General features: G+C 54.8%; 43 protein-coding genes and 7 pseudogenes (1 of these 50 running past the window's edge). 25 read left to right on the top strand and 25 right to left on the bottom strand.

Going from position 1 to position 57,671, the window contains the following annotated elements; translation table 11 throughout:
- The 5 genes from ABOK31_RS35515 to ABOK31_RS35495 all read right to left on the bottom strand — a co-directional run.
- Positions 1 to 10,075 carry the 5' portion of a hypothetical protein gene (locus tag ABOK31_RS35515; protein ID WP_350019327.1) on the bottom strand. The gene continues 3,557 nt to the left of window position 1, outside the view, so the window shows 10,075 of its 13,632 coding nt (coding positions 1-10,075); the start codon lies at positions 10,073 to 10,075; its stop codon lies off the left edge, out of view.
- Between the two features lie 1,342 nt (positions 10,076 to 11,417).
- Positions 11,418 to 11,717 carry a hypothetical protein gene (locus ABOK31_RS35510; RefSeq protein ID WP_349963364.1) on the bottom strand — a complete coding sequence of 100 codons (300 nt, stop codon included), beginning with the start codon at positions 11,715 to 11,717 and terminating at the stop codon, positions 11,418 to 11,420.
- 55 nt (positions 11,718 to 11,772) lie between these two features.
- A complete protein-coding gene (locus ABOK31_RS35505; RefSeq protein WP_349963363.1) occupies positions 11,773 to 12,681 on the bottom strand; it encodes a GGDEF domain-containing protein in 909 nt (302 codons plus the stop codon).
- A gap of 180 nt (positions 12,682 to 12,861) precedes the next feature.
- Positions 12,862 to 13,170 (bottom strand): MarR family transcriptional regulator, encoded by a 309-nt coding sequence (locus ABOK31_RS35500; RefSeq protein WP_349963362.1) that lies wholly within the window; start codon positions 13,168 to 13,170, stop codon positions 12,862 to 12,864.
- Positions 13,171 to 13,406: 236 nt separating this feature from the next.
- Positions 13,407 to 13,883: a hypothetical protein gene (locus ABOK31_RS35495; protein WP_349963360.1), complete on the bottom strand. Its 477-nt coding sequence runs from the start codon at positions 13,881 to 13,883 to the stop codon at positions 13,407 to 13,409.
- A gap of 258 nt (positions 13,884 to 14,141) precedes the next feature.
- Here ABOK31_RS35495 and ABOK31_RS35490 point away from each other — a divergent pair, with 258 nt between their 5' ends.
- The gene (locus tag ABOK31_RS35490; RefSeq protein ID WP_349963359.1) at positions 14,142 to 14,360 is read left to right on the top strand and encodes a hypothetical protein; all 219 of its coding nucleotides are present in this window, start codon (positions 14,142 to 14,144) and stop codon (positions 14,358 to 14,360) included.
- 194 nt (positions 14,361 to 14,554) lie between these two features.
- Complete coding sequence (locus tag ABOK31_RS35485) at positions 14,555 to 14,758, top strand: cold-shock protein (protein WP_349963358.1); 204 nt, start codon at positions 14,555 to 14,557, stop codon at positions 14,756 to 14,758.
- Positions 14,759 to 14,886: 128 nt separating this feature from the next.
- Here the strand turns inward: ABOK31_RS35485 and ABOK31_RS35480 are convergent, their stop codons facing one another.
- From ABOK31_RS35480 to ABOK31_RS35470, 3 genes are all read right to left on the bottom strand, one after another.
- Entirely contained in the window at positions 14,887 to 15,024 is a 138-nt protein-coding gene (locus tag ABOK31_RS35480) for a hypothetical protein (RefSeq protein WP_349963356.1), read from the bottom strand.
- Positions 15,025 to 15,767: 743 nt separating this feature from the next.
- A complete protein-coding gene (locus ABOK31_RS35475; protein WP_349963355.1) occupies positions 15,768 to 19,409 on the bottom strand; it encodes an LPD7 domain-containing protein in 3,642 nt (1,213 codons plus the stop codon).
- A complete protein-coding gene (locus ABOK31_RS35470) occupies positions 19,406 to 19,858 on the bottom strand; it encodes a hypothetical protein (RefSeq protein ID WP_349963353.1) in 453 nt (150 codons plus the stop codon). The genes ABOK31_RS35475 and ABOK31_RS35470 overlap by 4 nt, the downstream gene beginning before the upstream one ends.
- Before the next feature lie 510 nt (positions 19,859 to 20,368).
- Here ABOK31_RS35470 and ABOK31_RS35465 point away from each other — a divergent pair.
- Together ABOK31_RS35465 and ABOK31_RS35460 are read left to right on the top strand one after the other, a co-directional pair.
- On the top strand, positions 20,369 to 21,073 hold the full coding sequence (locus tag ABOK31_RS35465; protein ID WP_349963352.1) for a ParA family protein: 705 nt from the start codon (positions 20,369 to 20,371) through the stop codon (positions 21,071 to 21,073).
- Complete coding sequence (locus ABOK31_RS35460) at positions 21,070 to 21,450, top strand: hypothetical protein (protein WP_349963350.1); 381 nt, start codon at positions 21,070 to 21,072, stop codon at positions 21,448 to 21,450. The genes ABOK31_RS35465 and ABOK31_RS35460 overlap by 4 nt, the downstream gene beginning before the upstream one ends.
- A 1,131-nt stretch (positions 21,451 to 22,581) precedes the next feature.
- On the opposite strand, the gene ABOK31_RS35455 is transcribed toward ABOK31_RS35460, so the two are convergent.
- The 3 genes from ABOK31_RS35455 to ABOK31_RS35445 form a co-directional block, all read right to left on the bottom strand.
- On the bottom strand, positions 22,582 to 23,727 hold the full coding sequence (locus ABOK31_RS35455) for an acyltransferase (RefSeq protein ID WP_349963349.1): 1,146 nt from the start codon (positions 23,725 to 23,727) through the stop codon (positions 22,582 to 22,584).
- A gap of 33 nt (positions 23,728 to 23,760) precedes the next feature.
- Positions 23,761 to 24,852, bottom strand: a complete 1,092-nt coding sequence (locus tag ABOK31_RS35450; RefSeq protein ID WP_349963347.1) for an AraC family transcriptional regulator — start codon at positions 24,850 to 24,852, stop codon at positions 23,761 to 23,763.
- A gap of 597 nt (positions 24,853 to 25,449) precedes the next feature.
- On the bottom strand, positions 25,450 to 26,304 hold the full coding sequence (locus ABOK31_RS35445; RefSeq protein ID WP_349963346.1) for a DUF932 domain-containing protein: 855 nt from the start codon (positions 26,302 to 26,304) through the stop codon (positions 25,450 to 25,452).
- Between the two features lie 692 nt (positions 26,305 to 26,996).
- Here ABOK31_RS35445 and ABOK31_RS35440 point away from each other — a divergent pair.
- Complete coding sequence (locus ABOK31_RS35440; RefSeq protein WP_349963345.1) at positions 26,997 to 27,224, top strand: hypothetical protein; 228 nt, start codon at positions 26,997 to 26,999, stop codon at positions 27,222 to 27,224.
- Positions 27,225 to 27,270: 46 nt separating this feature from the next.
- Here ABOK31_RS35440 and ABOK31_RS35435 read toward each other — a convergent pair whose 3' ends face one another.
- A complete protein-coding gene (locus tag ABOK31_RS35435) occupies positions 27,271 to 27,591 on the bottom strand; it encodes a DUF736 family protein (RefSeq protein WP_349963344.1) in 321 nt (106 codons plus the stop codon).
- A gap of 613 nt (positions 27,592 to 28,204) precedes the next feature.
- Positions 28,205 to 28,426 carry a hypothetical protein gene (locus ABOK31_RS35430; protein WP_349963343.1) on the bottom strand — a complete coding sequence of 74 codons (222 nt, stop codon included), beginning with the start codon at positions 28,424 to 28,426 and terminating at the stop codon, positions 28,205 to 28,207.
- Positions 28,427 to 28,467: 41 nt separating this feature from the next.
- On the opposite strand from ABOK31_RS35430, the gene ABOK31_RS35425 reads away from it, so the two are divergent.
- From ABOK31_RS35425 to metG, 4 genes and pseudogenes are all read left to right on the top strand, one after another.
- The gene (locus ABOK31_RS35425; RefSeq protein WP_349963342.1) at positions 28,468 to 28,728 is read left to right on the top strand and encodes a hypothetical protein; all 261 of its coding nucleotides are present in this window, start codon (positions 28,468 to 28,470) and stop codon (positions 28,726 to 28,728) included.
- Positions 28,729 to 29,071: 343 nt separating this feature from the next.
- Positions 29,072 to 29,314: pseudogene (locus ABOK31_RS35420) on the top strand (WGR domain-containing protein); the annotation flags it as partial.
- 136 nt (positions 29,315 to 29,450) lie between these two features.
- Entirely contained in the window at positions 29,451 to 29,876 is a 426-nt protein-coding gene (locus ABOK31_RS35415) for a phage prohead protein (protein ID WP_349963341.1), read from the top strand.
- Positions 29,877 to 31,253: 1,377 nt separating this feature from the next.
- Positions 31,254 to 32,834, top strand: coding sequence for a methionine--tRNA ligase (gene metG / locus ABOK31_RS35410; RefSeq protein WP_349963340.1), 1,581 nt, complete (start codon positions 31,254 to 31,256; stop codon positions 32,832 to 32,834).
- Positions 32,835 to 33,227: 393 nt separating this feature from the next.
- Here the strand turns inward: metG and ABOK31_RS35405 are convergent.
- The 4 genes and pseudogenes from ABOK31_RS35405 to ABOK31_RS35390 all read right to left on the bottom strand — a co-directional run.
- A pseudogene (locus ABOK31_RS35405) lies at positions 33,228 to 33,569 on the bottom strand (transposase); the annotation flags it as partial.
- Positions 33,570 to 33,609: 40 nt separating this feature from the next.
- Positions 33,610 to 34,047 (bottom strand): hypothetical protein, encoded by a 438-nt coding sequence (locus ABOK31_RS35400; protein ID WP_349963493.1) that lies wholly within the window; start codon positions 34,045 to 34,047, stop codon positions 33,610 to 33,612.
- 85 nt (positions 34,048 to 34,132) lie between these two features.
- Positions 34,133 to 34,258, bottom strand: a pseudogene (locus ABOK31_RS35395) (transposase domain-containing protein); the annotation flags it as partial.
- A gap of 148 nt (positions 34,259 to 34,406) precedes the next feature.
- Positions 34,407 to 35,405 (bottom strand): hypothetical protein, encoded by a 999-nt coding sequence (locus ABOK31_RS35390; RefSeq protein ID WP_349963339.1) that lies wholly within the window; start codon positions 35,403 to 35,405, stop codon positions 34,407 to 34,409.
- Positions 35,406 to 35,737: 332 nt separating this feature from the next.
- Here ABOK31_RS35390 and ABOK31_RS35385 point away from each other — a divergent pair, with 332 nt between their 5' ends.
- The 11 genes and pseudogenes from ABOK31_RS35385 to ABOK31_RS35335 form a co-directional block, all read left to right on the top strand.
- On the top strand, positions 35,738 to 37,132 hold the full coding sequence (locus tag ABOK31_RS35385; RefSeq protein ID WP_349963337.1) for a radical SAM protein: 1,395 nt from the start codon (positions 35,738 to 35,740) through the stop codon (positions 37,130 to 37,132).
- 11 nt (positions 37,133 to 37,143) lie between these two features.
- Positions 37,144 to 37,884, top strand: coding sequence for a hypothetical protein (locus tag ABOK31_RS35380; RefSeq protein ID WP_349963336.1), 741 nt, complete (start codon positions 37,144 to 37,146; stop codon positions 37,882 to 37,884).
- An 83-nt stretch (positions 37,885 to 37,967) separates the two neighbouring features.
- Complete coding sequence (locus ABOK31_RS35375; RefSeq protein ID WP_349963334.1) at positions 37,968 to 39,491, top strand: pyridoxal-dependent decarboxylase; 1,524 nt, start codon at positions 37,968 to 37,970, stop codon at positions 39,489 to 39,491.
- A gap of 300 nt (positions 39,492 to 39,791) precedes the next feature.
- Entirely contained in the window at positions 39,792 to 40,721 is a 930-nt protein-coding gene (locus tag ABOK31_RS35370; protein WP_349963492.1) for an ArsR family transcriptional regulator, read from the top strand.
- A gap of 91 nt (positions 40,722 to 40,812) precedes the next feature.
- Positions 40,813 to 40,974 (top strand): annotated as a pseudogene (locus ABOK31_RS35365) (transposase); the annotation flags it as partial.
- 347 nt (positions 40,975 to 41,321) lie between these two features.
- On the top strand, positions 41,322 to 43,223 hold the full coding sequence (locus tag ABOK31_RS35360; protein ID WP_349963333.1) for an ABC transporter substrate-binding protein: 1,902 nt from the start codon (positions 41,322 to 41,324) through the stop codon (positions 43,221 to 43,223).
- 117 nt (positions 43,224 to 43,340) lie between these two features.
- On the top strand, positions 43,341 to 44,345 hold the full coding sequence (locus ABOK31_RS35355) for an ABC transporter permease (protein WP_113344779.1): 1,005 nt from the start codon (positions 43,341 to 43,343) through the stop codon (positions 44,343 to 44,345).
- Between the two features lie 3 nt (positions 44,346 to 44,348).
- Positions 44,349 to 45,206, top strand: a complete 858-nt coding sequence (locus ABOK31_RS35350; protein ID WP_349959608.1) for an ABC transporter permease — start codon at positions 44,349 to 44,351, stop codon at positions 45,204 to 45,206.
- A gap of 2 nt (positions 45,207 to 45,208) precedes the next feature.
- Positions 45,209 to 46,198, top strand: a complete 990-nt coding sequence (locus ABOK31_RS35345; RefSeq protein ID WP_349963331.1) for an ABC transporter ATP-binding protein — start codon at positions 45,209 to 45,211, stop codon at positions 46,196 to 46,198.
- On the top strand, positions 46,195 to 47,046 hold the full coding sequence (locus tag ABOK31_RS35340; protein ID WP_349963330.1) for an ABC transporter ATP-binding protein: 852 nt from the start codon (positions 46,195 to 46,197) through the stop codon (positions 47,044 to 47,046). Before ABOK31_RS35345 ends, ABOK31_RS35340 begins: the two co-directional genes overlap by 4 nt.
- 2 nt (positions 47,047 to 47,048) lie before the next feature.
- Positions 47,049 to 47,254 (top strand): annotated as a pseudogene (locus ABOK31_RS35335) (transposase); the annotation flags it as partial.
- 89 nt (positions 47,255 to 47,343) lie between these two features.
- Here ABOK31_RS35335 and ABOK31_RS35330 read toward each other — a convergent pair.
- Positions 47,344 to 48,891: an alpha-N-arabinofuranosidase gene (locus tag ABOK31_RS35330; RefSeq protein WP_349963328.1), complete on the bottom strand. Its 1,548-nt coding sequence runs from the start codon at positions 48,889 to 48,891 to the stop codon at positions 47,344 to 47,346.
- An 874-nt stretch (positions 48,892 to 49,765) separates the two neighbouring features.
- Between ABOK31_RS35330 and ABOK31_RS35325 the strand changes: the two genes are divergently transcribed.
- The 4 genes from ABOK31_RS35325 to ABOK31_RS35310 all read left to right on the top strand — a co-directional run bounded on the left by ABOK31_RS35325 (position 49,766) and on the right by ABOK31_RS35310 (position 52,879).
- Complete coding sequence (locus tag ABOK31_RS35325) at positions 49,766 to 51,124, top strand: oligosaccharide flippase family protein (RefSeq protein ID WP_349963327.1); 1,359 nt, start codon at positions 49,766 to 49,768, stop codon at positions 51,122 to 51,124.
- Between the two features lie 432 nt (positions 51,125 to 51,556).
- On the top strand, positions 51,557 to 51,919 hold the full coding sequence (locus ABOK31_RS35320; RefSeq protein WP_105374904.1) for a transposase: 363 nt from the start codon (positions 51,557 to 51,559) through the stop codon (positions 51,917 to 51,919).
- On the top strand, positions 51,916 to 52,185 hold the full coding sequence (gene tnpB, locus ABOK31_RS35315; RefSeq protein ID WP_349963326.1) for an IS66 family insertion sequence element accessory protein TnpB: 270 nt from the start codon (positions 51,916 to 51,918) through the stop codon (positions 52,183 to 52,185). The genes ABOK31_RS35320 and tnpB overlap by 4 nt, the downstream gene beginning before the upstream one ends.
- Positions 52,186 to 52,267: 82 nt before the next feature.
- Positions 52,268 to 52,879 carry a GNAT family N-acetyltransferase gene (locus ABOK31_RS35310; RefSeq protein WP_349963325.1) on the top strand — a complete coding sequence of 204 codons (612 nt, stop codon included), beginning with the start codon at positions 52,268 to 52,270 and terminating at the stop codon, positions 52,877 to 52,879.
- A gap of 73 nt (positions 52,880 to 52,952) precedes the next feature.
- On the opposite strand, the gene ABOK31_RS35305 is transcribed toward ABOK31_RS35310, so the two are convergent.
- From ABOK31_RS35305 to ABOK31_RS35280, 6 genes and pseudogenes are all read right to left on the bottom strand, one after another.
- Positions 52,953 to 53,882: a hypothetical protein gene (locus ABOK31_RS35305; protein ID WP_349963324.1), complete on the bottom strand. Its 930-nt coding sequence runs from the start codon at positions 53,880 to 53,882 to the stop codon at positions 52,953 to 52,955.
- A gap of 209 nt (positions 53,883 to 54,091) precedes the next feature.
- Positions 54,092 to 54,499: pseudogene (dnaE2, locus tag ABOK31_RS35300) on the bottom strand (error-prone DNA polymerase); the annotation flags it as partial.
- Between the two features lie 43 nt (positions 54,500 to 54,542).
- Positions 54,543 to 54,689 carry a transposase family protein gene (locus ABOK31_RS35295; protein WP_349963490.1) on the bottom strand — a complete coding sequence of 49 codons (147 nt, stop codon included), beginning with the start codon at positions 54,687 to 54,689 and terminating at the stop codon, positions 54,543 to 54,545.
- A 302-nt stretch (positions 54,690 to 54,991) separates the two neighbouring features.
- Positions 54,992 to 55,381 (bottom strand): YcxB family protein, encoded by a 390-nt coding sequence (locus tag ABOK31_RS35290; RefSeq protein ID WP_350019326.1) that lies wholly within the window; start codon positions 55,379 to 55,381, stop codon positions 54,992 to 54,994.
- A gap of 142 nt (positions 55,382 to 55,523) precedes the next feature.
- Positions 55,524 to 56,027, bottom strand: coding sequence for a hypothetical protein (locus tag ABOK31_RS35285; RefSeq protein ID WP_349963322.1), 504 nt, complete (start codon positions 56,025 to 56,027; stop codon positions 55,524 to 55,526).
- Between the two features lie 124 nt (positions 56,028 to 56,151).
- Entirely contained in the window at positions 56,152 to 56,391 is a 240-nt protein-coding gene (locus tag ABOK31_RS35280) for a hypothetical protein (RefSeq protein WP_349963321.1), read from the bottom strand.
- 470 nt (positions 56,392 to 56,861) lie between these two features.
- Here ABOK31_RS35280 and ABOK31_RS35275 point away from each other — a divergent pair, with 470 nt between their 5' ends.
- Positions 56,862 to 57,449, top strand: coding sequence for a hypothetical protein (locus tag ABOK31_RS35275; RefSeq protein ID WP_349963319.1), 588 nt, complete (start codon positions 56,862 to 56,864; stop codon positions 57,447 to 57,449).
- Positions 57,450 to 57,533: 84 nt separating this feature from the next.
- On the opposite strand, the pseudogene ABOK31_RS35270 reads toward ABOK31_RS35275, so the two are convergent.
- Positions 57,534 to 57,650 (bottom strand): annotated as a pseudogene (locus ABOK31_RS35270) (ATP-binding protein); the annotation flags it as partial.
- Positions 57,651 to 57,671 lie beyond the last annotated feature (21 nt).

Here is a 57,671-nt window from a genome sequence, read left to right as displayed (position 1 = left end):
CGCTTAGCGTCACCGAGCCGGTCGTCGTGCCGGTGCCAACAACGACTGTGGCACCGTTCAACGTTGCCGCATTGCCAGTACCGGTCACATTCAGCGTGTCGCCGGTCCCGGTCGAGGTCACAGTGCCGGTACCAATCTCATTGATAATATCCGAGTTGCCGTTCAATGCTGCCGACGCGCCAGCGGCGATGTTGAGCGTGCCGCTGCCCATCGTGATCGTATCACCGGTCCCAGTGATCGTGAGCGTCGACCCACTGCCAACCGCCGTGATCGTGTCGGAATTGCCCTTGATCGTCGCCCCTGTCACGCCGCCCTCAAGCGTGACCGTGCCGCTCGTGGCCGTGGCGGTCGCATTCGATCCCGTCATATCGACCGAGATCCCGGTACCACTCGTGGTCACGATTGAACTGCCACGCTGCGTGATCGCATCCGAATTGCCGGTCAGCGTCGCCGTCGCGCCGGTTTCGATCGTCACCGTGCCGTTGGAAACGGTCGCAGTGTCGGTTGTACCCTTAACATCGAGCGTGATCCCCGTGCCGCTGGTGATCACGCCAGAGCTGGCACCCTGTTCGGTGATCACAAAATTATCGCCGCTTAGCGTCACCGAGCCGGTCGTCGTGCCGGTGCCAACAACGACTGTGGCACCGTTCAACGTTGCCGCATTGCCAGTACCGGTCACATTCAGCGTGTCGCCGGTCCCGGTCGAGGTCACAGTGCCGGTACCAATCTCATTGATAATATCCGAGTTGCCGTTCAATGCTGCCGACGCGCCAGCGGCGATGTTGAGCGTGCCGCTGCCCATCGTGATCGTATCACCGGTCCCAGTGATCGTGAGCGTCGACCCACTGCCAACCGCCGTGATCGTGTCGGAATTGCCCTTGATCGTCGCCCCTGTCACGCCGCCCTCAAGCGTGACCGTGCCGCTCGTGGCCGTGGCGGTCGCATTCGATCCCGTCATATCGACCGAGATCCCGGTACCACTCGTGGTCACGATTGAACTGCCACGCTGCGTGATCGCATCCGAATTGCCGGTCAGCGTCGCCGTCGCGCTCGCCGCGAGGGTCAATGTCCCACCACCCATCGTCACAGCTTCGTTGGTACCAGCGAGCGTCAGATCGTCACCGGTCCCGAGGGCCGTGATCGTATTGGCATTACCGGTAACCTTTGCTCCGGTCACACCGCTCTCGAGCTTGACCGTGCCACTGGCAACGGTCGCGGCTGCGCCGGAGCCAATCATATCGACCGAGATCCCGGCGCCGCTCGTCACAACCGTACCATTGGCATTCTCGGTGATCGTGTCAGAACTACCCGTCAGCGTCAGCCCGGCGCCTGCCTCGATCGTAACCGGACCGCTGCTCAGCGTCGCTGTGTTACCGACCCCGAAGACGTCCAGGCTTTCGCCCGTACCGCTGGTGATCGCAGAACCATTGCCCTGCTCGGTGATGGCAAAATTGTTGCCATGCAGCGTGACGCCGCCACCGATTTGAACCGTCACAGGTCCGCCGGTCAGCGTCGCCACATTGCCGGTGCCCGAAACAACCAGGCTGTCGCCGGTGCCCGTCGAGGTGACCGTGGCGTTTCCGAGCTCGGTGATGGCGTCCGTGTTACCGGTCAACGTCGCCGTCGCGCTTGCCGCGAGGGTCAGTGTCCCACCACTCATCGTCACGGCTTCGTTGGTACCAGCGAGCGTCAGATCATCGCCGGTCCCGAGGGCGGTGATCGTATTGGAATTACCCTTGACCGTCGCTCCGGTCACACCGCTCTCGAGCTTGACCGTGCCGCCGGCAACGGTTGCCGTAGCGCCGGAGCCAATCATATCGACCGAGATCCCGGTGCCGCTCGTCACGACCGTACCATTGGCATTCTCGGTGATCGTGTCAGAACTACCCGTCAGCGTCAGCCCGGCACCTGCCTCGATCGTAACCGGGCCGCTGCTCATGGTTGCGGTGTTGCCGGTTCCAAAGACATCGAGGGTCTCACCAGTGCCGCTGGTGATGACGGAACCATTGCCCTGCTCCGTGATGGCGAAGTTGTTGCCGTGCAGCGTGACACCTGCACCGGCCTGAACCGTCACAGGTCCACCCGTCAGCGTCGCCACGTTGCCCAAGCCAGACACAACCAGGCTATCGCCCGTGCCTGTCGACATCACCGTTGCACTTCCAAGCTCGGTAATCGCATCCGTGTTGCCAGTCAGTGTCGCGGTCGCGCTTGCAGCAAGCGTCAGAGCCCCGCTGCTCATCGATACTGCTTCGTTGGTTCCTGCGATGGTCAGGCCGTCACCGACCCCGAGCGCCGTGATCGTATTAGAATTGCCTGTCACCGTCGCTCCGGTCACACCGCTCTCAAGCTTGACCGTGCCACTGGCAACGGTCGCGGCTGCGCCGGATCCCACCATATCGACGGAGATACCGGTGCCGCTTGTGACCACCGTGCCATTGGCATTTTCGGTGACCGCATCCGAGCTGCCTGTCAGCGTCAGCCCGGCACCCGCTTCGATCGTGACAGGTCCGCCGCTCAAGGTCGCCGTGTTGCCGGTGCCGAAGACATCCAGGGTTTCGCCGGTGCCGCTGGTAATGACGGAACCATTGCCCTGCTCCGTGATGGCAAAATTGTTGCCGTGCAGCGTGACTCCCGCACCGGTCTGAACCGTCACCGGGCCGCCGGTTAGCGTTGCCACATTGCCTACGCCTGATACCACAAGGCTGTCGCCCGTGCCCGTCGAGGTGACCGTGGCGTTTCCGAGCTCGGTGATGGCGTCCGTGTTACCGGTCAACGTCGCCGTCGCGCTTGCCGCGAGGGTCAGTGTCCCACCACTCATCGTCACGGCTTCGTTGGTACCAGCGAGCGTCAGATCATCGCCGGTCCCGAGGGCGGTGATCGTATTGGAATTACCCTTGACCGTCGCTCCGGTCACACCGCTCTCGAGCTTGACCGTGCCACTGGCAACTGTCGCGGCCGCGCCGGAGCCAATCATATCGACCGAGATCCCGGTGCCGCTCGTCACGACCGTACCATTGGCATTCTCGGTGATCGTGTCAGAACTACCCGTCAGCGTCAGCCCGGCACCTGCCTCGATCGTAACCGGACCGCTGTTCAGCGTCGCTGTGTTACCGGCCCCGAAGACGTCCAGGCTTTCGCCCGTACCGCTGGTGATCGCAGAACCATTGCCCTGCTCGGTGATGGCAAAATTGTTGCCATGCAGTGTCACGCCGCCGCCGATTTGAACCGTCACTGGTCCGCCGGTCAGGGTCGCCACATTGCCGGTGCCCGAAACAACCAGGCTGTCGCCGGTGCCCGTCGACGTGATCGTCGCATTCCCAAGCTCAGTGACTGCATCCGTGTTGCCGGTCAACACAAGGCCGGCACCTGCCTCGACGGTTACGGCGCCGCCGCCGAGCGTCGCCGCGTTGCCCGTCCCAAAGACGTCCAATGTTTCGCCGGTGCCGCTTGTGATCGCAGAACTGCTACCCTGCTCGGTGATGGAAAAATCGTTACCGTAAAGCGTGACGCCAGCGCCATTCTGCACCGTCACCGATCCGCCCGACAGCGTCGCGACATTGCCGGTCCCCAATACGACCAGGCTGTCGCCCGTACCCGTGGAAGTCACCGTGGCATTGCCAAGTTCAGTAATTGCATCACTGTTGCCCGTCAGGGTCAGACCGCCACCAACCTCAATGGTAATGGTTCCGTTGCCGACGGTAGCGCTGTTGCCAGTACCTCTAGCATCCAGCACTTCTTCAGCGCCGCTGGTGACCACAGAACCATTGCCCTGCTCTACGATTGAGAAACCATCCCCGTATAACGTCACGCCGCCGCCATTCTGCACGGTCACCAGTCCGCCCGTCAGCGTCGCCACATTACCCGTACCCGACACGACGAGGCTATCGCCAATGCCCGCCGAGGTAATCGTCCCGTCGCCGAGCTCGGTGATCGCATTTGCATTACCGGTCAGCGACAGAACTCCGCCAGCTTCGATGGTGACCATTCCGCCATTGATGGTCGCACTATTGCCGGCTCCATTGGCATCCAAAATCTCGCCCGCGCCGCTTGTAACGGCAGAGCTGTTTCCCTGCTCGGTAATGGCAAAGTTATCGCCATAAAGCGTGACTCCTCCGCCATTCCGTACCGTCACTCGCCCGCCCGCCAGCGTTGCTACGTTACCTGTTCCGGAGACAACAAGGGTGTCACCGGTGCCGGTGGAATTGATCGTGGCGTTGCCCAGTTCGGTGATGGCATCCATATTGCCAGTAACCGTCAGCGCACCTCCAGCTTCAACCGCAATTGTTCCGCTGCCGATCGTGGCGCTATTGCCGATACCACTTGCATCCAGGACTTCCCCCGAGCCACTGGTAATCACCGTGCCGTTGCCTCGCTCCGTGATCGAGATATTGTTTCCGTAGAGCAAGAGACCCGCACCGCCTTGCAGCGCGGCGGCGCCACCGGCAAGCGTGGCCACATTCGCAGCTCCTGACACAATCAAACTATTATTCGCTCCGGTCGAGCTAACGGCGGAATTTCCCTGCTCCGTGATCGTATCAAGGCCACCGTTCAACGAAGCCGAGGCGCCGTTCGAAAGGATCAGTGCTCCGGCGTTGAGAGTGACCGCATCATTCGCGCCGGCAATTGTCAAACTGTCACCGGTTTGATCCGCTACAATCGAATCCGAATTACCGCTGATCGTTACGCCGGCCACGCCGCCAGCTATCTCAACCGAACCATTTGTCAATGTCGCGCCGGCGTTTGAGCCTACGATATGGAGCGTGACACCCGTACCCGTTGCAGCGATGAGCGAAGACGCTTTCTCTATGATCGTATCCGAGTTGCCGTTGATGGTTACCGTGGCCAGATTGGCCTCGACAGTGACAACACCGCTCGCTAGCGTTGCAACAGCATTCGATCCCGTAACGTCGACCGAAATGTTGGTGCCACTCGCGAGCAGCGTCCCATTGGCATTCTCGGTGATCGAGTCGGAACTGCCGGACAGACCCAAGGCCGAGCCCACTTCCATGATCACTACGCCATTGCCCAGAGTCGCCGTATTGCCCAGTCCACTCACATCGAGTGTATCGCTATTTCCGGTGACGATCAGGGCGTTACCACCACCTTCCGAGATTTGATCTCCATTGCCTGTGATTGATGCCGACGCATCTTCCTCCAAGGCGATGAATCCGGACGAAACTGTCACGCTGCTGGTCGTTCCGCGGACATCAGCTCTAGTCGACGATCCAGTGAAGGTGACAATGTCGTTCCCGGCGAGTGTCGCTGTGAGGTTGTTGCCGCGAACCGTTGCCGTGGCCAACTGCTCAACGATCATATTTGCATTGTTGGCGGTGATATCATTTCCACCAAAATAGACGTCAAACGTGTCACCCGTCCCTGAGGTCGTAATTGTCGCCTCACCAAGCACAGCGAGCGAATTACCGCTCCCGGAGATCGATGCGGCGGCACTGTTTTCAACCGTTACAGCGGCGTTGGAAATGGTGGCGCTGTTGCCGGAGCCCTGGATATCGAGCAGATCTCCGCTTCCGGTCGCGTTCAGGGTATCGCTGCCAACCTCGAACACGGAAATTCCGTTGCCGGTCAGAGTGAGACCAGCACTTCCAGCTAGTGTGACAGTGCCGCCGCCAAGCGTCGCTGTGTTTCCGTTACCCGAAACGCTAAGACTATCGTCGCTAGCGCTTGAACTAATCGCGTCAGTGCCGATTTCGCTAATGCTGTTGGTCGTGCCGTTCACGGTTGCGGACGCATTCGATGCCATTTTCACAGATCCATCAGTGATCTGTACGGTCTCGCTTTTCCCTGCAAGGCTTAACAACGTGCCAAAGCCAAGCGCCGTCACTGCATTGTTGTTGCCTCGCACGGTGGCTGCGGAAACATTTGCTTCAACAATCACCGTTCCTGAATTCAGGCTGGCAAGCGACGAAGATCCGGTCATATCAACTGATACTCCGGAACCAGTGGCGGTCAGATCCGCCAATTTTCCTTCCGAAACTCTCTCGCTGTTCCCGCTCAGCGTGAGGGCGACCCTGTCGGAAACGGTCACTTTGGCGTTGTTGCCTGCTATGGAGTTTCCGGACGCATTGACGATGATGTCCGCATTTGTGTTATTGCCCACCTGGACTGCATTTGAGGTGCCATCCAGTGTAATCGTGGCAACACCAACAGAAGCATTGATGGTGTTGCTGTCGCTGTCGATCTCAACGCTATTCGTACCTGTTCCGGTTGTAACCGACGTACCATTATAACGGGCGATGAGGAAATCCGTGCCGGAGCCCCCGAAAATCTTAGAATTCGAGCCCCCGGTGATCGTCGCTTTGGCAGCCGACGATGCTTCAAGCATAGAATTTGCGCCACCGACGATCGTCGCATTGGCGGCATTACCGGCAGCAATGATATTGCCGGTGCCTTTGTCGATCACCGAACCAACGCCGCTCGCGCCCATATCGATTGCCATGCTCGATCCGTTCAGGACCTCGGTCACGGTCCCATCAGCGGCAATCGTTGTCGTGCTGCCGGACGTCTTGTAGGCAACGTTTCCAACGCTGGTGGCGCCATTCATCAAGTAGGTGTCAGCGATGTCGCCGGTGCTGCCGTTCGACCAGGTAAAGGACGAGTCATTCGCAATGAAGTTTCCGTTGTCGTAAGCACCGGTGATCGTCGCCTTCAAATTGATGGACGAAATCCCCAGGGCCGCGAGCGTGAACAGTTCACCGGATTGCGTCACACCGTCAGAATTCTTGTCGATCCAGACCTTGATGCCGGCGATATCCGCCTCCTTGGCGGTCAGGATGTTGTCGTGATTGAGATCGTACTTCTGGAGCGAGGCAAACGATGGAACCCATTGGGCGCCGCTGGATATGTTCTCACCGTTGGGATCGACAACCAGGAAACCTTCGTCGGAGGTGATCCAGCCGGTCGGTACTTGAGACCCCTTGCCGGTGACGTCGAAATGGACGTTTGCGACCTTTTCGTTGACCGTATGAACTTGCTTGCCCGAAAGGTTCAGGACCAGAGGAAAATCAAAACCAAAATCGTCGTAGAAGCTGCTGTCATCAAATCCGTAGTCGCCGCCGCTCCCCCCGATGTCGCCCCAATTGACGTCATCGTCGCTTGAGGAAAAATCATAACCGGAATCGTCGGACGAGTAGCTGAAGACGGTCGAGAAAATGTCGTCATCGCTCCCGCTCGACGTGTCAGTGCCGTCGAAGTAGTCCGAAAAATACTGAGGCTCATCATAGGCCGAACTGTAAAACTGAGAGCCGTCGTCACTCATCGCCTCCGAGACAAAGCTGAAGATCGGCGACTCGTAGACACCCTCATCCGAAGGACTACTCGGGCCTGTATAGGCGCCGTCATAGGGCTCGACGATATCCTGATAGGTCGACTCGATGATCCCGTCGAAGGACGCGCTCGGGTTCGAGGAGTCACTGAGATACGATTGGACGTCACCGGCCATCGACAGAACCTCGTTAAAGGCGCTCTCGAGCTCGAACATCGGACGGTATTCCATACCATCGCCTGAGCTCTGCGCAAAGGCGGCCGTATAGACCTGATCGCTGGGGTCCAGCGCTTCGTATTGTTGTGGCGTCAATACCTTGGAATCGTCGGGCGAAAGAAAGTAGACATTTCCAGTATAAACGTTGTTCAACTCGCTGACGAAGTCGTCGAATTGCTCGCCAACGGTCTCCGATTGTGACGGGAGCGTGAGCGATCCCGAACCGAGCGGAGATCTACCATCGCTCGGGTCGCTTCCCGGGGAGTTTTCGTAGCCAGGCGTGAAAGACGAAGACCCAGAGTCTGAAGTCGGATCATCTGATGACGTGTTGAAGTCGTCGAATGGGGTCTCGGAGGCAGCGACAGGCGAATTGTCCGAGGATGGATTCAAATCCCAGATGAGAATTGGGGACGTCGGAGACGTCACCCCGGAGAAAAGCTGCGATGTATCTCCGCCGCCGCCCTGCAGGTTGATATCGTTAAGCAACTGATTTGAAGAGACACCTACACTTGCCAATATCCCGGCAGCACCGGCGATAGCGTTCGTTATGGAGTGATCGATCGGATTCACCGAACCAGTGATAGTTTCCCCGGTCTCGACGCCATCGGTGTCATAATTGAACTGTTCACTAGACAACTCGACGCCAGTTACAGGATCGTATTGTGAAGACTGGGTGAGGTTTCCCGTTGTGCTATCGAAAGTGTCGGAAGCGACGAGAATGTTGTTGGAATAATCATTCTCAGACTTTTCGACACCCGCGTTACTATATTGCGCTTGGCTTGTCTGAGCACCGCCCCCATCGTTCGTCGTAACGGTGAAAGATCCGTCCGCACCATAGGCATAATGAGTACTGGACCCGTCTGAGTTATATTCGCTATCGCTGACGATGTTGCCATTAACATCCGTGGTTACATCACCGATCTTTATGCCATTGCCATCGTAAGTGACATCACTCGACAATTGAATGGTACCAGAATTCGGATCGGCGGCATTGGTTATGCTTGTTGTGATTTTGCCTCCACTATCTCGATCGACTTGGCTTTCTACAAACTGAGTTCCATCTGCCGCATAACCATAGGTGATGGTTATTGTGCCACCTTGCCCGTCAGCAATGGTTTCGCTAACCTCCTGCTGCTCCTGATTGACCAAAATCTGATCACCATAAGAATCGACAAAAGTGGTGCCCCCATTTGCCTCACTTGTCCGGCCAACCACTTTTTCATGGTCCGACACAAGACGGCTCTGCAAAACCGCGGTATTACCATCTGGCCCGATCGAAGTCGCTAGGACGCCGCCATCGATGACATTGTCCTTAATGTCCTCAGAAAGTTGCTGTACTTCAGTCGTGTCGTCTGGGTCGAAAGGGGTCCCGTAGATATTCTGGAATTGCGCCTCTGCCGAGACCAGGTCGCCAAGACTGTCGTTATGAACCAGAAGTCCGCCCGCCACATATGTATGTAAGTCCTCAACCTCAATATTGTATGTTCGCCATCCCCGAGTTTCTTCCGGCTGCAACGCGATATTACCAAAGCAAGCTGAAGCAAACTCTTCGGCCTCCTCATAAAGGTGACGAGTTGCGTCCGAATAGACAATACGCTCCGCCGTCACCCTCTCGATACCGCCGTCGGAGCGCATGACCTTTCCGTGACGTGCAACAATTGTGTCAATGCGCTCGAACAGACCAAACTCGTTGACGAATTGATGGCCAGGCGTGACGGTCAGGCCGGAGGAAAGAATGAGCCATTCCGTGGTAACATTGTGAAATAGGCGGGAGACTCGACGCGTTTCGAACCGAGGGCCATTGTGAAGTTTATTACTGTCAAATGCGGAAACGAGATCCCCTATTTGAATACATTCGATCGGCGTTTGTTCGACGGAACTGGTTCTAACCAACGTCCCTGCCGCAAAACAAAATGGCGGCGGATCCGGTGGTTGAATTCCATCCATGAGCTTGGAACTCGCATATGTCCCACCTGCTGCAATAGAATTCATGTTTCTTGAGTTGTTCGCCGCCGCTTCTGAAAATGATAGAACGTTGTTTCGAAACTGCGTCTTTGCACCGTAGATTGTGCCTGCAAGCTCGGCGGACAGATACCCGAAGCCTGACAACGTCGACGCGATGCCTAAACCATAGGAAGTGGCATCTTGAAACATTGGCACGTCACTGCCGTTCACGGTCATATCGCCATTTAGGTCTCTTTGGTAAGTCGTTTGAAGATTCTGAGAACCACTCCCGACATAAGCCGCGATCATTTTGTCGACGGCTGCCTCCACACCGTTGAGCGGATGCCAGGGCAACCCAGTTGGACCGTACTCGGCGGCCTGAACGGATTTGGCAAATTCCACGGACGAGTTCACTGAAAAATTAAGGGGAACAACTAAGAAATTCCCCGGGTTCACCTGCGATTCCGGGATCACATTACCAGCGGAATCATAGTATTGGACATAAGGTGCAGAATATAGCGGATTGACGCCGGCGTTTGGATTCACAATTCCATTGCCGTTTTCGTCCGTCAATAGCTTTGCCGGAACAAGCTGGTTTAGCTTATTTAAAACATAGAACACGCTATTGTTCGCCATAATTCTAACCTCGTTATATTACAGTAATATAATATTTTTTCAGCAACGCGGTGATACGACATATACGTGACCAGCTACATGTGTAGTATTGGAGAAGGTGCACACCTCCACAGGCGTCACGTCAGATGTAATGTTTGGGCTTGCAACTATAATTTTATTTTCTCCCTCCAAATTGCTGAGCAAATTTCGAGACCAGCGCTTAATCGGGCGTGCCATTTCATCGCTTGGATTGACCACCAGTGCGTCTCGGCCGAAGTGGCGATAGTATATATAGCATATTACTGCCGAGTTCTCTTTAGCATGATCGTCGGCCGAGCAAATCTGCGGGAATAGTTCCACAGTATATCCCTGCAATAGCATCTCAAAATATGAAATATGATACCAATAAATAAAACTATAAAAGATAAAAAGTATAGCCGTAAAATAAGAAATTGTATCTCCCACTTTTTTATTATAAATACAAATAATAGCTTGGGAAGAAAAATACAGTACTATAGATATTATAGATATAAAATATATCCAGCTATACGCGCCGTCGCTGTTGTGATGTATTGAATTGTATATTTTATCGTAAACGTCGAAAGATATGTAAAATAATACGAAAAACAGTAGAGATAATATTGCTCGTTTTGAAATAAAACTGCTCATCGCAATGATATCCAGAATCTTATACTAGTTGATGTCAATGCCATTTATTGTAGTAGAGACAGTAAAACAGCTCAAATTCGATCGAATGTTAGTAGACCGTCCTTGCTGTCCGCTCTCCCCGGCACTTCAAATCTTCAATCTAAGTAAGCCGGGCCGCCGGATATCGATTACAACAAGCCCAGCTCGGCGCAAGTGGCACGATGGCCAGCAATACACGTTAAAGGTTTAGGCCATTGCATAGGCCGCAAACGAGGGGCCATCGTATAACCCTGGGTGTCGGGACGCGGGACGCGAAATATTGCACGGCTTTTGCAAGTAAGTTGCGCTGCAACGGCGTCCCGACAATAGAAGTCCCTCGAGACAGCGGACATGGCCTCGCGGTCTAATACAACTTGTAGCGGAAGTCGGCTAAACATCACAAAATCGTGAAGAAAGGCAAAATTTAATCTTTATGGTAGTAGAAACACAATCAAAAGCACTCCGCTTCAACCAGTATTAATCGAAAATGATGCGAAGGTGAATTGAAACTGAATTCCATGTTGCGCGATGTGCCACTGTATGAGGTCAGAACAAGAGCAATCCGAATCGTACGCGGCTTTTATCAACCAAAGACAGCCCAAGATCGGCCGATCTCAGCGTCCGCCTTCGAGAGGTTCCCTCGGAACATGGGGCCGCATGCGTGCCGGATTACGGCTCAATGAAGCGACATCTTCTCAGATAAAAGCAGTTCATTGACGGCCGCATCGACGATGTCCTGGAGTTTTCGCCAACCATAAAGGTTGCGCTCGGCCACGCGTTCCTGAATTGCAGTCAGCATCCAGCCTGCCGCCGCCACGTCGTCATCATTCTTATAAATATTGAAGCGCTCGAGGCAGGCCTCAATACGAGGACGAGCCGAACGTCCGTCCAGATCCAAGCCCGCCATAAGCGATTGCGCATCGCGATAGGCGTTCGTTATGCGCTGCTTATCCTGAGCGTCGCTTTCGACAATCATTCTGATGGTAAAGAGCAGAGTTTCAGCAGATCAACGGTCTCGTCGGGGATCATTCTCATGAACCTCCCGCAAGGTGACGTGCGTCCCTGTTCGGCCGGGGCCATTTCGGCGGTGTCTCTCCATCACCGGCAGATAGAGGCGGCCTCAAAGCTGACGACCAAGTCCACCTTGCATATCGCAAGCCATCCTTGCCACCCCGCTTTGCCGTATACATGAGATCGTCGACATTGCGCATCAAATACTCTATCGGCGCTCCCCCGACACATGGCTCAATCGCAACCGCGCCCATACTGCATGTCACCCGATGACCAGTGTCCGCCAATACCGCGCTGAACCGTCTATGCAAATTCTCCGCAACCTCCTGCCCTTCATCTATCGACGGCAGTTTCATCAGCAATGCGAACTCGTCACCACCCATGCGTCCAAAACAATCTTCGCGTCGTAGCGCAGCTCTCCCTTCGACCGCGAAACGTTTCAGCACCTCGTCCCCCGCCTCGTGACCATATCGATCATTCACGCTTTTGAAGCCGTCGAGATCCAGATAGACCAGCAACATCGGCCAACCCCGCGCCTGGCCCACCCTCAACATCTCTTCTGCTTTTTGTTCGAATGCCTGGCGGTTCAAGACACCCGTGACGTAGTCACATCGACCGACGAAGCGCACGCGCTCATAATCTGCGCGGAACTGGGATACGACGGCGGCGATGATGATGAATGATAGCGCGTGGATTGCCAGATTGAGGCCAGCCATGGCCCACGGTATCAAAGGGGAGATTTCTTGGTGGGTTCCAACCGATACCAGAGCCGAAGCAAAGGCGGCGGCCAACCCTATTCTGAAACTGGAATACCAGGAGACAAGGCATATTGGCAGTATGAACAGTGGATCAAGGTCGATACCGATCAATGAGGCACGGTAGTTTGCGATACCAACGCCTGCCGTCCAGAGGAGCAAAAACAGCAGCATCCAACTGCCAAAGTGGAATTTGACCCGCCTCGAAAACAAAGAAAAAGGGTCGGGAGCATGGTCCTCCGTGGCCTCACATCGGTCCGCTCTCAAATCGCTTCGATTGCAGCGGATTGCCCTTCCGAGAGCGAAAATTCCGTAACTTTCCTGGTCTCGCGGTGCACTCAGTGCCTCTTCCCTTCATTCATTCGCAACGACTGCTTGTCGCAATTGTCGCAGCTCTTCGGTTTCCACGACACGCAACGCAAACGCATGGCCCCGTCCCTGCCGGTTGAGAACCTGTGTCCGCTCAATCAGTCCTCGTTCGACAAGCCGGGTCACGAGCTTGTGTGTCTGCGATACAGTCAGGCCGTAAACCTCCCCAAGTCTTTGCGTTGTCAGCGGTTCGGGTTCGTCCTGCAACGCGTTGATCGTGAGAAGGATCGCAACCTGCTGCAAGCGCGCAGCGGCTGTTTCCTCTGGAAAGGCTCTTTCGACGACCTGCTTCACGAGATGCCATATGAGTTTGTGTTGCGCTTGCATCTTATTAACTTTCGTATATAGAAAAGTCTACCGCTAATTGCGATGTCGAACCATTTCTTCCTTTAGTCGGAATCGGGCTGGGAGGCGATGGCTCACGTTTGAGGGATCTACATCGCAAACTGGTGCGTGCGTCGAACGCATAGCAAAAAGCCCGCGCAAGGCGGGCTAAGTAACTGTATTTGGTGATGTTTTAGGCCTTTGACCTATTTGCCAGCTTCGGGCTTGCCGGTCCCTAACGTCAACTTGGCACGCGGCGCCTTGGTCGGAACTTTCGCTGATGCGACCTTGGTTGCAGCGGACTTCGACTTTGACGCATTCAGCCGCGCAGCGCGCCGCGAGCGGTTGTCCTCGAGCGCTTTCTGGAAACCCGGATCCTGCTCGGCGTGCTTGGCGAGATCATCGAGAAACTCGGCGACTTCTGTGACGGTCTCGACAACGACATAGCTCAGCCCTTCACCCGCACTGACCGCGTCGCGGCCGACGCTGACACCAAAACCGCCGGGAACCCGCTGGAACCAGGTCGAACGCCATTTCTTGAAGCCTGCGGCATCTCGCTCATACTCTTCGAGATAGGATTTCTGCTCGGCGACCCGCAGCTGAAAGGTTTCAACGGAATTCCGTGTACCAGCCTTTGGCTTTTCAGCTTTCTTGGCGGACCACTTCTCAATAAAACTTGTCATGAATATATGCTCCATAAGGTCGAGACGTTCAGTTGAACTAACCCGTGTCTCCCCGACACACAGAACGCAATCCATCAAACATTGCAATAACAGTTCTATATTTTACAACCCATTGTAGAATTTGGTGAGGAGTTGGTCGCGTCCGCGAGCGGGAAGGAAACTGCTTCTATAAAATGGCGTCACAGGAGTTGTCAGCAACTACTTCTGCCATATGTTGACGACAACTATAGGCGTTGCCGTCGTCGAGGAGGGCGTATCATGCCAGGCAAACAACGGTTGATCGATGTTGCAGATGCATCGAAACAACATTGCCGTCAGCAACTCCGTAAGACCATTGATGTCGCAGTGAACGAGCTTCTGGAGGCTGGATGGGAGCCTCAAACCATAGCGGAAGCTCTGCTGGAACTCGCCGACGACTACATGGACAATGTTATTGGTGATAATGCGAAGACGTCACCCTCGACACGCTTGCACTGATTTGGTGTAGACTGTTAGCCCCAAGAACCGCTTCCAGGCAACGACAGAATAATTCGGACAGTGTGGTTCGATGACGCCGACGCTATTTAAGCGCTGGCTCAATTAAGTATTTGCAAGTCCGTGATGCAGATAATAGGAATTCATCGCAGATTGCATCATCGCAGCCTGTCGGGGGAGCAAAGTGGGGAACATTCATGCCGGTCGGTACCATCAAATTCTTCAACAATGAAAAGGGCTTCGGCTTCATCGCCCCCGACAATGGTGAGACGGATGTCTTCGTTCACATTTCCGCACTGCAAAGCGGTGGCGCGCTCGAGAAAGGCACCAAGGTCGCCTATGATCTCGGTGAAGATCGTCGGACCGGGAAGATGAGGGCCGAGAACGTCCGCATTCTCTAGCTTTTTCACTTAAGAGGCTGAGTGCTTTCAAAGCGGCTGAGAGGTTTGTTGAATGGCTCGCCCAACTCTCTTTTACGCGATGGAATACGTCGCCACCCTCATCGATATTGGCGGAAATCACCCGAAATTCAGACAATATCGATGAGGGCGACATGATCCATGTCAGCGATGGATCGGACGAGAGTATCATCGCCTTCACCGATCGTGGGATCGAATGCCTTCAGGACTTCCTTGCTGACATTCGCTCGCGAGTAGGCGGCATCCATCAATTCCTCGTCGACTCACAATGCGACCCTGAGATCCTTGAGCGTATCAAGGCGGCTGGGGCGCGCCTGTAAGCCCTGTGGCGACCATTCGATGAATGCGTCGCCGCGGACCTGCGGTCATGGTAGCAACTGCGAGGTGCCTCAGGTTTCGACGAGCAGGGTGATGACAGCAATGCGGTTGCCCGACGAATCTTCGAGCTCCACCGATGTGCTCGGAGGCGTTTTCGCATTGAAGGCAAACGTGGCAAGCGCCATGGCAACGGCTCTGCAGGCCGTCAGTTGATCGTCCTCATCAATGTGGCTTTTCGCCAAAACTCGTTTGAATTCATCTCGTACCTTAAAATTGTATCGCGCCATTGGCCACCAGTGCTGCGTCGTATCTCCGCAGATATATCGCAAACTCTAATGTATTCAATGGTTGTAGTCGCTTCCTATCCCAGACGGCACGATGCAGCGGTCAAATTAATCGGACAGCTCGAAAAACCAGTGAATGTTCGACAACTGGTTGAGCTTGAGAGGAGACACCTCGCCCATCCATTCGGGCAGCTTAACTAAACCTTCGGTAAGTGGCACAGTATCTGTTGCCGGATTTGGACGCCACCCCCAAATCCGGTCCATGCAGTGTCCGGCGGCACAACGCCCCAATCAACGTGTCGTCGGACGCTTCACCCCGACATGAACGCACCCACCCTGTGAGGTAGCATGGGCTATGGTCGCAATCCGCGTTTGGGGAAAAATCCTTTTCACTGCCGGTTCTTCGGTTTGTGACGTTCCCTATCCTTCCTCGCTTCCGTCTCACGGTTCGCCTGCTTTTCGTTCAGCAATTCCTGCTGAGCCTGGCGCTGTCGTTCGATCTCGGGCGATTGATTGATGTCGGTCGCTATCGGTTTTGACGGGTTCTGTTCGATGGAGCGCTCGGCACGGACCGCAGACGCCGCCTCGGATTGTGTGCGATAGGCGTGATCGCTACCACCGCCGTCGAACGGCCGCTCATGTGTGGCGGAGCTTCGGTCGGCCTGGCGGACTTCGCGCTGGGCTTCGGCTTCGGTGCGCTTACGCACCACCTGCAGGTTGACCGCAATCTCGGCATCGCTGCGCGCCATCGGATCTGCTTCCTGAGAGGCGCCGGCGTTCGCGGTAATAGTCGCCTCCCAGACATTGCGCTGCACCGGCCGGCGCTCGAGCCGCTCTTCGCCGGTCGCCTTGTCGATGACCCGCACGTCCTTTTCCACGGTTTCCCGGCCGGTCACCGTCAGGCTGATGGTATCGCCCGTCTGAACACCCGCCTTGTCGAGCGCATCCGGCAAGCCAATGCCCCAGACGCGCATCCGTCGACCATCCTCACGCTTGAGATCGACATGCGGGGTCACCTCGTTCTTGGGATCGTTGTCGTAATGGGAGGCGCCATGTTCAAGATAAACGCCCGAGATCGCCGAACGGGTCTGGCCGCTGACGGGTGTCGCCTGGCTGTTCTCAATCGGCTGAGCCATCGATCCATCGGTAAAGCCGCTGACCTTCCGTTCGCGCGCCTCTTGCCTGCGCCAGCGCTCCTCGACCTTTTCCCGCGCGGCTGCCAGTTGCTCCTGGAGCTCCGGATTGGTGATCTTGAACCCATGCTCGGCGGCAAGCTCTACGGCGATGGCCTTGTCCCGGGCGGTACCGCTCACGTTGATGGTACCCCATTTTTCCGCAGCCGCGCGCATCGCCGCAAGGGTCGAAGCGCGCTCGCTATCAGCCGGCTTGATCTTGTCGCCATCCACAATCGGAACCGAAGCGGCCGGCTCTGCTTGGGTCATAGGGGGTGCTTCGGCTGTTGTCAGTGCCGGAGCAGCCACATCACGCTGAGGCATTCCGGGTACACCGGCCGCGTTCTCCGTCTGCGCCACGCCTGGCGCAAGACCGGCACTGGCGTCGCGTTGCTGCGCCACTCGTTCATTCGCGGCCAGTAGCTTTTCCTGAAGCTCGGGATTGGTGATTTTGAATCCGTGCTCGGCAGCAAGCTCGATGGCGAGGCTCTTGTAGCTTTCGGTGCCACTGATCGCCAGGCTACCCCATTTTTGCGAGGCAACTTGCATGGCGGCAAGCACTGCCTCACGATCTTTCCATGTGTTGATTTCGACCTTGTCGCCATGATCCGTAAAGGCAACGGCTTGCCTGCCGCTTTCCTTATGGGTGACATAACGAATGACGGCGCCGCGTTCCTCAGCCACGAACTGGCGAAACTCATATTTGACAGGTGCGACAAAACGGTCGCCCTCGACCGCGCCGCGCTTCTTCTCGATGTCTTCCTGGACGGCCAGCATGCGCGCTTGCGAGTCGCGAAGCTTGCCGTGCAACTCCTCGATCTGCGGCTGCCGATCCGATGGCAGATGCTTCTTGATGATCTCCATCTGCTCGTTCATGTCGGCGAACGAAGTCTTCATCACATTGAGATTTGCCATATTACCTGCCTCCTTCGTAAATTGATCGACCAGTTCTCTCAGGCGCTTCTCGGCCAACGGTGCCGGGATTTGCGATCCCCTACCCTGCAGGCTGCCATCGCCCTGTTCACGGTGTGAATCCTGCTCGTGAGCGCTGCGTTGGTCGAACCGCTCCATCAAGCGGACCGCCGTCTCACTGCGCCGGCGGAATTCGAGCACGGTCGCTGTTTCCGCCTCGGCCGGCGGCAAAGGACGCACTGTATCGGCAAGCTCGCGCGAGACGACGAAACGGCTGGCAGCGCCAGTGCCGGTATGGGAATTGGATTGTGACCGTGCCGGCGTAATCCGGTGCATGTCGGCGGGCCCGACATCGACGTAACCGAGTAGCCCGCCATGGCTCTGTGCAAGCTCAACGGCCTCGGCACGATCGCGCGTAAATATGGCCGCCGATGATCTCGTTCCCGGACGTTCCGCCCGGTAGAGACGCAACACACCTGGCTCCACTGGCACCTCAGGAACCGCCTGTGATGCGATTGCAGCGACCTCACTCCACCCTTGCGCGACAGCAACCGCGCGGCGCTTGCCCTCTTCCCGCAGGGGAACATGAACCGCGCCTGTCCTGACGGCGTCCACGCGCTGGCGCACGCGTTCGGAGGCGATCCCTTTCTCCACCCGGCGGATATCCTTCAGCTTGTAGCTCGGTGGATTGGCGCGCTCGAAACGGCTTGTCGCCTCCATCGCAATTCCGCGCTCACGCGCCTTCGACGCCAGCGTTTCGCGCCAGCGCTTGAAATCCTGAATGCCAGGCCGCAACCGCCGGCCCATATCGGACGTCAGCCGGACCACCGCATGAACATGGACGTGCTTGCTGTCTTGGTGCAACGCAAAGGCAAAGGCATGACCGGCAAACTCGGTTTCGAGCGTCGCACGAGCAGCCGACACAAATGCCGCCGTGTCCGTGCCCGGCCTGGCGCTGAGAACGATATGGGCTACATCCCTCTGCTCCTGGGACCGCATGTCCCGCTTCCAGGAACGTGCAGCCGCAAGATTGGCTTCGTGTCCGCGCAGCATCTTTCCATCGGACAGATGCGCCTCCTCTCGCCCTCCGGATGTCAGCCGCGACAGGTACCGCGCGGCACCTTCGACGCCATGGGCAAAACCGCGCTCCTCCATGTCAACCGATTGACCGAAGGCTTCGTCCAGCCGCCGCTCCAACCCGCGGAGAGATGTAGGGGTATCAAAGACACGGTACGATCTGCCGCGCTTTCCGGTTTCCGAAACCTCGCGCCGGCTGCTCGCCGCCGTCATCACGACATCGATACGCTGGCGCCCGGCCGTATCCCGGCCGACAGTCCATGCATAACGATGACCCGAAAGTCCCTGTCTGAGCGCGGCATCCACCGCATCAGGCTCGACGAAAGAGTCCGGTGTGAGCTTCAGCATGAGAACATCGTTCGAGGGCGCCCGATACGCGGAAGCGTCGGCCCATTCGTTCGCCAATGCCCGCACGGCCTCGGCGCCGCTGACCTCACTGTGATCCTCTCGCTGCAGGGTCACCTGCCCTTGCCTGCTTTGATAGGAGAGAAGCGCACTCGTGCGCGATGAGCCGCTGGCATAACTGACGAGTTTGACCATGGCGCCTTGCGACCCACGCGCCAATCCCTGGCGCATGTCGGCAGCCGATCGCAGCGACGTTGGCGCAGCCGCCGAAAACGCCGGGGTTGATCCTAATAAGTGCGCCGGTCCCGCGGACGTGCCCGGGCTCCAGCGACGACGCTTGCGCCACCGTTCCTCCTCGTCCCTCCCGAGACCCAGCGTCATGCGCAATGGACGGGCTGCGGCAGGCGTCCCGCTGTAGCTCGCAAGCGCATCCATGTCCGATTGTTGCAGCGCTCGCCTGCGCCGCTTCATCCGTTCCAGCAGATCGTCGAGCCCGAGCTCGTCAAGGAAGCTGGCTTCGATCATGAATCCGTTCCCCTGGCGATGCCAGCTCCAATGGCGATGCCACCGACGTCTGCATCATGCTCGATCGCCCGAGCCATTGCGTCTCGAGCGCGGCCGCAGAGCGATCGATAAAGCTCCTCCTGGATCGATAATACTTGCGCCATCCGCGCAAGACCCTGTTTCAGCGCCGCGTCCGACGGCAGCTTGCCACGATTGAGCGCTTTGACTGCCTGGTTGAGGTTCACGCCGATCGCTCGGGTTTGATAGGCAAGTTCAAGAATGGCATCACGCGTCTCGTGGTCATGGGTTGGCCCAAAGCCGCAGGCGGCCCGTACCATGCGTCGCGCGCCCTCACTCAGGGTGACGCCGCGCCCGGTGCAGAAGGCCGAAAATCCCGCAAGCTCTGCCTCGGTAAGCCGCACGTGCAACGTTCCGGTCCGCGAACTCCGTGCCTTTGCGACCCTTGCCATGAAGCCAAATCCCCAGTTTCAGCACTGGCCAACTCGCAAATGCGAGCATCAACCAACCTTGTTGCTCCGGTCTCGATCGAGAGACTGCCGGAGCAAGCCAGCGCAAAGCGCAAGCTTTGTCGCGACACGAACGCCGCTATCGTGGCGTGGCAGATTTGTATCACAAATCGTATATCCCTGCCATCCACTTAACTTCACTTTTTGCAATAAATCTGTTTAAAATCAACGCACTACGCACACTACACGAAGCTTGTGCACTGTGGGAGGTGCATGCGCTCCACGCACTCCATGAACCCCGCCCACGACACAAAATCTGCGCACTCAAGGCGCCATGTGAACCCTGTGCACTGCGCAAACTCCCCGCACTTCGTGGGGTGTGAGGAGGACGCGAAGTGACGGCGCGGCCCGTAGTCGTCGCAGCTCGTAAACTGCGGACGCTTGAAAATGGATCACATATATAGCAAAGTCTACGGGAGATTCATGCAACGCCGTTAGAGGAGCCATCCCACAATGACGATCCTGACTTTCGCAAACTCCAAGGGCGGCGTTGGCAAGTCCACACTTTGTGCACTCGTTGCATCAGAGCTCGCACCCGCGTCTGCCAACATCCACCTTATCGACGCCGACGTCAGGCAGTATTCCTGCTTTCAATGGGTGAACCGTTGCCGTCAAGCCGGCACCCTTCCCGAAAGCATCACCGCCAGCAAGGCGGCGACCCAACAGGAGCTCGTCGAGGCCATTTCCAAAACCGGTGAAGGCATCACACTGATCGACGTTCAAGGATCCATGAACGAGCTCCTCACCGCCGCCATCGTTGCAAGCGATCTCACCATCGTGCCGGCGAAAGGCAACGTCATGGAAATGTTCGAGACCATCAAGCTGTTCGAGTGGGCACGCAATCTCAAGCGAGCGCCTCTTCGCCTGGTGCTCAACCGCGTCGAGGGGATCGATCTCAACACCAAGGCATTCCAGGACGCCATCGAACTCATCCGCGCCCACAAATTACCGACCCTGCCGACGTTCGTAAGAGCCCGCAAAATCTACGAGCAGTTCTATCTTAACTCCGGCACGCTGGAGAAAATATCCGAAGATCCATCCAAGGCCGAACAGGTGAAGAAGGGACGCGCCAACATCGTGCAGCTGCTGAACGACATCACGGAGGCGATAAAGACAGACGAGTTGCCGGCGGACCAATCTAGAAGGCTCTCCCGATGACAGATTTTAGAGAACTCGGGCGCCGCAAGCGTAGTATCACAGATCTAACCGACCTTCTCGGCGATACGACAGATCAGCTCAAACGCTACGATGACATGTTCGTCAAACCCGCAGACGAAACCCAGGGCTCACAGCAAGCGGAGCATGCCGGAGAGCCGGCCCTCTATGGTCACGCCGCGGACGGACACGACAGTGAAGATGCCGATCTTTGCCATTCCCAGGATGGCAATGCAGCAGAGACCACACGGTTTCAGGTGAATGTTGGCCGGGATGTCATCAGAGCGATCAAGGTGGCGGCCGCCGAGGATGGATTGCGAGTTTCGCAAGTGGTCGACAAAGCGTTGCGTGCCTATCTGAACCAGAGGCCGAAATCATAGCCGCAAAGGAGGTTGCAGTCCCAGTGCCCGCGCAAGACCGGACGGAAACGAGCGTCCGATTGGCGCAGGAATAGCGCGCTTCAAAAATTGGTCGACGAATATCTTGCCGAGCTGGAACGAGTCTTGGAGCATGGGTCACAGAGCAGGTTTCCCACGAGGCTCCGGCAAAACCTTCAGCGCTATTGGGAAGCGCGGTTTGCCTCCGCCTGCTCCGCTCCTTACCAGTCGCTCCGGCCGCGGACGCGCCGCCCAACGGCGCTGCGGCTGGAAAACCTTCAGTCCATGTTAATTCACGAGGTTCGGACGCAGGAGGTCGATACGGTTCCAAGCGCAACGATGTGCGCCTACCCTCGCTTGCGAAAATGGATCGCTCCAGGGGGATATCCGCATGCGTGCAAAAGGATATACCGGATGCGACCCGGCGCGATGCGCGCTGAACTATCCCCCCGATCCATGCCACCGCGAGTAACACCGACAATCTCGCGTTAAAAAAGCAAATGCAACTCATAAATGAATGAGAGATAGCAAACGCATCTCTCCGTCCGACGGGTTTCCGTGTCCTATCGGCTCGATCGCAGCCAGACGGAAAATTTCGGGTGGGGGGAGAGTGTGAGAGGACGCGGGCTTGCGGGGTCCTCTTGCTGCGACCGCGGCGGTCGATCCGCCAAGGTCGCATCGTCGCGCTGGCCACATCGCGGTGCGGATGCTAACGGTGTCACGAGATAGAGTTCAGCTTTGCAGGCCGTTCGTCTTTCTGTCGAGCCGGTCGCGGGGGTGCCGCGACCGGCTCCTTCATTCTACTCGGCGGCGTCCATCAGCTCGCTGTCGTCGTCCTCCGCCTCGCAAGATTCGAGGTCCGCGATCCGAACCGGCCCGGGAAGCCAGCCGGTGCCTCCAATCTGACGCTCCGCTTAGGCTGCCGCCTCGGCCTTCTTCATTCCTGCGACACCGCTGGCAAAATCGCCACCTTTTGACTCGGTCAAGGTCTCCGCGATCCCAGTCTTGCTAACCCACACCGGCCTATTGCGAACCAGCTAATACTCTGATTTTCCTTTCCGCTTTCCGCGGGATTGCAAACACGGTCGGACTTCCTACTTGTCGCCCGTGCAGCGATTGACCCACAACCGACTTTCAGAGAACTGCGCGCAAACCAGGTATTCGCCGGGCCACAAAGCCGACAATAAGAAAGCTTGCCAAAACGCCGCCCAGACTGGCGAGGGCGAACTTGAGGGCAGTGGAAGCAGATAAAAAGTGCAGCAACCGCGTAATCGCGACTAAGATCGGCGCATGCAAGACGTAGACGCCAAACGAATTACGCGTGAGGAAGCGAGCGATGGGTCCCTGGCCGTCAAAGCGGTCTCGGTAGAGGACGATCATCCCTAGCGAGAGAGCAAGACAGGTGAATGAGCGCCAAGCGTCCATGCCGGCAGCCTGCCAGTGCCATCCCCCGCCATAGGGGGAGATGTCGCCACTCATGGCGCCGCCCGCAGCGACCAGGACGATCCACACGGCACCACCGATCCAAAGACCATTCCACAACCAACGCCTTCCGACGCATGATGGTATCTGGCGCAACCAGTCAGCTTTCCACGCGGCAATTCCGGCGGCATACATTAATGGGTATTGCGGAAAGTCGTGTACATCGACATTGAGAACAGTCGTCGCATTCGGAAATGTTGCGCCGACGACAAAAGTCACAATAGCAATCAGGCTCGCGTAACCTAACATCACCCCTGCCGAAGGCGGATGACTCGGAGCGGGCTGTATCGGGCGCGCCTGGCACACCACTGCGTAAGTGCCCGAGAAGAGCAGAAGTACAAGGCAGAACCATAGAGGCCCCGAGCCGTCGAGTAATTCCCCGGAACGAAAGTGCAGCCACCAGTCCTGGATGAACGTTCGCGGCGGGTTCGACCGCCACGACCCTGCGACGAAATATTCGGTCAGCGGACCGATCAAGGTCATATAAAGCAGCAATGGCAGGCCAAGTCTCTGTAGCCGCTCGCGCATGAAGCTTCGGACGCCATTGCGTGCAACGGCGCCGGCCGAAAAGAAGCCTGCGATGCCGAAAAGCAAGCCCATTGCGACTGCGTGCTGAAAGGATTGATAGGCAGCAAAGGCAATCTTCGCTCCGATGCTCAGTTCGGGATGCTCGCGATAGTACCACTCGCCAAAGGGCGAGTAGGTCACTGCCGCGTGCATGACGACGACCATGCTGATCGCTGACCAACGCAGGTTGTCTATATATAAAAGGCGATGGTTAGGCCTCTCTCCAGGCATGACCTGTCCTCCGGTTTGCGCCTGGATCAGGCCTTACGCCGAGGCCGGGGTCTCGCCAGAAGTCGCGTCCGACCTGGCCGATTCTGGCAAAATATGGCCGATTGCGAAATCGGCCAGTGCGCGACGGCGGAACTCAGTCGGCGTTTGGCCGGTCTGCCCCTTGAAGGCGCGATTAAACGGACCGATCGATCCCCAGCCGGCATCGAGAGCGATTGTGAGGACCGGGACGCGCGATTGCGCGGGATCAGACAACGCCTCCCGCGCCTCCTTCAACCTGTGTTCGTTCACGAAATCAGTGAAGTTCCGATAGCCGAGCCGCCCGTTAATCGTTCGCCGAAGACGATATTCAGGAACTCCCAACTGCTCGGCCAGTCGATCCACCGAGAGATCCGAGTCACGGTAGGCACGGTCCTGCTCCATCGCCCGCCGCAGCCGCTCGACCAGTTGGCGCTCCTCAGCACTCATGTCCGTTGCCGCGACAGGGATAGTAAGACCCCCGGACGTGGCTGGCGGCGGTTCAACCGTTGGCTCAGGCATGACGGGACGCAGACGCATCATCGCGGCGACTGTGGCCAAGCCCAGCACGGCCGAGAGACCGGGGAGCCAACGGACGCCGGCTACGTCGAGCATCGTTGTTGCCAGAATTACCAGACCCACAGCACAGACGAAAATGATCCTAAAACGTCGTCGCCCCTCAACTAAATCTGCTTTACGTCCTGCAAGGACCCGAGCGGTTTCGATGACCACCACGATGAGTGTCGCCGCATGCGTGGCATTCCACGCTAAGCTTGACCCGGATAGGGTTGCCACGCCTGCGAGCGGCAGGAAAGCAACGAAAACCGTCCACCGCCGTAGCGTCGACTGGGATGCATCAACAAAGACCGTCTCGGCCCACGCGACGAAAACACCTGCGGTTGAGTTGCTGAGAATCCGGAGTGGAATGATCCACCAGACGAGCCTTTCGTGTATTCCGGGAGCTGTTTCGATGAGGAACGCTATTACACAAAGGTCGAATAGCAGTGTGGCACGACCGATCGGTGATCGAAGCGTGCCAGGAAGACCAATGATCGCAAGTAAGCCGAGCAGCGCCAATGCGCCACCTCGGAACCCGGTTTCGAGCAGCATTGGCGAACTCCCAAAACTTATCTGGCTTAAACAATAACCGGGTGCAAGGCCTCGATACACTCCAAGAAGGAGAAACGGCATATCGATGTACGTCTGACCGTCCGATTACTAACGTCGCCTGTTAGCACATCGTATCGTTTTACGCTATGCAACAACACGTCGGTTATCACGGCAAAGCGGACTCCACCGGGCGTCAACCCGGCAGATTTATGGGTTCATGGCCTAAAGAGTTGAACCCGTATAGTCAGTGCCTAGTTGGTGCAGGTTCTCTTTATTTCTGGAGTTACGCTCAGTGATCGAAACCACATGGAGTAATCACTGGTGTTGGAAGCAAAGCGGTTGCCACGGCCGGAAAGGCCGCCTTTTACGGTAGCGCCGGCTGGCACGGCGCGCCTGCTTCTGCCTCAAAATCTTTGTCCTCTTATCGACGATTCGAATGAGCGAACGCAAGTCACCTTGCGTGACGTGTGAGCAAGCTCGCATTGTCTTCCGGTCGCGCCGCTCGATGCGGCACGACCGGAACCGGAGCCGATGCGAACGCGGATCCGCGCGTATGAGTCCGGCGGAGCGAATGTGCCCCGCCGGGTGAAGATGTCGTCAAAAGGCGCTTTTCAGCGCCGCCATCCGCTCGCCGATCAGCCACAGCGCCTTATTCAGCTTGATCTCCTGATCGATGCCATTGATGGCACGGGATTTGACGCGGCGAGGACGGCCGAGATCGTCACGGCCAATGCCGCGCAAACCGCCTTTCAGACTATGCTCCTGAACTACGTTCCAGGTGGTCCAAAGATCATCGGCGCGATCATCGATGCGGCGCGGGATCAGAAGCTGTTCCGGCTTGATAGGAGTCTTTGTCTCGCCGTCGCCATCACCAAACCGCAAGAGGTGAGCGGCTTCGGCCAGCACCTGCTGTTCGTCGCGATTGAGCTTGAGTGCCGACCAGTCCTGCGGCGCTGCAAGCGTGCGTTCTGCTTCATTGAGAACACGATAGGTTCCCTCGATGACCTTTGCGCCGACATCGCCGGAATGACGGACCTTGATGGCATCGATGGTGCCGGTCTGTGTCACGAGCGAATTCAGGCAGCGGATACGGAAGAGGCCCGCCAACAACTCGTAGGCGCTGGTGCCATCATTGGCGTTCTTGAGCAAGATTTCGCAAACGGTGTCTCCGACATGGTAGGTATTGCCGTCATCGATACGGCGCAGGCGGATCAGATGCTTGGTGAAATCAGCCTTTCCCGCAATGCGGCTCGACGACTGTTTTGCGCCGACAGGGACAAAGCCCTCTTTCATGAGGCCACGCAGGACATCAATCGTTGGAATGGGCTGGAAGCGCTCGGAGCGGCTTTCATGGGCAGTCGTTGCGAAGATCGAGGGAGCGGCCTTGCGCAGTTCCGTTTCGGTCATGGCGCGGCCTGTGTCATAGCGGGCGGTATCGGTATAGATCGTCATGAGCTTGTCCTTTCTTTCTTTTGGTCTCGCGAAGCGGGAGCACCCCGCTCCTGCTTCCCGAGCTCGGGCGGACCAGCGGGAGAGAAGGGGGCAAGAAGAAAGAGCCGAGGGGGATCACCCACCCGGAGGCCGGGCGCATCAAGCGGCCGGCCGGAGCGGCGATGGCGCCGACAGCGCCATCGTCCTGCAGGGCGCCGCCCGAAGGATGGGGAAGCGGCTTTTTGTTCTTGCTGGGAAGAGAGGGCAGCGCTCCTCTTTTCCCGACGGAAGGAAAGATGCTGCCGGTGTCAGTGCAAATGTGCCAGCATTTGTCGCGCGCCGGCGTCATGACGCTGCGCAAGCGGCCCGCACGATGCGATCGTCACCCGACCGGGCGGAAACAGGTCTCTGGCTGGTTCCGTGCCGCAGGCTGAGGCGCGCGGTCGCACATGCGACGTGCCAATGATGACACCAACCGTCCAGGGCTGGAGATTGCGGCAAACAGGCAGACCTTCCGCCGCAATGATCGCGCCCATATACTTTGCGCATACTGCGTTTTCGCTATATAAAGCAATTAGCGTGACCGATACCCCGTCTCGAAAGGGAATCAGGCGAGATCTAAGCGGCAAATTGCCCTTGATCCTTCAACGACATGGCGCAGGGCAAGCTTATTGGCGGACCTATGCCTTTTTTTGGAAAGATGGGCGAGAAACGTGAAACAGATCAAATTTGTGCTGAATGGCCTGATTCTGATATTGGGGTTTTGCGCGATTTTTTTCTTCATCGGTGCGATCCTGCAATTTCTGCGGCTAGATGTCGGCATGGATAGCATCTGGCGCGGCACCATTTTCTCTTCGACCTGCTCGATATTGTTGGCTGGTGCTGCCATTTGCCTTGATAAGGCGAACCAGGCGCTCGCTCGAGGATCGAAGCGCACTTGAGGACACGGCACCCCGGCCGACGGCCGGGGCACTGCGATTGTCGTGGTTATTCCCAGGGTATGACCGCCATCAACTCTTCATCATCCTGGCCGGGATAGCGGCCGAGATTGGCGTTGAGCCTGCCGTATCCGGTGTTGACGCTGAGAGTGAAGTAGGCGCCGCCATTCTGGTTCTGCTTCTTCCAGATGCCGCCGATCTCGACACGCCTGCCACGCGGGCTCTTGGCGAAGAGGCGATAGACGGGCGCCTTGGCGTTGGTGCTCTCGAATTCCTCGCCCAAGATGTCGAGGTCGTAGGCGACTGAGGCGATGTTGCCGGTGAGCGTGCGATCGTTGTTGAAGCGGATGAAGTTGACGAAATCGGTCATTGCAGTAACTCCTTTGTTTGCGTTGCCGATGGTCACGACAAGCGGACGGCAAAGGTCAGCGCAAATGCGGCGCATTTGTCGCGAAGACTGCACCCGAAGGGGCGCAATGCAATGGAGCGCCGGCGCGGCTGGCGATTTTGATGCTGCAGCATGCAGCGCGCGAGGAATGGCAGTAGGCCAGGGGAAAATCGTTTGTCACGCCGGTTGCTGACTGACCGGCCGGCCGTAGGGACCGATCACTGAATGCAACGCAACGAGGTAGATACGCGCGAGCTGGTGGATTCGTCATATCCGCTCGGGAAACGACCTAACGATATGCAAACCGCAACATTGTCGCCGTCGCCTGCCAGTATCAGGCATCTCCGGCGTCGGGCTTCTCTGGCTGGAAACAACTCGCCACACCGTGCTCCCACCAAGATTCCAAGCCCGCAACAACCGCGTGGCATCGACTGTGAAAGCAAGGTGAGAAGCAGTTTGGGCGGTCCGATCACGGCGATCACTAAGCCTCTGCAGATGAGACGGCTGTTTCGATCGTTATTTATCTCTCAATGTGCAGATATAGTGCCCGTCCCGGGCTGCATCTAGCCGGCCCGGAACAGACAGGATCGCATGGTTACTTGGCAGCGACACGCGCCCTCTGCTCTCTAATGGCTTTGACGATGCGCAAGCTGACGCCCGGCTCGCGCAAGATTTCTATATCGCTCATGCCGTCAAAATCCGAGAGGCGCCTGAAATACGCATTACGCAAGCGCGAGACATACAGCTTAGACAAGCCGCAGTTTTCCAAAAGGTCCGGATCGTCATCTGGCAAGTCGTCAAATTCTGCATCAGGCATCGCTGTCGCTCCTTCTCGTTCCGAGGCGATAGGATCATTTCGTGATCATTGTCACGCCGTGGCAATATGCAGATTTGCATTTGCTCAAGATACTGATGAATCTAACAAGGTTTTGCGCACGAAAGAGCAGCATAGTGCGCTTCTGGATACGCACCCCCGAGACGGCTTTTGGCGGCCGCCAATACGGCGACCCCCCGCGCAACGAGCCAGAAGTTACAAACGATTTGGAATTCCAGGTCCACTGCGATGCGGCCGGCGTCCGCATCGCTGCACTGCACAAATTTTATTTGCGAATCGAATAAAATATAGGCATAAAGTCAGTAGCTGATGCACGCTATGGCTTCCTCCCAGGTCCATCGCATCAGCTGTTCCCCTCTGGAGGTTTTAACCTTCACACTTTAAAGGGCCTCGGTTTTCCGGTGGCCCTATTTTTTGCGACGCAACACGTCGGCAAGCCGAGATCTGCCACAGCGATAGCTCTATGCACCCGACCGGCGGAAACAGCGTCGCCTGGTTGCGTGCCGCAGGCATTGAACGCAATAGCGCCGGTAAGGTGAAATCCCATCAGCGTTGTGAATCGGAGGCGACTGATCGATTCAAAAGTCTTGTTGGACGGCGACCATCGAATTCGGTGATGCTGCCAGCATGGCTCTTTACCCCTACAGACTCTATTGCCAGCGCATCGATACGACCAAAAACATGGCGCGCTACTATCTGCTCTCCATCCAGCCAATGCTATTTGGGGAGGTCGCGGTAACGCGCGCCTGGGGACGGATCGGCAAACGTGGTGGCGAAAAAACCGAAATGTTCGCAACCGAACGTGAAGCAGCCACACACTTTCTGGAACTGGCGCGCCAGAAGCGCGTCAAAGGCTATCGGCCCGTCGGAACCTATGGAAACAGTGCCATCGAGCAACTCTCAGCCAAGTCACAGAGAGCGTCGGGGTTGGAAGCCACCGGGGCCGATCTCTTCTCACCCAAAATCGGGCTAGCGTGCCATCCTGAAACTCCCGGGAAACAAGCGAGTGTTCGTCATCAGAGAACTTCTTAATCGGGACGACATTATTAAATGGGCGGTCACCGAAGGCTTCCAGGAGATCGTCCCGGCGACCGCTTTGCATGTTACGGTCGGAAAATTCCACGACACGAAGGTCTGGCGGCCGCTGGTGCCTGCCGCAGAAGGTTTGACGATCCGTGCGAGCCAGCGACGAATTCTCCTGAACTTCGGCGGCGTCATCGTCCTCGCCTTTGGTTCTGGCAAGCTTTCCCGCCGTCACGCAGAATTTCGCGGGGCGGGAATGACGTGGCTTTATCGAGACTACACACCCCACGTTTCGTTTGCGCTCGACAGTCTGGATCTCCGGGACATCCGGCCGTTTGACGGTCGCCTCCGCTTTGGACCGGAGATTTTCAAGCCAGATCCGATCTACGCTTCATTGCCAGCCTGTTGAAATATTGCTTCTGGACCACTCCCGGCGCTGTATCAGGTTAGGCACACAAAAAGGCGCTTTTGCCCTCTGCAGGTATAGGGACAGTGCCCGCACATTCCGTTTGCGCGGCTTTCCCTCGGCGAAAGCTCCCGATGCAAGTTGTCCTCAGACAGACACGACAAGGCAATCGTTACAACTGACGACGGCATCCGCACGATCGAAGAAGAGGCAACAATTGAGGACGAACCTGATTTCGCGCCTGCTAAGGAGGACATCGACGTGCTCACCGACCTGCAAATATCCGCAAAGCAAGCTCGGTCTTCGGTGAAGACGCAACGGCTTACGGTGCGATCGTCAACCAAATCGAACCTTATCTTGCGCGAGAAAAGTATCGCTTCGAGGACCCTGAGATTTTTGCCGCTAAAGCCCCGCACGAGCACTGAAATATTGGCGTAGTTTGCTCTCGGAGTGACAAGGAATTCTGTCGAACTGCTGGTCCGAGCAAATAGACCTAAAAAACGTCCGAGGGTCTGACAATTCTGCCACATCTGCCTGCTGCTCACCTGCCAAGTGTAAAGCGCGCCAGCATCACCGCCGCCTAACAAATCGGCAGTGCCATCGATTTTGCCCCAGTTACCCAGTTGTGAAGCAGCCTCGTGAAACAATCCAGCCAGCATGTGTCTTTACAAAGACTTATCGTGCGTATCGGCGTTGGGCTGCCTTGCCGATTTACACTCAAGCTTCCTCTTCGTCTCGGAGCTTCCAAAGAAATGTCGCTCCGCAAGCATCTCTTATAAGGTCGGCTTTGGAGGGAAAAATCGAATGACACCTCGACCATAAAGTCATGCTTGCGAAAACATTCCCGGCATTTTTTTTCATTCATCTCGTCTTTAAGAGCAAAGCGACAACCGCCCATGCAAATGCAGTACATGAACGCAGCCGCAAGCCAATGGGGAACCGTTTGCTGTTCCTCCCTCAACAGCCACGGCAACAACGCAAGCTAAACGCGAATGACAATCTCAACCGCACTCTCGGCAACCTCGTAATAGGCTGCTAGACCATGCTCGGCCGTATGGAGGGATATCGGCCGACCTCGTCAGACAGGGAAGCCCCTTTTGCTAAAGGAACGTTGACCAGGCCACGGAGAGCATATTGAAGTTGCGATACACAAGGTCCTTTGGTTTCTTCTTTGATTCTACACAATGTGCGATTGTATTGATTCTAGGGACTCTATGCGATATGCGATTACCTATGATCCGCGCTTCGGGAAAGTCGAAGCGTGACTAACGTCTAACATATCGCCGACAAAAAATATGGGTATCGACCCTGATTGCATTAGGTTTAACTAACCCTCCGTGCGCTGATTTTGTCAAAAGCTATGACTACTGAGAGTTAAAGATGGATAACACGAACTTAAATCGGGCGAGGCTCGACCGCCGCTTCTTAACAACAGCTATTCCCTACGTCAACGCCGCTCCCCATATCGGGTTTGCTCTTGAGACGGTGCAAGCGGATACATTAGCGCGGTTTTATCGCCTCTTTGGGAGTGAAGTCCGCTTCTTAGCTGGTTCAGACGAAAACAGCATAAAAAATGTGCAAGCGGCGGAGGCGGCCGGAGTGCCCATAGAGGAGTTTGTGGAGAAAAACGCAAATCGATTTCTTTCTTTGAAAGATAGTTTAGGCCTTTCGTATGATGATTTCATTCGAACTAGCTCGGATCCGCGCCACCGTCCTGGTGCAGAGAAACTTTGGAAGAGTTGCTTACAAGCTGGGGATCTTTACAAGCGGACTTACTCCGGACTTTACTGCGTCGGCTGCGAGCAGTTTTATAAGTCGGATGAGTTGCTTGAAGGCAAGTGCCCTGAACATGGAACCTTTCCTGAGCTAGTAGAAGAAGAAAACTGGTTTTTCCGCTTGTCGAGATATGAATCCGCGTTACGCAAGATCTATGATGAACGAGCCATAGAAATAGTTCCATCTTCAAGGCGGAACGAGATACTTGGATGGATAGAGGGCGGACTAGAGGACTTTTCTGTTTCCCGTAGCTCCAGCAGGGCACGCGGATGGGGAATTCCTGTACCTGGGGACGCTAGCCAGGTGATTTACGTATGGTTCGACGCGCTTGCGAACTATATAACAGCACTGGGATACGCGCGGGAAGATAGTTCTTTTAAAGAGTACTGGACTAACGCCCAAAGCCGTGAGCATGTCATTGGAAAAGGCATTACGCGATTTCATGCAATCTACTGGCCAGCCATTTTGCTTTCGGCGGGCCTTGAACTGCCAACTCGTATCCTCATACATGGCTATGTTACGGTGGAGGGTCGGAAAATTGGAAAATCCGCTGGAAACGCAATAGATCCCAATCCGCTAGCTGAAGAACTGGGAGCAGACGCCCTTCGATACTATCTGCTGAGGCATATTCGGACTACCGGAGATGGTGACTTCTCTCATGAGCGGTTCCGGCAGTGTTATGAATCAGAGCTCGCTGGGCAGTTGGGGAACCTCGTGCATCGCGTCTTTAGTATGATCGAACGATATTGCGATGGTGTAATTCAACACGTGGATAGATCTAGCATCGAAAGCGACTCACTTTTCCGCAGCACCTCAAATCTCTATTCCACCGTGGTCGAATGCGTCGCGGAATTTTCTCTCGATCGCACGCTTGATGCCATCTGGATGGTTATTGCAGAAGCAAATCGCTATGTTTCAGAAAAGGAACCATGGGCGCTAGCAAAAGCAGTATCGGCATCTGAAACTGATAATCCAGAATCTGAGAAAGCTCTACATGCCGTTCTATATAACTTAGCGGCATCAATATACGGAATAGGGATATGTTTGACGCCGTTTATGCCACTAGTAAGTGAATCGTTGCTAAAAAAATTCGACAGCATAGAGCCTTCGTTTGATCGACGGAGTCTCCTATCCTTGGCTGGAGTAACGATAAGTGCTGGCGCGCCGCTATTCCCAAGGTCGTAGACAGGTATTATTAAATTAGTAACGCGTTAATCTCGCTGGAGAAATCCGGGGGCGCAACAGCTCGCCTCCCGGACTTACCCTGAGCAAATTAGCTACCGCCGAACTTTGACGAGCTAAAATGTGAAAATGCGGCCAACTGCCTTAACGTAAGACCGTCGTCTAATAGCGAGCTTCGCAAGCGCCTTTTAGGTGCGGGAGGTCGATTGCCAGGAGCAGGTCGTCTACGCGGTCGACATAGGTCGCCGCATTATGGTGCTTCGCGGGATAGCCCTTCCAATGTATGTCTCGCACGCTTCGAGCAAACTCGCGGTGCAACGGTCTTAACGGAATGGATCAGCCTCGGTCCCGGCAGAGACGCCTCTTCACGCCGAGTGGCGTTACGGAGTTGGAAAGTTAGGTGGCTGCTGTCGCCCTGTTGAAGAGCTCACCGGAGCGAAGCATCGCATGCATGATGACGGCGAGTTTGCGGGCGACAGCGACAGGGGAAGGTTTGAAGCCGATCTTCTCGCGTAGTTTTATACCCCAGCGGCGCAAATCGCTGTCCGCCCGGCTGCGTGTCAGGATCACGACCGCCGCTTCTTAGAGAAGGGAGCGCACATGGGTGTCTCCACGTCGGGAGATATGGCCATCATAATCTACCTCGCCGGACTGATAGCGTCGTATCGTCAACCCCATCCAGGCGCCCACCGAGCGCGATCGCTTGAAGTTCGCCGGATCCTCGACGGCGGTTATGTAGTAAGCATTCGGTGAGGACCGCAGGAGCGGCGTGGGCGGCCTAGCTCTGTATCTTTGCCGACGTGGCAGTTTGTGAGCGGCGCACGAAGTATACAGTCGCCGTCGCCGCGAAGGAGCCGAATATTACGACCGCCCACAGAATAGCGAGTGGGACTTCGCTGCCGGTATATTCATAGGGCATATCCTCCAGAACCTCGCACGCGCTGGAATTGCCAACAAAGACTCCAAGTAAGAGTTCGGCTGCGAACACACCCTGCCAAAGCATCAGCAGCAACGCAGGCAAAGAGGCAATCATCGTCCCCCCAACGTGTTTGGTTCGCGACAGACAAAACACTGCGAGAAGAAAGAAGGGTACAGAGATCAAGACGCCCCATAAACGATCCGCATCACCCTGGGTACAAGTCCCCGCGAAACGCGCAAGGAATGTGTTCAGCACCCCAACATAAAGAGCGAACACCGATATTGTAGCCCAAATCATATTGTGTGCCTCGCCAAGATAGGGAAACGATCAGGGGTACCCTGGTGGTCGACACGCAAGAATTTTGGACACTGCCTAATGTCAACCAATTCCACGGAAGTAATTGCTCCAACCTGGTAATCGGCGTGTCAGCGATGCGGGCGAGAACGTCGGCAAGCCATGCCTGTGGATCGATGTCGTTGAGCTTTGCCGTCATGATCAGTGTGGCCATATGCTTACCTTTATGCGGCATCAGCGACTACATCATCGCTCGCGTGCGGAGATCCATATGCCAAAGTAGTGTTAGCCAAAGGTACAGCTGGTAATATACCGTCTCACATTGTGCAAATCCGCGAAGACCTATAGCTTGGCACGTGAAACTATGACAACGTCACCGCAATGTTTTGAAAGGAACAAAGAGCCTCATCTTGCACCTCGGTGCCAACGACCGACCAGCGGCTGTCAATAGATCCCTGCAGAAGCTCTACGCAGCAGTGAAACCAGCGGAGCGCCAAACCTCTGCCTAAACATGCGTGTGGACCATAGCCGAATGTAAGAAATGATCCATCTAATGATGAACCTCCAATCTCCAATTCATCGGAGCTTTGTCCATGGCAGGCTCTCAGATCTATCGAAATCTTTCCATCAGAAAACTTTCCCAACATATCCTTTCTGGTAATGTTTTGAAACGGCGGATGCGCCTTCAAGATGTTCCTTACTACCGCCTTTACATCACTATTGCACTCGGTCAAAAAAGTGAGGCATGAGCAATGCACCACGCTACTCAGACCTGCGTGTAGCGGTTTATAAGCATCAAGTACGACGGACATCGAAAGATATGTTGGCGCACCCAAATCCCTCATATGCTCTATAACCGCACCGGGGGTGAACAATTGACCATCAAACCACCGAGTTAAATCCTTAACGCGATCGTCCAAGTCACTCATCGTATCAAACGGTACTTGACGCAATTGGAAATCTGTTAATGGCTGACAAGCAGTCAAAAATAGTTGGCGCTGATGATCGCTCATTCCAAAAACTTTGTTAAAAAAAATGTCGGTCGACTCAGTAATCGTTGTATCATCAATACAACCGCTATCTAATGCGGCTTTCAAAATTGACACACTTTCACCAATGGCATTATCCCAGGACCCTCCGACGGCACGCGCAACGACCTTACGTCTAATATCGTGCTCCTCGCCAAGGCTATATATTGGCCATGTAGCGAAAAAGTCCTCAGTATCAACCAATGGAATTCCCGATTGCGCCCTAACTTTGGCAATATTCTCCTTTAGTGGCCCATTTAAAAAAGCGTCTGAATTCGCCAGAATTTCCTTCGCAAGTCTCGCCGAGACAATCTTAGTCCGATCATTACTCATTTTTCACCGTATTGTTACATGCCTGTCCGAGCCCAGTTGTTCTTCCGGGCCAGCAATGGCCGCCCTTCTATAACGATAGCACTTGAACACGTTCAGTTGCTCAGATCGATTACTGACATGGCATACACGAAACCACTTAAATACACTACATTGCCACCTTCATAATGCGCAAGCTGTTGTAACGGAACACTTCGAAAAACCTACACGCGAATATTTTTCTAACAACACCAAAGTTTGCGCGTATAGATTGACAAAACATTCAATACAGGGCAGCCTAAGGCAGCAATGGTGATTTCCCGGATTTTTGTTTGGTCTTGAGGAGAATACAGACCATGGAATTTGCTGAGGAAAATCTGTCGAACGAAGCCGCTACCGCGTTAGATATGGCTACCAACGGCTGCATGGTGCTTCGGCATCGTACAATGCGTTTGCAGGTACTTCTAGAAAGCGGTGTCTCGGGAGGGAAAAGCCCTCAATTTAACAATCTCTCGATCATTTCTGGCTGTGCTGTAATTAAAGCAACAGAGGATGAAAGTATAGAGCTTATAAAGGAGCGGCTGAAAGCTGGAGGTGCAAGCCACAGAGTCATTATCACAGGCTGTCTTCCGAAGATAAATAGCGCTCGCTTGTACCAAGAATTCGACGATAGGGTACAAATAGTAACTGAATTAGAGGATGTTCCTAAGTTCCTTGGCATTAAAGTTCCGCTAGGAATGACACTTCAATCTGTAGCTGTACCGGATCACCTTTTCGACCATTCTCATGGTGATCCACTCATGGATAAAGGTGATCCAGAGTCTGAACTGGAAAGAGGGTTTGAAAGGCTTGCCGGGATGGTTAGCGACCCATGGATTGAAGAGTTCTATAGGTATCAGACGAAAGGAAGGCATTTTTGGAGAGAGCCGAGGCTACGAGAAGTTCTCGTAACTGAAGGCTGTGACTATAAATGCAGTTTTTGCGCCACCAAGTTCGCTATTGGCAACACAAGAAGCCGCCCTTTTGAACAAATTATAAGTGAAATCCGTACCGCACATTCGGAAGGTGTCGAGAAAATTGTACTGCAGGGTGATGAAGTTGGTAACTATCGGAGCTCTGGCAAGACCCTCGAAGACGTTGTCTATGCATTCCGCAGCTTGCGTACCGGTACATCTCGCTCTCGACTTGCACTGAGATATATTCACCCATCGCCACTGATCCGCTTTGGGAAATGGCTGGAAGAGAGTTTTGAAAGTGGTGACGCCTACTTCGTTTGTTGCGCTTTGCAAACCGGAAATCAGCAAATTGGGAAAGCGATGCGACGTTCTTTCTCGATTAAGGCTGCAGCAGATCGCTTGGCAAATTTGAGATCTAAAAACCCAAGGGCATATATTCATACCCAGCTTATTGCTGGGTATCCGGGAGAGACGGACGCGCAGTTCGAAGATACCTTGGCTTTGGTAAGAGACTATGAATTCGATTATATCTCTTATGCTCAATTCGATGCTCGTCCCGGTACGGTCGCCGCTGCACTTGACTGTCAAATACCGCAGGACGTTGCGAAGGAGCGGTTTGATAGACTAGCGTATGCAGTAGAGAATGTAAGAATAAAGCGCCTGAAGCAACATGCTAGAGCTGCACTACTTCGTAGCGGTTCGGATTGGACGCAAGGAATGGACCTCGACCCTCTACATATTGTAAGGCTAATGGGTTCTGCTCATCCGACAGATGCCGCTCAACAACAATTTTAAAAGATCACAAGATGATTACTAAACACGCGGCTGCAGCGGAGCTATCCGAAGGGATAGTGAAGATATTTCATCAGCAAGGCATCCTGGCTTTTCTCTATGGATCCGGTACTGCAACAGGTGAGTTAAGCGCGGATTCCGATTTGGATATCGTGGTGATTTCCGAGCAATGTTCGGTGCATCAACTCAATGAATTCGAGCAGTTTGTACTTCAATACCACGAGGAGAATAACTTAAATATCGACTATGCGGTGCCACATCGGAATAAAATTTTTTACACCTTCGATGATGTGCGGTCTGCTTTGAGAGGAGACGGATTCCGAACTGGCGATGGAACCCTTGAGATTTCTTATTGCGATGACTTGGAGTATCTGAGGACGGAACATTTTCGCCTCCGATTGCTTACCACCGCGTTGGCTACAAGGAAGCAGCTTTTGCTTGGGTCGCATTCAATTTTGATGACGCTAGAGAAATTGGCTTGGCAGGTGCTGAGCCCTATTGTGCGAGCCACCCAAATGCTAGAGGGACACGATATCAAACGAGAGGTTTACTTCTTTCAGAACGGTTCGGTTACGTCGCGGTTTGGGCGCGTCTTTAAGTCTTACAAGAGCTATCTCGGTTTTCCTACAGATAGCGAGTATCGCGCATACATCCGCCACAAGTTGGAAGACATGTATGGAAACAGCTGTTCGGTAGATCTTGAATCAGCACTTGATCAAATTGCATTTCCAGAACTCCGTGAAGTTCGACGATAGCCATTTCCGCGCCTTCTCGGCTCGTTGATACAATTCAGCTTTTGAACGAAGCTTATATGCGGGGAAAACCAGGGTGGAGAAGTATGGCGAACTATTCCAATAGCTCCAGTGACCACTTTTTGAATGCGGATAATTTTGAAGCTGTATTGGAACAGCTAGGTGATGCGCTTAAAGCAGGCCTCGAGTTTAAGGCCAGACGCGAAGTCACGAATCTGACGGGTTGGCCGGAATCTGGTTATAGTCTTTTAGAACCCCTTCCGTTAGAGGGGACAAATATCAGCACGCTACTAGATGTTATTCAGCGAGATATTTTAGAAGGCTCCATCAATTTTTCTTCGAATGGTTATCTTGGTTTTCCGGATGCCTGCAACTCGATTGCTGCAATCGCTGGTGCCATTATCTCGGACGTAGCGCCACAAAACCTAGTTAACTCTCGTCGATGGGCACCTTTGGCAACCTTCGTCGAGGCTGCAACGGTCAACTGGTTGCGCGAGCTCATTGGATACAAAGTCGTGGAGTCCCCTCAATCCTCCATTGATATTGGCGGCTTTGCTACAACTGGCGGCGTTCTTTCTAATGCATTGGCCGTATTAATAGCCAGAGCGAATTTGATACCAGGATTTGCGCTTTCTGGAACGCGAGGAAATAAAATACTTCGGATCATTATTCCGAATCATATCGATCACTACAGCATCCGAACTTCGGTAAACTGGCTCGGTATGGGCACTGATTCTATAGTAAGAGCACCCGTGGTCGGGTATCGCTACGATCTTAATGAACTTAAACGGATGGTATCGGCATTTGTAAAAGGTGACGAGGCTGTAATTGTGGTTGCCTATGCGGGCGACAGTCGATCGCTATCTATAGATAACCTAGATGCCATTGCCGATATCTGTGAACAATACGGCGCCTGGTTACATATTGATGCTTGCCACGGCTTTCAGCTAGCATTTTCCGAAAGCCTATCAGTGAAATTAAGTGGCTTGGCAAGAGCGCACTCGACGACGGCAGATGCTCATAAAGTCTTATGGGTTCCTCATTCTTTAAGTTATCTCTTAGTTCGCGATCCGAACTTCCTGAAGCCAGTTGTTGGTGCATCCGATCTGGTGACAACAGAATCTATGTCGCTTGGAGCCTTAACTCCATTCATTGGAACAAAGCGATTTGATTCCCTCAAGTTATGGGCATTGATCAAGCATTTAGGTGCATCCAACATCGGTTCTTACATCGAACTTAGGCATCAATTGGCGTGCGAATTCTTCGAATTACTAAGAGATAATCCACGCTTTATTGTAATTAGTGATGAAGTGGATATTAACGGGGTGATATTTATGCACTTGGGTAATGTCAATATATCCGACGTAACTCTAGACAACGATTTGATTGAATATCTCAACGTACATAATTTGCAGATTCATGATCAACTGATGGAAAGGGGCAAGTATTACCTACACACTTTCAGCATCCCTGACATCACTAATAGATTTGGCGATGTCGCGCGAATGTTACAGCCTCTCCGTTTTATGAGTGGGAACGTCAATCATAGTCGATCCGACTTAATTGGTTTAATTGCAGAGATTTCGCATATTGCGGAAATTATGGCGTAAATGAATGTCGGCTTGGGTACATATCAGCAGATCATAAGAAAATGGCATAAGCGTATATCTGATGATTTAAATTTCGCGAAATTTTTGGCGGAAACAGGATTCTACTATTCCGTTTGACCACTCGAGCAAAGTTCCATTTGTTCGGCGTTCCAAACCAATCACTCGTATGACGGGGGTGACCTGCCATGAAACTTTCACCCAGCGGCGACTAGAGCCCCAGCAGTTTTGAGTACGCCAAGTGGCGCGGTGGTAGCAACCATACTGCTTTACACAAAAACCATGGGAAAAAGCGCGGATGCGATGAAAAATGGCTCTCTAACAATTTATGCTGGCGAAAACAGTGCAGCGTTGCGCGCTTTGTCTGTTCGTGCCCGGATTGATATGTTGGAACTCCTGTGTTCAAAGGGCCCATTGAACGTGAATGAAATTTCGAGAGAGCTGAACCTCCCACAATCTACGGTTGCCACGAGCATTATAATTTTGGAAGAAGCTGGTCTCGTTGAGACGATGGCAGCTAAAGCGCGGAAAGGTTATCAAAAAATCTGCACGGCGCTATATCATGAGATTTTAATAAGCTTCGAGGATGCTAACCTCAAGCGCGGTGCCGATATTATTGAAGTTGTGATGCCTGTTGGACTTTACACAAGCTGTGAAGTTCGCGCCCCGTGCGGACTTTGCTCAACTGAGGGCGTAATCGGCATCTTAGATATCCCGGATTATTTCCTTGATCCGCAACGTATGCAGGCTGGTTTGTTGTGGTTCGGCCGTGGATTTGTTGAGTACAAATTCCCAAACAATGCAAAAATACTTAATAAAACCATCACTGCAATAGAATTTTCTATGGAATTGTCTTCGAACCTTCCCGGAATTAATGCAGATGGGCCGTCTGACATTTCACTTTGGGTAAATGGTATGGCGGTCGGAACATGGACCTCGCCCGGGGATTATGATGATAAGCGCGGGGCGTTCACACCAGCCTGGTGGAAGCTTGCCGGTTCCCAATATGGCAGATGGAAAACGTGGCGTATTTCCAAAAGAGGCACTTTCGTCGACGGTATGGTCGTCTCTGACATTACCATCAACAATCTGGACCTTAGCCAACATTCTTCCATAAGTTTGAAAATCGGAATCGCCGAAGATGCAGGCAACACTGGCGGCATCACTGTATTCGGTCGTGGCTTCGGGAATTACGGTCGCGATATAGTGATGCGGATTGAAGCAAAATCTTAGAGGCTGCCTCAAAAAGAGGTGGGTGATTTCAATAGGTTATGATTCCTTCGGATTTGCGAGATTCGATGGAGAACACGATGGCCTGGAGTGCTGGACGGTTGAGATCATCAAGCGCTCAGACAAGGCGAAAGGCTTCGAGGTTCTGCCGCGTCGATGGGTGGTCGAACGCTCCATCGCATCAGCCGAAGCATGGATCATGATCGCCCACATTCATCTCATCACCAGACGGCTAGCAAGGTATGGGTATCGTTGAACGCTTTTCGAATCCGACTCTTAGGTCTATCTAACACATTCTATCATCTTTCTGATTGCGCTCCCGGTTGACGACTTTCAGAATTCGCCACAAAATCAAAGATAAGCGCTTTGAGCATGCTGGCTCTAGATGTTCGGCGAGTGAGTGAGTATTCCCGTAATTATGTTAAAACCACTCATAAATTCCTGAAGGCTGCTTTGAATAAGATAAGAAGTCATTATCGACGGTTGCGAGGAGGCGACCTCGGTTTGTCTCAGGCAGCTCGCGTGGCAGTCCTGGAGTGGGGCCGGAATCTGGCTGGCCGCGTCTTTTACGTTACCCCTAGTCGATAAAAGTGGGAGGAGATCATGCAGCAGTGGAAGAAGCTTGCCTTCGGTGTCGCACTGGCCACGTTCGGCCTCATTGCGGCGGCCAAGGCTCAAGATTACACCGCCTTGCCTCGCAAGGAGACCTTGATCGTCGAAAACCCTGAGGGAACGATCAAGAATCCCGGCTGGTTCAACGTCTGGGTCAATGGCGGCGGCGGCGTTTCGACCGGCATTCAGCAATTGACCATGGACACGCTCTGGTACATCGATCCGGAGAAGGGCCTGGGTGGTTCGGCCTGGGACAATTCCCTTGCTGCCGATAAGCCGCAATATAATGACGATTTCACCCAGATGACGGTGAAACTGCGCAAGGGCATCTACTGGAGCGACGGTGTCGAATTCACCGCCGATGACGTGGTCTACACCGTCAAGACGCAGATGGACCATCCGGGCATGAACTGGAGCGCGGCCTTCTCGGTCCAGGTTGCCAGCGTCGAAGCGACGGATCCCTATACGGTCGTCTTCAAGCTGAAAAAGCCGAATTCGCGCTTCCATGCGATCTTCACCGTTCGCTGGAATGGCGCCTGGATCATGCCGAAGCATGTCTTCGAAAAGGTTGCCGATCCGGTTCGCTACGATTTCGCCAATCCTGTTTCGCTCGGCGCCTATAAGCTGAAGGCCTTCGATCCGCAGGGCAAATGGTACACCTGGGAGAAGCGCGACGACTGGCAGCGCACCTCGCTCGCCCGCTTCGGCGAGCCGGCACCGAAATATGTGAGCTATGTCGATCCCGGTCCGCCGGACAAGCGCACCATCGCGCAGCTCGAGCACAATCTCGATATCATTCACGACAACACGCCGGAAGGCATGTTCACGCTGAAGGAGAAGTCGAAGACGGTCGAAAGCTGGTTCCCTGGTTTCCCCTTCGCCCATCCCGATCCGACGCTGCCTGCAGTGATCTTCAACACGCAGGATCCGCTGTTCCAGAATCCGGATGTTCGTTGGGCGCTGGCACTGCTTATCGATATCAAGGCCGTCGATATGGCAAGCTACCGCGGGGCCGCCACGCTTTCCGCGCTTGGTGTGCCGCCGACGGCAATCGCCATGACGGATTATCAGGCGCCGATGCAGGATTGGCTGAAGAATTTCGAGATCGATACGGGCAAGCGCAAGATCAAGCCTTATGATCCGACGATCGGCCAGCAGATCGCCGACCTGCTGCGCAAACAGCCGAAGTACAAGGATCAGATCCCGACCGACCCGGCCGCGATCAGCAGCGCCTTCGGCTACGGCTGGTGGAAACCCGATCCGCAAGCGGCCGCCGAGCTCCTGGAAAAGGCCGGCTTCAAGAAGTCAGGCGGCAAATGGATGACGCCTGACGGGCAGCCGTTCAAGATCCGTCTGACGGTCGAAGGCGATACTCGCTCCGTCTTTACCCGGGCAGGCACTTTGATCGCCCAACAATGGGCTGCTTTCGGGATCGATTCCAAAGCTGCTCCATCCACCAGCGTCTGGCAGTCGGCATTGCAGCCCGGCAACTATCAGGTTGCGATTGCATGGAGCGTCGAGACCTGGGGCGGCGATCCCGATCTGTCCTTCTTCTTGGACAGTTGGCATTCGGATTTCGTTGCCAAGAAGGGTGAGAACCAGGCGCCGCGCAATTGGCAGCGCTGGTCCAATCCGGATCTCGACAAAATCATCGAGAACATCCGCCGCGTCAGTGCCGATGATCCGAAGGGCATCGAACTCGGCAAGGACTATCTCAAGCTGGTAGCGCAGCAAATGCCGACCATTCCTCTGATGTCCTATAACGTCTTCACCTCGATGGATACGACCTACTGGAAGGGCTATCCGACCATTGCCGACCCCTATACGGACCCCGTTCCCAATTGGGCGAACTCCCGGTTGATGATGGTCAAGCTGAAGCCGGCCCAGCCCTGATTTCTCCCGACCCCGATGCGGCAATCGCCGCATCGGGCACCTTTCGCCGGACACTAGGCACGTCCGGCGAATCTTTTGAATTGATGATGAAGCGCAAGCAGCGAGGAAGACGGCGGCATGACGTCCTATCCAGTTTTCGTATTGAAACGATTTGGCCAATTCCTGCTCGTTGTCTTCCTCGGCATTTCCGCGACGTTCTTCATCACCCATATGACGCCGATCGATCCCGTCGAGGAAAGCATCGGCGCCATTCAGCAAATGGGGGCATCCGATCCCCGTGCCGTCGAGCTGATGCGCCAGTCGCTCAGAGAACTCTATGGTCTCGAGGGCTCCATCTGGCAGCAATATCTGCATTTCTGGGGGCGGCTTGCGACCGGCGATCTCGGGCCGTCACTCTCTGCATTTCCCACGCCCGTTTCGGCCATCATCATGAGGGCACTGCCCTGGACGATCGGCCTGATGACCGTTTCCGTCATCATCACATTCCTCCTCGGCAACATGATCGGCGCGCTCGCGGGCTATTACCGCAAGAGCATGGTGCTGAAGGCCGTCAGCCTCGTCTTCATAGCCATGCAGCCGATCCCCTATTATATCCTGGCCTTCGTTCTCATCATCCTCTTTGGCTATGTCTGGCCGATCCTGCCGATCAATGGCGGCTATGAGATGAACACCAATCTGCAGCTGTCCTTTGCATTGGTGCTCGATATTCTGCGCCACTCCATCCTGCCGGCGCTCTCGCTGATCCTTGTCGGGACGGGCGGCTGGCTGATCGGGATGCGGGCGCTCGTCTCCAATATCATCACCGAGGACTATGTGGTTTTCGCCGAGCTGGGCGGCGTGCCGAAGCGCAAGATCCTGCGCTCCTATATCGCCCGTAATGCCATGGTGCCGCAGTTTACCGGCCTTGCCATGTCGCTCGGCGCCGTCTTCAACGGCACGGTCATTACGGAGATCGTCTTCGGCTATCCCGGCATCGGCAATCTGCTGATTTCGGCCGTGCATGCCGGCGACTACAGCCTCGTGTTGGGGCTCAGCGCGCTCTCGATCGCCGGTGTCGCCGCCGCGGTCTTCATCATCGACATATTGGGTCCGCTGATCGACCCGCGCATCAAGGTGGAGTAGGCCATGCTGACGATCGTTCGCGACCTTGCTCGCCAGAATATGGAATTCCTTTTTGGTCTCCTGCTGCTCGCAATCATCGTCGGGCTGGTGATCCTGTCCTACTTTTCGCCCTATGGCCCTTCAGATCTCTATCTGTTGCCGCCGGATATGCCGCCGGATGGGCAATACTGGCTGGGTACGACATCGCGCGGTCAGGATGTTTTCTGGCAGCTCACGACAGCGCTCCGCAACACGCTTTATTTCGGCATCGGCGTCGCCATTCTGTCGCGCATCATCTCGCTGGTTGTGGGGCTGGTGGCGGGCTATGCCGGCGGGGTCGTCGATCGCGTGCTGATGGCGATCAATGACAGCATCATGGTCATTCCGCAATTTCCGCTGCTGATCCTGTTCTATTTCGTGCTGAAGGACGAAATGACGTGGACGGTACTGATCGTCGTCATGGCCTCGCTCGGCTGGTCCTACGATGCGCGCTTGATCCGCTCGGTGGCAATCAGCCTCAAGACGCGGCCATTTACCACGCAGAGCGTCTATTCCGGCATGAGCATGTCCAAGATCCTCGTCCAGGAGCATCTGCCCTATGTGCTGCCGATCGTCTTTGCCACGACGATGAATAACATGATCTGGTCGATCGGCATGGAGATCACCCTGTCGGTGCTCGGTTTCACCGATATCGAGACACCGACCATGGGCATGATGATCTATTGGGCGAACGCGCATTCGGCCCTGATCGCCGGTACATGGTGGTGGGTCGCAGCGCCGGTGGCCGCCATCGTCGTGCTGTTCATGGCGCTCTTCCTGCTGTCAATGTCGATGAATGAATACAACGATCCCCGCAGTCGCTTGAACAGGATGGGAGGCTAGGCATGGAGGCTGTCGTCGAAGTCAACAACCTCAAGGCCTATTACCGGGCCTTCCTTTACGGCGTCGATCGCGAAGTGCGGGCGGTTGACGATGTCAGCCTGTCGATCGGCCGCGGCGAGATTTACGGGGTTGCCGGTGAATCAAGCAGCGGCAAGACGACGCTGATCAAGACCATCGCGGGCGCCATCCGGCCGCCGCTTCGCGTCGTCTCCGGCGCTGTCAAGTTCCACTTCAACAGCGGCACGCAGGATATCTACGCCATGACGCCGGAGCAGCGGGCGTCGCTTCGCTGGCGCCATCTCTCCTACATCATGCAGGGATCGATGAATGTGCTCAATCCCGTGCGGCGCATCCGGCACTCGTTCACGGATTTTGCTTTCCGCCACATGAAAGCCGATCGCGGCACGTTCTTTGATCGGGTTGGTACACATCTCCAGCGGCTGAAGCTGGATGCCCACCTGCTCGATGCCTATCCGCATGAATTGTCCGGCGGCATGCGTCAGCGCATGACGATCGCGCTCGCCACCATCCTCACGCCGGAATTCATCATTGCCGACGAACCGACGACAGCGCTCGATGTCATCGTCCAGCGCGACGTGCTGTCGATGATCCGCGAAATCCAGCGCGAAATGGGCTCGTCCTTCCTGTTCGTTACCCATGACATGGGCGTTCACGCCGCCGTTTCCGATCGCATCGGCATCGTTTATGCGGGTCGGCTGGTGGAAGAGGCGCCGACCCGCAAGCTTTTTCAGATGCCGCTGCATCCCTATACGCAACACCTCGTCGCGAGCCTGCCGCGGATCGGCGATGCCGCGACGCGTCCTTCGCTTGAGGGCAGACCACCCAATCTCGCCATGCCACCGGAGGGATGCCGCTTTCACCCGCGCTGTCCGAAGCGCATGGACATCTGCAGCCGCGAAGCGCCGCCCATGGTGACCGTCGAGCCGGATCGGCGCGTGGCCTGCTTCGCGGTGACGGGAGGCGCGCGATGAGCGATCTTCTTTCCCTCTCGCATGTCAGCAAGATCTACCGCCAGGGCGGCATGCTCAGCCGCCGCCAGATCGTGGCGGTGAACGATGTCAGTCTGAGCCTGGGAGAGGAGCCGGAAATCCTCTCCATCGTCGGCGAGTCGGGCTCGGGAAAATCCACCATTGCGGCGATGATCCTTGGTCAGACGGCGCCGACATCGGGTGATCTCACCTTTCGCGGCAAACCCGTCGCCATTCACGGACGGTCCGAGCGCCGCGCCTTCATGCGCGAAGTGCAGCCGGTTCTTCAGAACCCGTTCGAGGCATTCAACCCGCTGAAGAGGGTCGATCGATATCTCTTTGAAACAGCAAAAAGTTTTGCGCCTGCCGGCGCGCGGCCAAACCGAGCCGATGTCGAGCGCATGGCCGACGAGGCGCTCGCCCACATCGGCTTGACGCTTGCCGAGATTAACGGGCGTTTTCCGCATGAGCTGTCGGGCGGTCAGTTGCAACGAACGGCCATCGCGCGGGCGCTCATTCCGCAACCGCGGCTGCTGGTGGCCGACGAGCCAGTCTCGATGGTCGATGCTTCGCTGAGAATGGCGATCGTCAACCTCTTCGGTCAGCTGAAGAGGGACCTTGGGCTCTCGATCATCTACATCACCCATGATCTGGCGACGGCCTACTATATCAGCGATCGGATCATCATCATGAAAAAGGGCGAAATCGTCGAGCAAGGTGGCGCACGTGCGGTCCTCGACAATCCGCAACATCCTTATTCGCAGGCTTTGAAGGAGGCTGTGCTCAGCGGAGAGCCATGCACAGCAAAGCGAAGGTCGAAACATTCCGTATCTGGGCTGAAGAGCAACTGACCAACCGCAAAAGCGAGTGCTATCCCCGCGAGGGCGTCATCTCACCTTGTCGGCACTGGCAGACCAGGTCGGAGCATGCGCCGAGGCGTTGAAGCCTATCATTCGGTGATTGAGGCGCATGTTTTGGCCGCGAGCGAGTACATGGTGATGACACGACCTAGCCGATCCTGGCGAAGGGAAAGACTGCTACGGGAGCTGGACCTATGTCTGAGATGATCGACTATCGGCGGGGTCTCTCCAACGACGAAAATCTGACCTACGGCGGCATCATCAAGCCAAATTATCCCAAGGGCAAGCTTAATCCCGCGCGAATTGAAACGTATCCGCATCGCGCGAATAGCGTACTCGTATCATATGATATGAATAACTGCCGGATTGAATTTTTACCGTGTTCAGCTCGATAAGTGCGCTGTCACACCGTTTCGGGTAGATATTATTGGGAGAGTCGCGTGTGTTCGTTGCTTTCAAATCAAGGCTTGATATTACCTGGTGATCGACGATAGATATTTCTGACCCAAACCCCTGGAGCTCAATGCTGACCACTACATTATGCTCGCACCGATTAACCAGAAAAAATGCCACCTCTTCAGTCTCTTCATTGGATACCGCTGCAATGTCAATGCTTGATACATTTCCTCTAATAGAACACGCGTATGTGGGGCTGTCTGCGTTGAGATTGAGCGCCTTTCCTCTACCGAACCGGGACGCGAACTCGAATGGATAGTATATGGTTTGCCGCCAAGCAGGTCCATTCGGCTGGGTCATAATTGGAGCGATCACATTAACAAGCTGTGCAAGGCATGCAATACGCACAATATCGGATCGCCGAATGAGGGTATTAATTACAAGTGCAACCTGCAATAAATCCTCGAAGTTATAAATATCCTCGAATATTGGAGGTGCAATCGGCCAGCCATTCCTCCCCTCTAGAAACGCCTTGTCGTGTGGCCGCGAATGATACCAAACATTCCATTCATCAAACGAGATATAAACCATCTTCTCTTGCCGCTTTTTTGCACGAATATATTTTATGACGCCCTCGACCGCTGTGATGTAATCGTCCATCTTATAATTCATGGCTAAATATGTAGGCGTGTCATTAGCCGGGTTGCCAAAATACATATGAAGAGAGATGTAATCGACCTCTTCGTAAGTGTGCTCTAATACGGTTGCTTCCCACTCTGGATAAGTCGGCATTCGGGGGTTTGACGAACCGCAGACAATAAGTTCTAGAGAGCGGTCGTAGGCGCGCATCGCTTTCGCGGTCTCATGCGCAAGACGACCGTATTCATGAGCGGTTTTTCCGCCAATCTGCCATGGCCCATCCAACTCATTTCCGAGGTACCAAACTTTAACGTTGAATGGCTCCAGCCTGCCGTTCTTTATTCTCAAATCGCTCCAATAAGTCCCGCTCGGATGGTTCGAGTACTCCAAGAGATTTCTTGCTTCGCTAAACCCACGCGAACCTAAATTCACCGCTAGCATCATCTCCGATCCGACGGATTGACACCAATCTGCAAATTCGTGCAGGCCGATCTCGTTCGTCTCGGACGTATGCCAGGCTAGATCTAATTTCACGGGGCGCAGATCTCTCGGACCGACACCGTCTTCCCAATTGTAGGCCGACACGAAATTACCACCAGGATACCGAATGGTCGGCACGTTTAGACCCTTCACCAGATTAATTACATCGAGCCTCATGCCATCGCTATCAGCCTCCGAATGTTCAGGCTCATAAATACCCGTGTAAATTGCTCTTCCGAGATGTTCTAGAAATGAGCCATATAGGCGATCGTCGATCTTAGATATTATGAATGCGCTGTTCGCGATTACCTTAGCTTCCATGGTCTCCTCCGAGGTATTAGAAAAAACTTGTATGAGATCGCTAACCTTTGACAGCGCGTTCTACGGAACGGGTTCCATCAAGTCTCCATATCTAGAAACTAGATATAAATCAGGGCAGTGCGATCCCAGACTCGTGCAACGACCGACACAGAAACTCCACGCCCTGCCCATCCCAAGGTATAGCTGTAACTCCCCAATTACTTCCGTCGATCGATAACGCTGAGATGCGGCCCGGAGTTCTTTCGCGCATGCCGGGTGTGAACCGATATTTTAAATCAAGAGTTCCGATATGGAATATGTTCTCTCTTGCATAGTTACACTTCTGATCATATGTTGCAACCGAAGCGGTTGTTTTATGCGCCTTGAATTTGTCGCGATCAATGGAGCAAGATTGATGGTCGACGAATGTCCGGCGGAAGTAATTCAGCAGACACTGTCGGAACCCACCGCATCGTGTCTGCCAAGAAAATCAGCCGGATCCAATACCCATTGTAGACTATGAATTTATACCTCATCGCTCGCGCGGGTAGAACAGCAATATCCACGGAAGTTGTGATCTTTTTGAAAACAAAGAACTTTGCGCGTCACGCCTGAATTCCCTGCAGCACGGCCGCGCCAACAAAGCATAGGCAGGCAACGATCGGATCGGAAAATGTGGTTCTCGCCAAACAACAACTGGCTAGTTAGAAATAAACTAATGTTTCTGCTGACAGATAATATACAGTATACCGCGAAACGTGTGACGTATTCATAAGTACATTGCGAAAAAAGCTGGTCGGTTGAGCCTGGGTCCGGTGCGGTGCCGCAGAACTTTAGGTGAGGTAAATCTTTACAAGCAACGTAAAACTCGTATTCGAGGTATAAAGGGCCAGCCATGCGCAATATAGCAGCCTTGAACAAGTTAGGATATCAACGGGTCGTCGAGAAATATCGCTATGCCGGCTCGCGGACGTTTTATGCAGCAATATGTGGGATGCTTTCAGCTGTCGCTACATATTTTTCTGGCGCGATCGCCGCTCGCGCATTAGGCCCTGCCGCGATTGGAGAATTCTATCTCGCTGTTCAGATAGTGTCGTATTTAACGTTAGCCGCTGGCTTGGGACTCACAGAGATAGCCCAGCGCGAGGTTGCTCGCAATCCTCAGCTAAAAAACCGCTTTTTATGGCTAGTTATATCAATACAACTTCCCCTATCAGTATTGTTTGTTTTTTTCAGTATTACAGTTAATACAGTCACAGGATACATTGACAACAAACTGTGGTATATAATTGTCGGGTTAGCGTTTGCAAATTGTGCAAATATTTCTTGGTTCCTTCAGGCAGTCAAACATACGACGTTCGTATTCGTGTCTACCCTTTTTTTGGACGTGGCTCTCGTTTTTACTTGCTCTTTTTTTGTGCGGGCGCCCGGCGATATATATATGTATGCTCTGCTTTATGTGTCGGTTCAGGTATTGAAAGTATGTTTTCTAATCATTTACACTGTGCTTTGCGGCATTGGGATACAAATTAGAAAACTTTCATTGCGAGGAAGCGGTGCGTTGATCGTGGCCGCCGCGCCAAATGCACTATCATACGTTTCTATACTGATATATTACAACTCAGACGCATTTGTTATTAACTACTATTTTGATGAGGCGACAGTCGGGAAATATACGGCTGCATATGCGTTGATGTTGATGCTGACCGCGCCGTGTTTTGCAATTCTCAAAGTTCATTTTGGCTTACTTTCGGAGGTAGCACGTAGCTCCGATGCAATGATGAAAGAACGATCTCGGGCGTTCTTGCGCATTCTGAGTTTTATCGGAGCCCCTCTGGCTGCACTGGGCGTATTCTTTGCCCAAACAGTTTTTGCCGCGGTTTACGGGGAAAAGTTTTCCGATGGTTGGGTATATTTTCAGTATCTTTCGCTGAACTTGTTGCTCATATATATAAATGTAGGATACGCTAAGCCATTGATCGCATGGGGTTTCCAAAGAGCTCATATGCTGATCACTCTCAGTTCCGCCGTTTTAAATGTCCTCCTAAACTTTAGTCTTATCCCGCATTTTGGTGCCCTAGGTGCGGTTCATGCGACAATTATTTCGGAATTGTTCGTGTTTTTTGCTGTTTGGGGGGTAAGAACCTACTACGATCTAGCTAGATTTAGTCTTGTTCGCGCAATAGCCTTTCCCATCTCGTGTTCATTTTTATTTGCTTACATAGGCAAAATAATCTTTGATCATGGCGGGTAAAAACCCGGTTAGACACCGAAGCTTGGGCCGCCGGGAACCTAGCGTCTTCCGGCTCATGTATGGATGCCCCCGTTCATGCAAGTTTTTTTCTTTGAGCGGTTTGAACGTGTGATTGGATGCGGTCATGTATCAGGCCTTTGATGCAGTCTGGATAATACTGCTGCCGGTATGGAGCTAAGCGGGGCTGGCGCAAATCACTTCCACGAGCTCGAGGCTCACTGAGCCGGTTGCATTTCCAGCCCCCTTTCCAATCCTTTGTCCTTACCGTTCGCTGATCTCCTCACACGCTGACGGTCCGATCTCGCTATATCACCAGCTTTGCTTATGCGTGAGCGTCCGGTGAGCTGTTTTTGCTGATCGGGCAAATCAGGCGATGTTCTGGCATTAGAACCAGCATTAGTGCTGACATTAATGCCAGAACAAAGAGGTTTCATGGCTCGCATAGAGATCATGTCCGGTACCGAGCGCAGACGGCGTTGGTCGGACGAGGCGAAGCTGAGGATACTTGCGGAAGCTGATGAGCCCGGTGCTCGCATTGGCGATGTGGCGCGCCGGCACGACATTCATCCGGGCCAGATCCGCTTGTGGCGGCAATCATTCAGCTATGCCGATCGGCCGACGGTATTCCTCCCGGTGGAAATTACCGAGGAGGTTGGCGTAAGCCAGCCGTCTACCGCAGCAACGAGGCCGGCGATCGTCGAGATCTTGCTTCGAAACGGTCGGAGCTTGAAGGTTCCGGTTGACGTTGAGTTGAAGCTGCTTGGCCCGCTCGTCGCTTGCGTGGAGGCGGCATGATCGGGCCATCGGGGAATGTGCGGGTCTACCTGGCCTGCGGAGTGACGGATATGCGGCGTGGCATCGATGGCCTATCGGCGCTGGTCGAAACGGTCGTGAAGGAGGCGCCGGGCTCGGGCGCGATCTTCGGCACGGTGAGCGGCGCAAGGCTATCAGGCAACCGTTGCAAAGCGACCACCATTAATATCGAGCTTGGTCATAAGGCCTCTTCGTTACCCTCCGCGAGCATCTGCTCAACCACAACCACGGATTATGATCGAGGATGAGGAATGGCACAATTGCCCTGTATAGCGACACGGTTCCCAAATCAGCCCCTTTTGACCCCTTTTCGTATGTGGGGCAGCTTCGATGGCAAGATTGACGGTTTTCCAGATGCACATGGCCCACGCGATTTCTCTTGCTTTCGGTTTGAAAGCAGCGCTAGCGACAGAAAAGGAACTCCCACCGAGAAGATTTCCGCTGTACGCTTGGCGCGAACCTCGAAATTTGAAGCGGCAGAGGACTAATGGCATATATATATTGGCGCCGGTGACTACGGCAGACGACTGGCGTGCAATGCATGACATTCGTCGAGCTGTACTATTCAAACCCGACCGGCACAGCGCTTCTTACGACGAGAATCATGCAGACGACCGTCTTGAAGGAAATACACCGTTTCTTTTATTCGATGATAGAGTGCCTATCGGGGTGGTGCGGCTCGATCAACGTGGCGAAGTTGGCATCGTTAGATTGGTTGCGATCGTGAAAGACAAGCAACGACTTGGACACGGGCGGAGACTAAACGGCCTCCTTGAGGCAGAAGCGAAGAACCGGGGCATCCGGCTATTGCGGGTCAATGCCGCACCAGACGCTGTCGGCTTTTATCTGAAAGCCGGATGGTCTCAACACGACTGGGATATATCGGAACTAGTCGGCCTTGCCAGGAACGCAGTGCAGATGGAGAAAATGATCAGCGACTGAGCCTCTTTGCTTGGGCCGCCTGCGTCTGCGAAGCCGAGGTCTCGCAAACGCCGCTTCGCCACCCTCCTGCGGCCTATTGTGCGTTGCGCAGGCGCTGCAGGTCCGCAACGGAGGGGATGTCTGGATAAAGGGCGCGGAACTTCGCTTCCGCCCGATCGACCGTCTCATCTTTCGGCCAAGCCGGGGACGGATAGAGGTTGGCAAGCGTGGTGACCCAGAAAATCGGATGAGTCAGCGGCGGATTGGCAATTCCGCCCCATTCGCGAAGACGCAGCACGGCCAGTAATTCAACCGGTAACAGCCAATAGGAGAGTTCTTCGAACTCGTACCAGTCCTTCTCGGTATTCTCGACGATTTCGGACTGAGCCAGATGGTATTCGGCCATTTCGCTCATCAACGCATCAAAAGACCGCTCATTGGGATCGCGCCAGCCGGCGAGCAGCTTGTCCCAAACACCGAGATTTGCGACCTCGTGCTGGCGGAACTCGCTGTCGATGGCAACATCCGCCTTCAGCCAATCCTTTGCCAGTTCCAGCATGAACCAAGGCAAGCGGCCATAGGAAATACCCCGGTCCATCAGGCGGTTCAGTTCTTTGAAGCCGAGGCGGGCAACCAGTTCGGCCTCGTCTTTCCAACCTGTCGCAATAACCTGCGCCAGCAGCTTTCCATAACGGTCGAAATTGTAGCGGCCTAGATTCTCCGCGTGGAAGTCATAGATCGGGATTTCGAGCAGATAGCTCGTGATGTCGTTGCGCGTCGAGGCCGACAACAGAGCGATATCCGGCGCGGCTCCGATACCCGAGAGGGCATATTCCCTGCGATACCATGTTGCCAGTCGCTCGAAGCGCGCCGGCGCTAGCTTCACGTTCACATCGGTCTTGCCGGCGGGGTCGAAATCTGCAAGCCACTCCATGGGCTTCTGCCGAAACAGACGCTCCTTGCGTGAGAGCCAATCCGGCAGTTCCTTGGCCAGGAATTTTCTTTTTTCGGAAGCGTCGGTCATTCTTCAATCCTGTCGAAAACGGGGCAGCAGGAACTTATTGGCTCCGAGCCGGAGGTCCTGTCGAGGGCGGCGTGCTCACGGCCGGGCGTCTAGCTCTACCTGTATCATCGCGATAAGTCAGCCGCTTTGGTTTCTCGCCAGGTTTCCAGTCCCAATCCGCTTTGCCGCGATAGGTTGCCGCTCCATCGTCGGCAACGTCGTATTTCCATATCCCATTCGATCACTTGCCGATTGGCCATGCTCGCAGGCTCGATCGGCACGAGATCGTCGAGCCGATCATGGGTCAGCACGAAACCGCCGGGATGCCGGCCGAGATGAGGCGGCGCGCCCATCAGCTGCTGCGCCAGTTTTAGGGTCAGAGCCAGCCTGCGATCGTCGGGATTGAGGTTCAACTCGCGCAGGCCTCGATCGGTCACCAGCTCTTCCGACCACGACTACATGCCCGACGAGAGGGATTTGATCACGTCCTCCGGCAGGCAGAGCGCCTTGCCGACATCGCGGATCGCCCCCTTGGCGCGGTAGCGCGTGATGGTCGCACAAAGAGCTGCTTTGTCATGACCATAGGTTTTGTAGATCCACTGGATTACCTCCTCGCGTCGCTCATGCTCGAAGTCGACACACATAGGGTGCGGCAATCTCCGGCAGTCTGTCGGTGAAGGTTCATCGCTCGCATTTCCGGTGCCTACACTGCCAGCGGTTCAGTGCGAGTCTGATTTTCACAGCTTGACCTTGAACAGGCAAGTCCTGGAGGCGGCGGTTGTGCCAGCAGTGCCGGTGCCGACTTCGCCTTCCACAATCCGGGCAGATACCGACAGGCTTCGCAACAGCGGAAACAATCCAGTTCTCTTGGTTTTGAAGGGTGGTACCCAGAATTTTGACCCTTGGGCCGGGTTACCATTTTAATTGCGCTCGCATCCCCGCAGATAACGGTCGAGGCGCTAACACCCTGTTACCACAGAAATTGAGGAAGAACCCGATTAAATGCCAAACGACAGGATATTTCAGCATTTACCTGCAACTCCTCTTGCGACTAGCCTATGGGACGTAGCCCGTTTCAGCATTTTTGCGACAGCAACCGCTCGTCCGGAGTCTTTTCTGCGTGACGATGCTCAACCGCGTGAAAGAATCTTGCTGATGTCGTCTATCTGTTCCTGTGTGAGCACGCGCTTTGGCAGGACCTGATAGCTATAATCGGACCGGAAAAACAGGAAGGTATGGCGACCTTCCCGCCATTTGGAATAGTCGGTCCAGGCAAATCGATTGTGGGTGCCGGGCTGATTGACCTCATAGGCTTCTTCATTCCAGCTGATCTCGGCAGCCTGGCGAAGTAGTTTGTCCTGGCGAAAGCGGCGGTGGATCACAACCGGGCCAATCAGAAGCGGGAACACGAATGCGAAGCCAAAAGTCGCAGCGGCTATGACCAAGGCAAAGACCGGCAGGGCCGCACGCAATTCAAGCCATGGCATCCCCGCCAAACCAAGGAAGGCTGCCAGCGCCACCATAGCTCCGGCCCAGAGGAGCGCTATTCTGGTCACAATACGCGGATCGCGTATTGAGCTCCAAACGTGAAGGCGACCCGCTCGACGAAGATCGAGCTCATTTAGGGTCACAACGGCCTTCCGGTTCATACAAGCCTCGCAGCTAAAAACGGTTCGACGGATCGGAGAAGTCGGCTTTCAGCCTTAGCTGCTCCGCAATTGAACCTATATTGTTGGGCGTTACCTGCCAGCGCGACGGATCGTCATATTCGAAATCCGCGTTGAAACTGCGCGTCTCTTTATTGAACTGTATGAGCATCTTGATAATGCCCTTATCGTTCTTCAGCCGCAGCCGTGCGCGACACCGTTTCACCTCTTTCTCAACGGAATCGTAGAGAAAGGCGGCTGCATGAGCGTTGCCGCTGCGCTCGTAGGCGTAACCGTAGCTCTCCCGCACATCTCCGTCGTCATCGAAGGAGAAGATTGCCGACACCTCGCCCCAATCGACAGAATTGAGTTCTCCGCAATTGACGATCTCCCTCGCGATCGCGCTGATCATCTCTGTGTTGTTAGCGTTCGATCGGGGTGATGCCGAGCCGGGCAAGGAAAAGATAGCAAGGGCCGCGTCAAGCAGTCCGAAGATATTTCGTTTCTTTTGATCCTGCATCCATCATCCTCGGTCAGGCACTGCGCATTGCCGATGTGTGAACTATTGTTGCCATGACAATAGCAGCGGCGACAAAATTCAGGACCTTTGCGATGAAGGCCGAGAGATCACGTCTGAAGCATTCCTACCTGGCGGGAAAACCGGGTAGAATACATGCCGTATCGAGTAAAACATCTGCCAACTGCGTATCGTTATGCACGCCTTGTCGGTAGAGCTCTATAATGATGGCTGCCGCACGTTGCGCTTCCTCTGTATCCTTTCCGACCCTTAGCCTCGCCAAAATTCCGTCCAAGGCCCGTTGGCAGATATCGAGATCATTCGAGGTCAATGGCTCATCATGCCTGCTGACAAACCGCTCGGTCATCGTCGTTTTCCTCCTTTCGCGTATCGGCAATCTCGGACGCGAATAAAAATAATTTCGGTCATATTTCGATTCAAGACTTTCGGCCTCGGGCCGCCAGGCAGTCGGATTTCGACCAAACACGAAGCACTCTTGACTCAATCACAAATGAGAACATAATAAGAACACATTGCCGGAGCGATAACCGGTCGCGCAATTCCATATCGATGAACCGCAGTTAAAACTCCCCTGGCACCAAGGGGGTAGGAAGACGTATTGCCTCATGACAGCCCTAGCCGCTCAGACCGACGAACCGCAACTTGATCAGGTGAGATCCGTGCTTAGCCTATTTGGGGGCGACGCCCATGCGACCATCGGCGCTCTGCTCGCCGAGCTGCAATTCGTTCGGGGACAGTTGGCCCTTAGTGAAGCTGGAATGAGCGTCGGCTTTACCCGCGGCTGGGTCCCAAGTTTCGAGAGTGGAGGAGACGGGAATGTTTGAATATTCGAGAGAGCCGCGGCCCAGAGAGGGTGTCCTCACCATTACCCAGGATCAAGCGATGGCACTTCATGAATTTGTCGGCCATTTGGGCCGCGATGCCTTTGACAGGTTCAGGGATGACCTGCCCGGCTTCCGTGGCAAGTCGCGCGAGATGCTTCGCTATCTCGACAGCATGCGCGACTTGCTGGAAAACGTGATGGACTATCCGACCTTGGATGAGGAACTTTGCTGGGATGAGCCGAAGTCGCTATCGACCGACGAGGTCCATAGCTTGCTGTTGACGGAGATCGGCAATCGGCCTGACATCCGTTATCTTCAGGTTGCCGTTTACTGGAATGATGAGCATCGGCACTTCGGTACACTCGAGCTTGCGGTCGACGACGAGACCGGCGAAACCTGCGGCCTGTTCCAGGTCGAGGATCTCGCGGGCAAACAGATCGATTGCGGTCCCGGCTGGTCCCAATCCGGCGTCGACCTCGACGCGACGATCCGCATGTTCATCAACGCAATTCCAATTCAGCAACTGGAAGCGCGGAACGAGGACTGCATCAATGAAATGCTCGCCGCGAAAGTCGCCTGAACCGTTGCCGATATGCATCGGCGCAGATGCGGGGGTGCACGATGTCCACCGAGAAGTGAGCCACCTCTGAGTAAGGTTTTCTGATCAGGGTTTGGTCAAGGGATTGGGCTTTTCTCCTCTCTTCTGTGCTGCCGCAGCCGAGCTGGCCTTGAAGCGGAAGCTGTCGTTTGCTGTTTCCAGGATATGGCAATGGTGGGCAAGGCATGAAAAGAGCGTAGCGCT

Origin of the sequence: Rhizobium sp. ZPR4 (assembly GCF_040215725.1) — a bacterium.
Classification (GTDB): Bacteria; Pseudomonadota; Alphaproteobacteria; order Rhizobiales; family Rhizobiaceae; genus Rhizobium; species Rhizobium rhizogenes_D.
The sequence above is the reverse complement of the archived record's forward strand: the minus strand, read 5'-3'. Positions and strand labels throughout refer to the sequence as shown.

What these genes read in the sequence shown, in the direction of transcription:
- ABOK31_RS35505 (WP_349963363.1), bottom strand. Translation starts at nt 12,681, where the DNA reads ATGCTGCTGTTTTTGCTCCTCTGGACGGCAGGCGTTGGTATCGCAAAC.
- ABOK31_RS35385 (WP_349963337.1), top strand. Translation starts at nt 35,738, where the DNA reads ATGGAATTTGCTGAGGAAAATCTGTCGAACGAAGCCGCTACCGCGTTA.
- ABOK31_RS35455 (WP_349963349.1), bottom strand. Translation starts at nt 23,727, where the DNA reads ATGCCTGGAGAGAGGCCTAACCATCGCCTTTTATATATAGACAACCTG.
- ABOK31_RS35310 (WP_349963325.1), top strand. Translation starts at nt 52,268, where the DNA reads ATGGCAAGATTGACGGTTTTCCAGATGCACATGGCCCACGCGATTTCT.
- ABOK31_RS35400 (WP_349963493.1), bottom strand. Translation starts at nt 34,047, where the DNA reads ATGATTTGGGCTACAATATCGGTGTTCGCTCTTTATGTTGGGGTGCTG.
- ABOK31_RS35305 (WP_349963324.1), bottom strand. Translation starts at nt 53,882, where the DNA reads ATGACCGACGCTTCCGAAAAAAGAAAATTCCTGGCCAAGGAACTGCCG.
- ABOK31_RS35285 (WP_349963322.1), bottom strand. Translation starts at nt 56,027, where the DNA reads ATGCAGGATCAAAAGAAACGAAATATCTTCGGACTGCTTGACGCGGCC.
- ABOK31_RS35450 (WP_349963347.1), bottom strand. Translation starts at nt 24,852, where the DNA reads ATGCTGCTCGAAACCGGGTTCCGAGGTGGCGCATTGGCGCTGCTCGGC.
- ABOK31_RS35360 (WP_349963333.1), top strand. Translation starts at nt 41,322, where the DNA reads ATGCAGCAGTGGAAGAAGCTTGCCTTCGGTGTCGCACTGGCCACGTTC.
- ABOK31_RS35320 (WP_105374904.1), top strand. Translation starts at nt 51,557, where the DNA reads ATGGCTCGCATAGAGATCATGTCCGGTACCGAGCGCAGACGGCGTTGG.
- ABOK31_RS35430 (WP_349963343.1), bottom strand. Translation starts at nt 28,426, where the DNA reads ATGCCTGATGCAGAATTTGACGACTTGCCAGATGACGATCCGGACCTT.
- ABOK31_RS35370 (WP_349963492.1), top strand. Translation starts at nt 39,792, where the DNA reads ATGAAAAATGGCTCTCTAACAATTTATGCTGGCGAAAACAGTGCAGCG.
- ABOK31_RS35465 (WP_349963352.1), top strand. Translation starts at nt 20,369, where the DNA reads ATGACGATCCTGACTTTCGCAAACTCCAAGGGCGGCGTTGGCAAGTCC.
- ABOK31_RS35475 (WP_349963355.1), bottom strand. Translation starts at nt 19,409, where the DNA reads ATGATCGAAGCCAGCTTCCTTGACGAGCTCGGGCTCGACGATCTGCTG.
- ABOK31_RS35355 (WP_113344779.1), top strand. Translation starts at nt 43,341, where the DNA reads ATGACGTCCTATCCAGTTTTCGTATTGAAACGATTTGGCCAATTCCTG.
- metG (WP_349963340.1), top strand. Translation starts at nt 31,254, where the DNA reads ATGGATAACACGAACTTAAATCGGGCGAGGCTCGACCGCCGCTTCTTA.
- ABOK31_RS35345 (WP_349963331.1), top strand. Translation starts at nt 45,209, where the DNA reads ATGGAGGCTGTCGTCGAAGTCAACAACCTCAAGGCCTATTACCGGGCC.
- ABOK31_RS35275 (WP_349963319.1), top strand. Translation starts at nt 56,862, where the DNA reads ATGTTTGAATATTCGAGAGAGCCGCGGCCCAGAGAGGGTGTCCTCACC.
- ABOK31_RS35470 (WP_349963353.1), bottom strand. Translation starts at nt 19,858, where the DNA reads ATGGCAAGGGTCGCAAAGGCACGGAGTTCGCGGACCGGAACGTTGCAC.
- ABOK31_RS35495 (WP_349963360.1), bottom strand. Translation starts at nt 13,883, where the DNA reads ATGACAAGTTTTATTGAGAAGTGGTCCGCCAAGAAAGCTGAAAAGCCA.
- ABOK31_RS35280 (WP_349963321.1), bottom strand. Translation starts at nt 56,391, where the DNA reads ATGACCGAGCGGTTTGTCAGCAGGCATGATGAGCCATTGACCTCGAAT.
- ABOK31_RS35390 (WP_349963339.1), bottom strand. Translation starts at nt 35,405, where the DNA reads ATGAGTAATGATCGGACTAAGATTGTCTCGGCGAGACTTGCGAAGGAA.
- ABOK31_RS35340 (WP_349963330.1), top strand. Translation starts at nt 46,195, where the DNA reads ATGAGCGATCTTCTTTCCCTCTCGCATGTCAGCAAGATCTACCGCCAG.
- ABOK31_RS35435 (WP_349963344.1), bottom strand. Translation starts at nt 27,591, where the DNA reads ATGACCGATTTCGTCAACTTCATCCGCTTCAACAACGATCGCACGCTC.
- ABOK31_RS35480 (WP_349963356.1), bottom strand. Translation starts at nt 15,024, where the DNA reads ATGGATGCCGCCTACTCGCGAGCGAATGTCAGCAAGGAAGTCCTGAAG.
- ABOK31_RS35375 (WP_349963334.1), top strand. Translation starts at nt 37,968, where the DNA reads ATGGCGAACTATTCCAATAGCTCCAGTGACCACTTTTTGAATGCGGAT.
- ABOK31_RS35460 (WP_349963350.1), top strand. Translation starts at nt 21,070, where the DNA reads ATGACAGATTTTAGAGAACTCGGGCGCCGCAAGCGTAGTATCACAGAT.
- ABOK31_RS35445 (WP_349963346.1), bottom strand. Translation starts at nt 26,304, where the DNA reads ATGACGATCTATACCGATACCGCCCGCTATGACACAGGCCGCGCCATG.
- ABOK31_RS35510 (WP_349963364.1), bottom strand. Translation starts at nt 11,717, where the DNA reads ATGATTGTCGAAAGCGACGCTCAGGATAAGCAGCGCATAACGAACGCC.
- ABOK31_RS35330 (WP_349963328.1), bottom strand. Translation starts at nt 48,891, where the DNA reads ATGGAAGCTAAGGTAATCGCGAACAGCGCATTCATAATATCTAAGATC.
- ABOK31_RS35380 (WP_349963336.1), top strand. Translation starts at nt 37,144, where the DNA reads ATGATTACTAAACACGCGGCTGCAGCGGAGCTATCCGAAGGGATAGTG.
- tnpB (WP_349963326.1), top strand. Translation starts at nt 51,916, where the DNA reads ATGATCGGGCCATCGGGGAATGTGCGGGTCTACCTGGCCTGCGGAGTG.
- ABOK31_RS35485 (WP_349963358.1), top strand. Translation starts at nt 14,555, where the DNA reads ATGCCGGTCGGTACCATCAAATTCTTCAACAATGAAAAGGGCTTCGGC.
- ABOK31_RS35350 (WP_349959608.1), top strand. Translation starts at nt 44,349, where the DNA reads ATGCTGACGATCGTTCGCGACCTTGCTCGCCAGAATATGGAATTCCTT.
- ABOK31_RS35325 (WP_349963327.1), top strand. Translation starts at nt 49,766, where the DNA reads ATGCGCAATATAGCAGCCTTGAACAAGTTAGGATATCAACGGGTCGTC.
- ABOK31_RS35490 (WP_349963359.1), top strand. Translation starts at nt 14,142, where the DNA reads ATGCCAGGCAAACAACGGTTGATCGATGTTGCAGATGCATCGAAACAA.